This is a genomic window from Sinimarinibacterium arenosum, assembly GCF_005047655.1.
Lineage (GTDB): Bacteria > Pseudomonadota > Gammaproteobacteria > Nevskiales > Nevskiaceae > Solimonas.
Genome location: NZ_SUKF01000003.1, coordinates 55,534 through 112,794 on the forward strand (window position 1 = coordinate 55,534; position 57,261 = coordinate 112,794).

The following is a 57,261-nucleotide window of genomic DNA, read 5'->3' on the forward strand; positions in this document are numbered from 1 at the left end:
TGGAACGTGCGGGGGTTGAACTCGGCTGGAACGGACATGTGGTCGTCGACGAGTATTCACGTTCGTCGGTGCCACATATCTTTGCGGTGGGCGACGTCACCGACCGGGTCAACCTGACGCCGATGGCGATTCGCGAGGGCCATGCCTTCGCCGATACCGAGTTCGGGGGCAAGAACGTTCGGGTCGATCATGATCGAGTGCCGACGGCCGTTTTCACGACGCCGGAAATCGGGACTGTGGGATTGAGCGAGGAACTGGCGTGTGAGCACTATCCTGCGGTCGATATCTATCAGTCCAGCTTCCGTCCGTTGAAGGCCACCCTGGGCGGCAGCAACGAACGCATGCTGATGAAACTGCTGGTCGATGCCCAAAGCGATTGTGTGCTGGGTGTGCACATCGTCGGCACGGACGCGGGCGAGATGGCACAGCTGCTCGGTATTGCAGTCAAAATGGGCGCGACCAAGGCCGACTTCGACGCCACGGTTGCCGTGCATCCGACCGCAGCCGAAGAGCTGGTGACGATGTCGACGCCGACTCGGCGCTGGCGTCGCGACGCCTGAGCGCTGGCTCAGAACCCCTGCTGTTTCGGGTGCAACTGGTTCAGATCCTCGATGCCGTTGCTGCAGCCTCGCTCAAACGCTTCGGTATAACCCTTGCAAGCCGAAGAGTCGGTCATGTTGCCGTTTTGCGCCCACTGATAGCCATCTTCATGGGTGGTGCAGTGATCGCTGCATGGCGCAACGGCCAATGGTGCGGCGGCGCAGGCTAGCAGACTCAGGCTGGCACCCAGCGGAAAGACGACTTGGGCAATACGGATTGGGATCATCAGATTCGAGTGGTTCAATGGAAGATGCGGCAGGTGCCGCGGGTATCATCGTAGCCGATCGGCGTGAGGCATTCGGGCCCGGAGCGGCCTGCAGGACAATGCGGGACCATGGACGCACAGCTCAGTATTCAATCCAGAACACCGGTTGTCGGACTCGCGCTCGGTAGCGGCTCTGCGCGTGGCTGGGCGCATATTGGCGTGATCCAGGCGCTGGAGCAGATGGGGGTGCGCCCCATGGTGGTTGCCGGTACATCCATCGGGGCATTGGTGGGGGCCGTCTATGTATCGGGGCAGCTGGACGCTTTTTCGGCTTGGGTGCAGAAGCTGACCGCACGTGAAGTGCTCGGGTTCCTTGACCTGAGTTTCTCTGGCGGTTTTGTCAAAGGCGAGCGCCTGTTCGCTTTCTTCGAAGAGCAGCACAGTAACCCGCAGATCGAGGCGCTCGGCCAGCGCTATGTCAGCGTCTGCACGGAAATGCAGACGGGCCGCGAAATCTGGATCACGCAGGGTCCGATCTTGCCGGCAGCGCGGGCGTCCTGCGCGTTGCCCGGACTGTTTTCGCCGGTGCGCTACGAGCAGCGATGGATGCTCGACGGTGGCCTGGTCAACCCGGTGCCGGTCTCGGCCTGCCGCGCGCTGGGCGCGGAAGTCGTGATCGCGGTCAACCTCAATGCACAGCTGGTTGGATCGCATTTCTCGCGGGTCATGACCGGCGATGCGGAGTCGGGCGCAGAGGCGGGCAATGGACGCAGTTGGTGGCAGAAGGCGGCGGGTTATCTGTCCAGTGGCAGTGCCGATGCGCCCAGCGTGTTCGATGTGATGGCGACGAGCGTCAACATTCTGCAGGATCGGGTCACGCGCAGTCGCATGGCGGGTGACCCGCCTGAGCTGACCCTGGTGCCGATGCTGGAGGATTTCGCGTTGATGGATTTTCACCGTGCACCCGAGGCGATCGCGGAAGGCCGGCGGTTGGTCGAGGAGAACGCCGAGATGATCCGCGCCTGGATCCATCGCGCGACGCCCTGATCCGAGGCTGACGATGCGCAAGATCGTGCATGTCGACATGGATGCGTTTTACGCCTCGGTTGAACAGCGCGATGCACCCGAGCTGCGTGGGCGTCCATTGGTCGTCGCCTGGCGCGGCGCGCGTTCGGTGGTGTGTGCGGCGTCATATGAAGCGCGTCGCTTCGGTGTGCGTTCGGCCATGCCAGCGGTGCGGGCCGAGCGCCTGTGTCCCGACGCGGTGTTTGTGCCCCCGGATTTCACGCGCTACCGCGCGGTATCGCGGCAGGTGCGGGAAATCTTCCGGCGCCATACCGATCTGGTCGAGCCTCTGTCGCTGGATGAGGCCTACCTCGATGTCACCGAAAACAAGCTGGGACTGGCCAGTGCGACCGACGTTGCGACCGAGATCCGCCGCCAGATTCGCGACGAGCTGAAACTGACGGCTTCGGCCGGCATCGCGCCGAACAAGTTTCTGGCCAAGATCGCATCGGACTGGAACAAGCCGGACGGGCAATTCGTGATCAAGCCGGCGCAGGTGAGCGCCTTTCTGACCGCGCTGCCGGTTGGGCGCATTCCGGGTGTCGGCAAGGTCATGGATGCCAAGCTGGAGGCGCTGGGTATTCGCACGGTCGGCCAGTTGCGGGAGCTCGAGCGTCCGGTGCTGGAGGCGCGGTTTGGTCGCTATGGCGGGCGGCTGTATGAGCTGGCACGCGGGGTCGACGAACATCCGGTGGTACCGGATCGTCCGGTGCAGTCGATTTCCAGCGAGGACACGCTGGCCGAGGATCAACCGCTGGCGGCGTTGGCACCGCTGATTGAGCGGCTGGCGCAGAAAACCTGGGAGGCGTCGCGCAAAACATCGCGGGTGCCGCGGACGGTCGTACTGAAGCTGAAGACCGGAGACTTCCGCAATCTCACGCGAAGTCTGACCCCGTCGACTCCGCCGGATTCGGCTGCAGTGCTCGCACAGATCGCGCTGGCGCTGTGCAACCGGGTCGATCTGCCCGAGTCGACACGCTACCGTCTGGTAGGCGTCGGCCTGGGCAATTTTCATGAACCCGGCGATGCCGAGTCGCAGTCCGGCCTGTTCCTCGACGAACAGAGCCCGGACTGAACGACGGACACAAAAAAACCGTGGCCCTAAGGCCACGGTCTAATCGATCGTGATCAGTTCGCGCTCAGAGCGGGACGATCTTCGTCGCCTGCATGCCCTTGGGGCCGCGCGCTGCTACGTATTCCACGCGCTGACCTTCCTTGAGCGTCTTGAATCCACTCGCCTGGATTTCCTTGAAATGGGCGAACAGGTCTTCTCCACCGTTGGTCGGCGTGATGAAGCCGAATCCCTTAGTTTCGTTGAACCACTTCACCGTGCCGGTTGCTTTGTCAGACATTGCCGCATTCCCTCAAGAACATGAAAAAAACGATAAACCGCGTAAGAAACAGCGAGGAATCGAGCCCCCCAGTCTGCATGCGAACAAGTAAGTCACCGGAGATCTCACGCAACGCAATTCTGCGAAGGGGAAGACTGGACACCGAAAACTGGCCTGAAACGAGTGCAGCTTGGGCACTGTATGCGTTTCGGACGCGGCTGTCGACTGGGTCAATCCGGGGTCTGTGCAACCGGCGCAGGGGTGGAACAGGCCGGTGCGGTGGGGGCGCTGGCCGGGCAGACCGCGCAGCCCTTGTCGAAAACCACGCGCCAAATGCCGTCTTCGGCCCGTCGCCAGACCGAATTGAAACGGCCGATCAGCACGCCACCCGGGTCGTGGACCGGTCCGGAGGTCAGTGTCAGGTGGCCGGACGCGAGCCCTTCGACCTGATCCGGTTCCCACGAAAACGGCGCCTGGGCGTTCTCGAAATACGGGCGCCAGGCGCTGACGATGGCGTCGCGTCCGCGCAGCGCCGTGGCTCCGGAAAAGAACACCGCTTCGCTATCGATAAACGCGGCAAAGCGCTCGATGTCACGATCCGCCATCGACTGTGCAAACGCGCGCTCGCGGGCCTCAACCTCCGCTTCGAGGGCGTGTGTCGGCGCAGTGTCCTGCGCCGCTGCAGGAGATAGGGCAACGACGCTCGTGCAGCACAGCAGCATTCCGGCAAGGGCGAACTTCATCGACGCGCTCCGGCGTGAATGGATCAGCATGCAGCATAACGGCGACAGCGGATTTCGCCTTCAATCCGCGCCAGGTCCTGCGACATCGGCGGCCTATCCGCGTGTGTCCAGCGAGCGCTCATTGTCAGCATTTCCTGGCGGGATCCATGCGTTAGCGCAGCAGCAAGACGATCTACTGCGTGGCCTGGATACCTGACCCGAGCGTGTGAGAAAACTCCGGGAGTGTCGGTGACGGGATGGCGTCCGCGCCCGCAATGCGAGAGAATCCGCCGCCTTGATTGGGGTTCTGAAATCGCTGGACGATTCAGTAAATCAGGGAAGAAGATGGTCTATCTACCGGAAATGTAAGGAGTTTTGCCATGTCGGGGAGCAACGCGTTGAATCTCAAGTGGGTCATTGCCGCCAGTGTTCTGGGTCTGGGTCTGAGCCTCTCGGCTTGCGGCAAGAAGGAAGAAGCGGCGCCGGCTCCGGCCGTCGAAGCTCCGGTGGTCGAGGCAACTCCGGCGCCGACGCCGGAAGCCGCGGCTCCGGCGATGGAAGAGTCGGCGATGCCGGCTGCTGAGGGTGACGCTGCTGAAGGCGACGCCGTCGAAGGTGATGCAGCGGCTGCCGAGCCTGCAATGGAAGGCGAAGGCGCTGCGGCTGAAGGCGAGACGCCGGCTGAATAAGCCGCGTCGACTGCTTGTCACCAGAAAAGCCCGCTCCGGCGGGCTTTTCTGCGTCTGGGGGTTGCAGTCAGCGCATGCGGTCGAGAACCGGCCGCAGATTTTCAGGTAATGCGGGCAGGCGTCCGAGCTTGATCCAGGGTTGCGAACTCCCATGGAAGTCCGATCCCAGTGAGGCGCGCAGGCCAAAGGACTCGGCGTCATCGATACCGGTACGAATGGCCTCGGCGTCGCTGTTGCCGCTGCAGACTTCCATCGCGCTTCCGCCGGAGTCGCGGAACGCGGCGAGCATGCGGTGGCGCCAGCTGCGCGTCATCGGATATTTCAGAGGATGCGCCACCACCGCAGTGCCCCCCGCCGCTGTGATCCAGCCGATGGCTTCCTCCATGGTCGGCCACTGGGTGGCGACATAGGCGGACTTGCCGGGTGCCAGATAGCGTTTGAAGGCCCGCTTGGCGTCCGGGCACACTCCAGCCTCGACCAGTCGCATGGCGAAATGACTGCGCGTGAGCTGCCGATTGTCCGGCGTGGCCTCGACCCAGCGTACCGCGCCCGTGTCTCCCAGTTTTTCGAGCTTGATCGCGATGGCCCGCGCGCGTTCGCGCCGCTGTGCCTGCAGTCGCTCCAGACCTTCACGCAGCGCATCGGCGTCAGGGTCAATGTCGAGGCCAACGATATGCAGTGTGCGGCGTTGCCAGCTGACCGACAGTTCAACCCCCGCGACCAGCTCGATGCCATGTGAGCGCGCTGCAGTTGCCGCCGCTTCGAGTCCGGCAACCGTGTCGTGATCGGTGACGGCGACGGTGCGCAGCCCGGCCTCTGCGGCTGCCTGCATCAGTTCCTGCGCAGTCATGCTGCCGTCGGACGCCTGGGTGTGTAGATGCAGATCGACGGTTGACGGTCGCGTCATTGAGTCGAGCCTGGCGGTGCCCGCAGCGCGTCGATGCGCAGCAGGTGGTTCGGGTCGGGGCAGCGGTGCAGCCATTGCGCGCGCTCCGAAGGCCGGCACACGCCGGGAAAGTCTCCGTGATGCCCGTCCAGCTCGCGGATGATCTGGAAATGCAGATGCGCCGGCCAGCCGCCATTCTCGTTGATTGCCCCAAGCCAGCCCAGGCGATCGCCGGCCGCCACCGTGTCGCCAACCTTGTGCAGCGTCAGACTGCGGCGCGCGAGATGGCCGTACAGGCAGTAGAACGTCTGGTTATCCAGACAGTGTTCGAGAATCAGCGTTGGACCATAGTCGTGGTCGCCGGCATTGTCCTGGGCGCTATGAATCCGTCCCGGCAGTGCGGAGAACACCGGGGTCGCGGTGGCCAGCCACAGATCGACGCCCAGGTGCAGTGTGCGGGCTGACTCCGGGTCTGCGGGATCGGACACAAAGGTCGGACTGTTGCTGTACAGCGGACGATCTTCGGCGTAGCCGCCGGCAGCGTAGTCCGCGCCCGCAGCACGGCGCTGTGCTTCGATCCAGGTTCCGAAGCTCACCGGATTGATACTGTCAATGTCTCCCAGTGCGTGGTTTGTCGCGCTGAGATCCAGATGCAGGCAGCGGTGGCTGCTGGGGGCAAATGGCAACACGCTGGCCGCGGGGGTGTTCGACAGCCGCTCAAGTAATGGATCAGCTGTGCCTGGCGAGATTGATTTCATGTTTTGGGCGTTGCGGGACGCAGCGAACCTTGCGGCCCGTACCAATAGGACAATGCGGATTCCATCATGACGTCTCGTTGAGCGCCGCGCGGACGCCAGCGCTGGTTCGAGATCGCTGCTCGGATCAGAAAATCGAAGAAGGTCAGATGCGTGCGCAGTATGCGTTGATGACGATGCGGGGCGAGCGGATTGAACATGCCGAGCTGGCTGAATAACTGCGCCGGGCTCTTCTTGACCCATAGCCACGAGCCCATTTCCAGTGTCAGTGGAATGAACAGATGGTCATTGCTGGCGCGCGATCGATCGTACAGATAGTCCCAGAGATCGCCATGGGTCGTGTACTGATGCGCCTGCGGCTCGAAGCGGTAAATGCTGTGATAGGGATGGGTGGCCCGGAACATTGTACGCAGGGCATACACCTCGGGCAGACAGGCAATCGGTTCGCGCGTTCGCGCATACGGGAACCAGATACGGTCCTTGACGCCGAAGCCGGAATGACAATCGATCGAGAGGCTGAAGCTGTGTGATTGCAGGCGCTGTTCGACGACGCGCGCGACTGCCGCGGCTTCAGGCTGCAAGCCGCCGTCGGCGCTGCCGCGATACCACGGAAGATGCCGTGACAGCCGCTGGCCGCCCAGCAGAAACGCGACGCCGTGGTCGGCGTCAACAGGCGCATTGCGCATCAGGTCGACGCCAGCCGGATTGCTGCGCGTGCGTGCCAGCATGCCGCCCGGATTGATCAGCGGCATGAACACCAGCCGCAGATTTTCGAGCTGACGCAGCAGTGATTCGTCCCAGAACAGACGTTCGACCAGCGACTGCATGTATGACAGCAGCACCTGCGTGCCGATACGCTCGACGCCGTGAATGCCGCCGAAAAATCCAACGGCCGGAGCATTGGGATCAGTGGAACCGAGCTCGAGGCAATGTACCGGTAGCTGACGCCCGCGCGCGCGGACTTCGCAGACGACTTCGCTGCGCAGCATGCTGCCGGCGCGGCGAATCAGCGTCAGCAGGCTGTCGAGTTCGGGAAACTCGCCCGAGCTGAAGGGTCTGGGAATGAAGGCTTGCACCCGCGCGATGTTAGCGCGGATGTCGCGTCAGCTGGATGTCGCGTCAGCTGGATGTCGTGGATCGGCCGCAATGACGCCTTTATCCGCCCGCCGCTTTGATCTGACTGACCAGATGGCGATATTGCTGATCGATGGTGTCGCTGAACAGCGGGTCTGGTGTATGCGCGAGGGTGTTGTCGATTTCGGCCCAGTCTTCCTTGCTCAGCAAAGCCTTGGCCATTGGCAGCAGATTCGCTTCTTCGCGCTGCATGTGAGTCAACTGCAGATCGAGATACGCCTTTGCGGCCGCTTCCAGCGTATCGCGGCCGATCATTTCACCGGCCAGCACTTGCTTCAGCGCCTCCAGCAGCGCGGTTCCGCGCGTGATGATTTCGGCGTGCTCGGCCAGCTGCTGCTCGACGACGTCCGTCAGCGACGGATCGTGCTGAGCGAGCCGCCGGAAGATCAGGTCTTCGCGGGCGTGATGCACCAGATCCGGATAGTGCGTCATGTAGTACATCAGGTCGTGCATGATGGAGTAATCCGGATCGCCATCGTTCTGCAGCGTCTGCACGGATCGGGACATCAGGCGCAAGGTGCGTGCAAAGCTTCGATGATCGTCGTGCAGTATCTGGATGTTGTCCGGCATATCACTCTCGTTCACGTCATCGGCTGAAGGCGCATCCCGTCATGAACCGCTTCGACTGGAGCGTCGCACGGTTTCACTTTAGTCCGCGCCCTCTGCGGGCGGCATGACTTGGATCAACGGAGCGGGCAGCGGGGATGCACTTTGACGGGAATCAGTCGCCGTGCGCCGCCGCTAGGTCTTCGGCGGTTTCCGCTCGGCATCCGAGTCGCTTTCGCTGTGTTCCGGGAGCTCGCCGCTGCGGGGGGTCAGCGTGCCGCGTGCGGCTTCGCCAACCTTGCGGTTGATCCCGGCAATCGTGCCGTAGACCGCGCCGGCGATGAAGTCGTGGGTGCGGCGCACCACCCGTGCTGCATCGCGGGTTGCCGGATACGACTCCAGCAGGTCGAACGGAATGCTGGCGATGCCGAGATGGACCGATTGCACCGCGCGGGTACCGGTATCAATGGTGGTCTCGGTGAGGCGCTGTACCTGTGTGAGCTGTTGCTGGATCCGCAACATGCCCTGTGTTTCGACCAGCACGGCGCCACTGCGGCGCATTCCGGATGAGACGCCGCGCAGCTGTTGCGACAAGCGCGACGATTGGCGAGTCGCCAGCGCGAGCAGCACGCAGCTCAGCGCCAGCAGGCACGCTTCAAGCCATGCCATGCGTACGAACCTCGGCCTGGACGCCGTATTTGACCAGCTCGTCCTGCAGGATCAATACCGTACGTTCATAGACTAAGCGCCGGATCACGCTGGGGGCGACGGCACCCAGCGGCGCGGCGAACCGCGATTCCTTGGAGGCCAGTTCCACCGGATTGAGAATCTCGATGCTGATCAGCGGCGCTGTCCCCCTGGGCAGCAGGGCACTGGCATCGGGCGGAAGCATTTTCCAGGCTTCGGTCAGCTTGCGGTGGTCCTGCTCCAGCGTCGCCACCAGCGACTGCAGCTGTCGCAGACGCCACAGTAGCCACCCGGCGACCGCCGCCACCACGAACAGACTTGCCACCATCAGCCATGCGCCCATCGAGATCTCCCAGTGGCGATATGTCGTAATCCGATGTCCCTCAGCGGCGCCGCACCGTGCCGTCGTCCAGCATCTGCTGAAAGTGATCGGCCAGCGTCTGTTCGAGCGGATGATAGGTCAGCCCGAGTGCGGTGCGGCTTTTGCTGTTGTCGAAGCGCAGCGGGTAGCCGACATTCAGCGAGACAAATTTTCGCGTGAGTCCGGCAATCGGTGCGATCAGCCAGATCATGGCCTTGGGCGCTTCCATGAACGGGAACAGATAGCGGTTGCCGAATTTTCGACGCAGCAGGCGCCCCATTTCGAGGAAAGTCGTGTTGGCGCCGTTGACGATGTGGCGGCCCGACGCGGCAGGGGTGAAGCCTGCACGCACGTGCGCCTCGGCGACATCGCGGACATCGACCACGCCCATCGCCAGTTTTGGGGCGCCCAGAAACATGGTGCCGTCGACCAGCTGCTTCATGACGCCGAAACTGGCTGAATCGCTGGCGCGGGTCAGGGACGGCCCGAGCACCAGTCCCGGATTGATCGTGACCAGATCCCAGCGCGACTGACGGTCATGCATCTTCCAGGCTTCACGCTCGGCCATGACCTTGGAGTACGGATAGGGCTGGTGATCGACACTGCTGGTCGTGTTCCACTGCGCTTCCGTGAAAATCTGCTTCTCCGGGTCGGACGACAGTGCAAGGCTGTCGATATTGTCACCGTAGATCGAGACCACGCTGCTGGTCAGCACCACGCGCTTGACCGACGGCGTCCGTTCAACGCTCTCGAGCACATTGCGCGTGCCTTCGACGGCCGGGCGCACCAGTGCGGTTTCGGCGTCGCTGAATCCACTGATGACGAAGGGTGACGCGGTATGCATCACCAGTTCGCAGCCCTGCATCGCGGCGTCGTAGCTGCCGGGTGTCAGCAGGTCGGCCTTGAACAGCTGCAGGCGCCCCGGATGCTGCTCTGCGAGGGCGTGAAGATGTTCCATGCCGCGCTTGCGTTGTGGATCGCGCACCGTGCCGTGAACGGTGTATCCGGCTTCGAGAAGATCGCGCACGATCCAGCTGGCGATATAGCCGCTGGCACCGGTGACCAGAACGGGGGCTTTGGGGTCAATTGTCGTCATGCGTAGTCCAGGTCATTGAAACTTCGAGAGGTCGGGCGGGTCAGAGGGCGCGGTGCATGGCACCGGGTCGTCGCTCGGCGCTGTGGGCCATCCGGCCGCAGATGTCGCGGTGCTGATTGAGGCGAAAAAATGCATGCGGGGACGGCATCTGCCCGTCGCATTGTGGTTTCAGGGACAATAGACCGCTCATGAGCTTACTCCCCCCAATCTTGTCCCTTCCGGCCAGGCCGGACAGGTCGTTCCCCCGTGAATGCCGAGTATCGCAGCAAGCCTGCGCGCGCGGAACCATGCAGGTCATTCTTCCCACTGGAGCCGTGGTATGAGCCAGGGTGATTCACAGGTCAGCGCCGGGATCGGTGCCGCGTCCGTTGTCGAGGGTCCGGCGCCGGTACCTTCCCGCCGGATCGGTGCCCTGGCGGCGCTGTGGCCGTATCTGCGGCGTTACCGTATGCGCCTGCTGGTTGCGTTCCTGCTGCTGTGCGCCGGTTCGGTGGTGATGCTGACCGTGCCGCTGGCGCTGCGCGATCTGATCGACAAAGGCTTCAGCGCAAATGCGCCAATGCACGGCCATTTCATGGCCTTGTTCGGTCTGGCATCAGTCTGGGGGGTGATTGTTGCCGCGCGCTATTACCAGGTCAGCTGGATTGGCGAGCGTGTCACCGCCGACCTGCGCAGCGCGGTCTATTCACGCATGCTCGGCCAGTCGCCCGAATTCTTCGAAACCACGCAGACCGGTGAAGTGCTGTCACGTCTGACCGGTGACACCACGCTGGTGCAGACCGTGGTTGGGTCATCGATTTCGATGGGGCTGCGCAGCCTGTTCCAGTTTGCTGGCGGCATGGTGATGCTGGCCGCGACCAGCGCCAAGCTGTTCGCGATCACGGTCGTGCTGCTGCTCGGGGTGGTGATTCCGCTGGTCGCAATCGGTCGCCGCGTGCGGCGCCTGTCACGTGAATCGCAGGATCGTATTGCCGACACCTCGGCGGTTGCCGGCGAAGTGCTCAATGCGATTCCGACCGTCCAGGCCTTCACCCACGAAGCCTGGGAGGCGCAGCGTTACGACCGCACGGTCGAGTCCAGTTTCGCCTCGGCGATCCGGCGCACGCGCATGCGTTCGGCGATGACCGCCGCGATGATCGCCGGTGTATTCGGCGCCATCGTGTTCGTGTTGTGGCTGGGAGCGCAGGCCGTAGTCGCGGGCACCATGAGTGCCGGCGACCTGGCGGCGTTCGTGATGTATGCCGTGCTCACTGCGGGGGGCGTCGGTGTGCTCGCGGAAGTCTGGGGCGACGTGATGCGCGCCGCCGGAGCGACCGAGCGCCTGATGGAACTGCTGTCGGCTGAACCGACGATTCGTGCACCCGCGGCACCGCAGGTGCTGCCGGAGCTGAGTCAGGCCCGGGTCGAATTCGAGCAGGTGCTGTTCCATTACCCGTCGCGGCCGCTGACCGCGGCACTGGATCACATCGATCTGCAGATCGGGGAAGGCGAGACGGTTGCGCTGGTCGGCCCCAGTGGTGCCGGCAAGACCACGCTGTTCCAGCTGCTGCTGCGCTACTACGACGTCGGCTCCGGGGTGATCCGTTTCAACGGCGTTGACCTGCGCAAGCTGGATCCGCAGGCGCTGCGCGCACACATCGGCATCGTGCCGCAGGATGCCGTGATTTTTTCAGCCGACGCCTACGACAACATCCGCTACGGCAACGAGCATGCGACCGAGGCCGAAGTCATGGCCGCGGCCCGTGCCGCGCTGGCCGACGAATTCATTCAGCGCCTGCCGCAGGGCTATCGCACTTTCCTCGGCGAGCGTGGCGTGCGCATCAGCGGCGGTCAGCGTCAACGCATCGCCATCGCACGCGCGATTCTGAAGAACCCGCCACTGCTGCTGCTGGACGAAGCCACCAGCGCACTGGATGCGGAAAGCGAGGCGCTGGTGCAGCGGGGACTGGAAGCGGCCATGCGTGGACGCACGACGCTGATCATCGCGCATCGTCTGTCAACCGTGCAGCGTGCCGATCGCATCGTGGTGCTGGAGCACGGACGCATTGTCGAGCAGGGTTCGCCGGCCGAGCTGATGGCGCAGGGCGGTCTCTACGCGCGCCTGGCCAGTTTCCAGATCGCGCTCTGAGGCGTCCTTCTCGCGGCAACGCCGGCGGCGGACTCAGTCGCCCATGTGCAGATGTGCCTGGACCAGACCGTCCGGCGGCATCTGCAGGAAGTAACCGCGTTCGCGCAGCTGTTCGATCACTGCGTTGACGTCCACGCGCGCCAGCTTGCGCGTCGGGCTCAGCTCGAGCTTCATGACCTCGCTGAGTTCTCCCAGCCGTTTCAGCAGGGGTTCCGGCAGGGTATCCACTGCAACATCGGCGCGCAGATACAGATACATCTCGGTCTGACGGCTGCTGCGATAGATCAGGCACTCAAGGCTCATGGCTGCAAAGTTCGCTCAGAAAGGGCGGGCGTCACTGCCCGGGGCCGGCGCCGCGCAGCACGGTGATTTCACCGGCAACGTCGACTTCGCTGTCCCACAGGTAGGACAGATGCGGATGCGCGGTGCGCAGAGTCTGGATAGCCGCAGTATCGCCGCGCAGATGCAGGTCCATCCACGCCAGCGAGTATTGCGCGGCAATTTCATGGCCCCAGGTTGACGTCGGCAACAACGGATAATTGGTGTGCTGCGCGTGTGAGGACGCTTCCGCCACGATGAAGGCGCGATCCGGATTCAGTTTTTCGTAGATAGGCCGCACGACCGCCGGATTGACGAAGGGGATCGGTGCGATCGGACCGTCGTGATCGCCCGTCTGGATCATGACAGGGATCGGATTGGCATCGAACGGGGCCTGTGCCTCGCTGATCGGTGCGGCGGCGACGGCCGCCTTCAGTCGCGGCTCGACCGCCTGCAGCGCCAGCGTCGTGATCGCGCCCATGCTGTGCCCGATTACGCCGATATGGTCTGCGTCGAGGGCGTCGACAACCGGGCTCGACGTCAGCAGCCAGTCCAGCGCGTCGATCGCGTCCTCGACATTGTTGCCGGGATCGCCGCTGACTTCGTCGTCGGACTGACCCTGACCGCTGAAGTCGAACGCGAACACCAGATAGCCGGCGTCGGCAAACACCTGGTGCCACCAGCGGTACATGCCGACGTTGGTATTCAACCCTTCCAGCGCAAGGATGACCGGATAGGGGCCGTCACTGGGCGGACGGCTGCCGCGATAGGGCAGCACGATTTCGCCATACAGCGGCGTGCCGTAACGGTTGCTGAAATGCACCGGCACCAGTGCAACCTGATCGTTGAAGTCGGGATGGCCGTAGCGGTGATAGACCTGCTCCAGACGTGAGCCGTCCTGCAATTGCGCCAGGGTTGCGCGGACCTGGAATGCGACCAGTTCCGGATCGCTGAGATCGCGCACGGTGACGCCCAGTGCGAGCGGATCGAACAGCCGGCTGACCGCATCGGCTGGCAGCATCGCGGCCAGGGCATCCAGGTTGCCGATCACCGCCTCGACTTCGGCGGGGGCTGGGGGCGGGCTTTCGCCTGGTTGCGAGACAGGCCAGCCCTTGGCGTGGCTGGACGTTCCGGCGTCGCTGCCGCCGCAGGCGGACAGGGCGCCCAGGCTAACAGCCAGCGTCAGCAAGGCTGCGGTGGCGCGTGTGATGTATCGCATCAGGTTTCTCTCCGGGCCCGGTGTGCGAGGTCGGTCGTCTAGTACGCAGTGCCGACGGTTCGGGTTGCCCCTATGATACGGCCGGGCGCCGCTGCAGGGGGTGTGGCGCGCGCGAATCGCAGGGGGCGATGATGCGGTCAGTGCAAGTTTCGGGTTGGGGCGGGTTGGGGGTGATTGCGTGCCTGCTGGCGGGCATTGCCGGCTGCGACAACGGTGGCAGCGCCGCGATGTCAGAGCCACAGGTCCGCGCAGCGGATCTGTGCGTGTCGTCCGAGTGTGGTGAGCGCACGGTGCTGCTGGATATTCCCAGTGCCGAGAATCTGTTGTTTTCCGATGACGGGCGCCTGTTCGTCAGCAGCGGCGAGGGTGTTCTGGAAATCAAGCAGGCCGGCGACGGCAGCTATTCCACGCACCCGATCTCGCCCGATTGCGGCTCCGCTCTGGGCTTGGCGATTCGTCATGGAGTGCTCTATGCCGTGTGTTCGGGCCAGCGCCTGTTTGCGGGAAAACTGACGGCCGAGCCAGTGTTGCAGCAGGTGTTCGAGTTCGTCGGAATGTGTATCCCCAACGGCATGACGGATGGCCCTGACGGCAATCTTTATGTGGTCGACGAGCCCCTGAATGCCTGCGTTCCGGATCCGAAGATCGTCAGGCTGAACGTCGATCCCGAGGATCCGTTGCATATTCTCGGGCAGGAGACCTGGCTGCAGGGCAGCCCATTGGGGCAGCTGGCGCTGGGTCTGGACAACGTGCTGCGTTTCCCCAACGGGCTGCAACGCAGCGGCAACCGGTTTTACGGTACTGACGGAGGCAGCGTCTACGCGGTGGACTGGCTTCCAGGCGGCGGTGCGGATGACGTAATTCCGTTGTATTTCACAGTCACCGCACACGACGATCTGGGCATTGTCAGTGACGGCCTGCTGGTGGCGGATTTTCTCGAGGGCCGCATCGTACTGTTATCGCGTGAAGGCGAACTGCTGCAGCAGACCGATCGACTGCTGTTCTCGTTTCCGTCGTCGGTGCGTCTGGGGCGGCCGCCGATGTTCGCGCCGGACGATGTTGTGGTCACCGAAACCGGCGTGCTGACCGACAACTCCCTGCCGCTGGATCATCTCAGTGTATTCCGGCGCAAGGCCGGCCACTGAGGCAACTCAGGCCAGCGCCTGTTCCAGCGCAGCGAGCGCGCGTTCAATATCGCTGCTCGAGTTGTAGTGCGCCAGAGACAGGCGGACCACGCCACGCGCCGGATCGATGCCTATCGCCTCCAGCAGGCGCACCGAGTAGAAGTGTCCAGCGGCAGCCATCACGCCTTCCGAAGCGAGACTGCGCACGATGGCCATGGGTTCGGCGTCAGGATGCGGCACGATGGCAATCGTCGCCGCGCGTTTCGTGGCTTCGCTGGGACCGAGGACGCGCAGATCGTGCCGTGCTGACAATGCGTCGAGCAACTGCTGCACCAGGGGGCGTTCGGCGCCACTGAGCAGGGCACGCACGCGCGCCGGGCGGCCAGCGTCGTCGCCGCCGCCGTGGTGTGCGTCCAGCGCGTCAAAGTATTCGGCGATGCCGCGCGATGCGGCCACCTGCGCGTGATCGGGGCCGGCAGGCACCAGGCGTTTGCGCGGCTGCGAGGCATTGAAGTAGTGGCCCTGGTTGCCCAGCTGATCCATCACCGCGCGGCGGACCACCATCAGGCCCTGGTGTGGACCGAAAGTCTTGTACAGCGAGAACAGGTAGATGTCGGCCCCGAGAGCGGAAACGTCGGGCAGGCCATGCGGTGCGTACGACACGCCGTCGACCACGCTGATGACGCCGGCGGCACGCGCCCGCGCGGTAATCGTCGCGACCGGATTGATCTGCGCGACGATGTTCGAGCAGTGCGGAAACACCAGCAGCCGCGTACGTTCACCGATCAGTGTCTCCAGCTGCCCCGGATCGAGGGCTCCGGTTCCGCGATCGACGCTCCACTCCCTGATGACGATGCCACGCGCACCCAGGCGGCGCCAGACGCCGGAATTGGCCTCATGGTCCTGGTTGGTGACGATGATCTCGTCGCCCGCATGCAGCAGTTCACTGAACGCCTGTGCGAGCACGTAGGTGTTCTGTGATGTCGACGGTCCGAACTGCACCTCGTCCGTGGCGACGTTCAGATAACGCGCCAGTGCCTCATGCGCAGCGTCCATCCAGGCGCCGGCTTCGCTGGAGGCGGGATAGGGATAGTAGGGCTGAACCTTGAGTCGCCGGTAATACTGCTGCAGTCGTTCCAGTACCGGTGCGCAGGCGTAGGAACCTCCCGCATTTTCCAGGAACACACCGTCGCGCAGCGAGGTTTCGCTGAAGGCGGGAAACTGTGCGCGGACGAAGCCGAGATCAAGCGCGGACGGCATGGCATTTCGGGATGATGGATTCCGCGGCCATGGTATGCGTCGGCGGTTCGGCGATAAAGCCGCCGCAGCGGCGAGCAGACGCGTGGCATCGACGGCGCGGATGGCTCCGTGCCGCCGATGCCGGCGTGGCTTCAGCTGGGTTTAGGGAAACCAGTACTCGTCGCGTGAGAGCTTGCCGTCGCCATTCTTGTCCCGACGCTGCAGGCGCGTCGCCCAGCGCGAGCCGGGTTCCACTTCGGTTGCATCGACAAATCCATCGCCGTTCTTGTCAGGCGAAACTGCGGCTTCGGATGTCGCGTTGACGTCGAGCCCCGACTTGAAGTGAGGCGATCCGACGACATTACTGCCGGGGTTCATCAGGTCATGCCCGGGCTCAGGTCGGGAGCCGGCCTGCGCGGCCGACATCGCCGCCAGTGCCAGCACGGGAACCAACAACTTGACGAAATGCATTCCAGATCTCCATAGGTAGCGCATAAGGAAAGGTTGTCGCCTGACCAGACACCCCCGACAGGCTGGATAATTGAATAGTCGTAGGCCGCGGCGCAGGACGCATCGGCAAGGCTGGTGAGAGCAATTTTCGCGCCGATCTGCGGCGGTATCAGAAATAACGCGTCGTGCACGCTGCGGCGCGGGAGTTGAGCGGCGATTGATGCTTCGGCAACGGTTGCATTGCGCTGCGGCACGGCTGAGGATGACTCAAACCGGGTCGTCACGGCGTACAGTGGAACGGTGCGCACCGAAACGGCGCAAGTTGTTCTGGCTTTTGCGTCAAATGCGGAGACTTCAATGAAAAATTCCTTGCTGCTGCTGTCTGCGACGTTGTTGCTATGTGCCTGCGGAGGCGGTGATTCCAAGCTGCATGAGTCCAGACTCAGTCTGTCCGTCACCGATGCCCCGGTCGATCACGCCGATGCCGTGGTCGTCAGCTTTATCAGCGCGGAGCTGCTGGATGCCTCCGGAGCGGTGAAGGAGAGTTTTGTCCTGGATCCGCCGCTGCAGATCGATCTGCTGTCGCTGCAGGGGGCCAACAGCGCATTTCTGATCGACGATGCGGTTGTCGCTCCCGGGGTGTATCAGGAAGTCCGTCTGAAGGTCGATGCCGAAAACGCCAACTGCAACGCGGTATCGCCGCCATACGCCTCGTACGTGACCGTCGATGGTGTCGACTATCCGCTGATCGTTCCCAGTGGCGGCAGCTCGGGCTTCAAGGTCAAAGGCCCTCTGACCGTTGCGGTCGGCGGTAGCGTCGCCTATACGATCGATTTCGACCTGCGGCAGTCCATCGCAGAGCGTGGTGCCACGGATTGCTACAACCTCAAACCCGTGCTGCGCGTGGTCGACAACGCCACCGTTGGCACGCTCAGCGGCATCATCGACGGTTCGTTGCTCGCAGACAGCAGCTGCACCGCGGATACAGCGACCGGCGCCGGCGCGGCGGTCTATCTGTTCGCGGGGGCTGGCGTGACGCCGGATGACGTCGACGGTACGACGCCTGAGCCGCTGACATCGGCCCTGCTGACGGCGACGGGCAATGATCAGTTCAGCTACGAGGTCGGATTCCTGCCCGCCGGTGCGTATACGGTGGCGCTGACCTGCCAGGCCGGTGACGACGACCCGGAGACCGACGACCCGATCACGTTCCTGCGCAGCGTTGACGTCCAGGTCGATGCCGACAGTGTGACGACCCAGGATTTCACCGCGCCCAGTCTGGTGGTCCAGGGCTCCTGATTCGCGGTTGCAGGCGCGAATTGCGCCAGGGCTGAACCAGCAAAGTCCGCGCTTCGGCGCGGACTTTGCTTGCCAGCCAGGGCATGGACCGAGTTCAAGTTCCCACACCGTTCCAGCGGTCTTCTCTGACGAAGCATTGCCGTCAGTTCTGGCGGCCGCTGGTGGTCGCCGCGGCTGCGGTGTTTTCGACGCCGGCTCCTGCGTGTGACGCGGACGCTGTAGCGGCACTGCAGCAGCAACTGGGGTCGCTGGGTCCGGCATTTACCGCAGACGTTGCGGCCGATCTTCGTCACCGCGCGCTCGCGCTGGTTGAAGGCGATGCGGATGCAAGCTGTGCGGCCGAGGCGCGTCAGATTCTCACCGGACTGCGCGCGGCGGAGGATCGCGCCGGGGGCCACAGCGTGGATGCCGGGCGCACGATCTACGAGGGCTTGAGTCGTTACGGTGAGGGTTTCGACTTTGCCCCCGGTGATGTCGTGCTGATCCGCAACAACGAGATCACGTCGTCGGCGGTGAGTCAGGTGGGTGAGTCCTCCAGCGCGTTTTCGCATGCCGCGATCGTCGGGTTTGACCCACAGTGGAAGACGCTGGAAGTGGTCGAGTCGCTGGTCAACAGCGGCGTCAAGGCAACGCCGTTGATGGACTGGGTCGAGCAACCGTTCGTGCGCATGGCGGTCTTCCGCCATCACGATCCGGCATTGGCAAAACAGGCCGCGATCGCCGCGTTCAGGGATGCATCGGCGCGCCAGCACGAAGCCCGTGACTACGATTTCTCACTGTCTCTCGGTGACGACGGGCGTCAGCTGTACTGCACCGAGGTCGTCACGCATGCGTATGCGCGGGCGGCGCCGGAGGCCACGCGGGTGCCCGCGCATCTGTCGACAGTCGGTTCGTTGCTGGAGACGTTTCCGCTGGCCGAACTGGGTGCGCGCGAGCGCGAGATCTTCCTGCCCGACGACATCGAACTGGATGCGCGCTTCGAGCGTGTGATCGAGCTGCGCGTGCCGTCCTTGCTGCCGAAGGTTGCACGCATGGACGGCATCCTGCGCGGGCTGTTCGACGCCTTGCGGGGTCCTCAGCGCGCGCAGACCCTGGCGCAGATTGAAGCCGAGATTCCGGCCGGCCCGATCGCGCTGCCGTATCTGCTGCAGGGGAGTTTCGCTGCGTATCGCCAGATGCCCGAGGCCGCCAGGCCGGGGGTGGCCGGTCTGGCCCGACTGGTCGCGCATCAGCTGGAAGCCGAAGCCGCCTCGCTGCGGGCTTCGGCCGGGAGCTGAGCGGCAGGCGTTGCCTTGAAATTCAGGCGCAGCGCGCCACGCCCCGATAGTTGTAGGTCATGGGTCGGGGACCGCGCAGATAGCGCTGGTCGAGGCTGTCGCAGTGGAAGCCGGCTTCGGTCAGCAGTGAGGGTACGTCACGGGTCAGGTGGCAGCCTCCGGCGAAATGTTTCCACACCGGTTCGATCCGCCGTTGCCAGCGCTGCACGTCGGCGTCAGGCGCCAGTCCGTGCTCGGAAAACAATAGCCGGCCTTCCGGTTTCAGCACGCGCCGGAACTCGCTGAGCGCCTGTTGCGGGTGCGGAATCGTGCAGAGCGTGTAGGTGCAGACGATGCAGTCGAAGCTGTGGTCTTCCACCGGAATGCGCTCGGCGGACAGCGGCATCAGCTCGATCGGGAACGGCAACGACGCCGTACGCTTGCGCGCCAGCGGATGCCATTGCAGCGACGGGTCCAGCGCGTCGAGTTGTTCGATGGCCGCACCGTTGTAGTGGGGCAGATTGCGACCGGTGCCGACGCCGATTTCGAGCACGCGCCCCTGCGCCAGCGGAACCACTGCGGCGCGTTGGCGCTCCACTGCGGGCAGGCCGCAGGCGCAGTCGATCAGATAGGGCAATACGTGTCGTTCGTACCAGCTCGCCATGGCAGTTCGCTCAGCCGTGTCAGGAATGGTCGGCAGTGTACTGTGTGGGGTACCGGCACGCGGCAACGGCCGCAGCCTGATGACGCAGCTGACGTACACTGCAGGCATGCCGGAGACTCTGATGCGTGTGCGAAATCTTGCTGCAATCGGTGCATTGGCCGTCGCATGGATGCTGTCGCTGCCAGCCACTGCGGAAGGACTGGGCCCCTTTGTCGGCGATCAGCCAGTGCAATGGGCGCACGGCGAGATCCGCATCGGCGACGTCCGCTCCCAGGTCCGCAAGCTGGTCGGGCGCGCACCGGACAATGTCAGCACGCTGTATATCGGCGAAAGCTATGCGGTCGGCGAGCGCTGGATGTATGTCGGCGGTGACGATGACCCGCGGCTGCTGTGGGTCGAGTTCACGCATGGTCGCGTCACGCGGGTCTGGACCGATCCGATCGGCGACGATGCGGCGCCACACTGAGCCGAGCGTGCCGTCGGCGCTACATGCGCAGTGATGTATCGGCGGAGACGCTGATCAGTTCCAGTCGCCCCACTTGGACTGCAAGGCCGCCAATGCAGCGACCCCGGCGGTTTCAGTGCGCAGCACGCGCGGTCCCATGCGCATGCCGATGAAGCCGGCAGCGTGCGCATGCTTCAGTTCCATCTCGCTGAGCCCGCCTTCCGGACCCACCAGCAGCGTCACCGGGCCCTGCGGAGCGGGCAGTTCGCGCAGGCTGTGCGGGGCATCCGGATCCAGGGTCAGACGCGTGCCGCGGGCACTCTCGTCGTCGAGCCAGGTGGGCAGCGCAATGGGAACCTCGACGGTCGGAACCGCCGTGCGACCGGACTGCTCGCACGCGGAGACCACGATGCCGCGCCAGTGTTCGAGCTTCTTCTCCCAGCGCTCCTCGTCAAGGCGAACCACGCTGCGGCCGGAAATCAGCGGCACGATGCGGGTGATGCCCAGTTCAACCGCCTTCTGCACCGTGAAGTCCATGCGGTCGCCCTTGGATACGCACTGAGCCAGGGTCAGGTCCAGCGGCGATTCACGCTCGACGGCGTGGTGCGCGAGGATGCCGACGTTGGCGCTGCGCTTGCTGATCTCGATCAACACCGCGTCGTACTCGCCGCCGCGCCCGTCGAAGGCGGTGAACGGATCGCCCTCGCGCAGGCGCAGAACCTGGACCAGATGCCGGAACGCGTTCTCAGGCAGATCGAGTGTTGCACCCTCGGCGAGGCCTTCGGGAATATGGATTCGAGTGGTCATGTCCGGATTGTCGGTCTGCCGCGCCGTGATTGCCATACGGGCTTGGCGCAGCCGGCAGCAGAAACTCAGTCAGCGGTCGCCAGATTGATGCTTTCGAGGGCGACTTTGCACAGCGTCTCGACCTCGCGCGGGGTGATGACGTACGGCGGCATGAAGTAGATCACGTTGCCCAGTGGACGCAGCAACACACCGCGCTCCAGCGCGTGCCGGTAGACCCTGAGGCCGCGGCGTTCCTCGGCGGGATAGGGCTGCTTGCGCGCGGTGCTGCGCGACAGCTCGATCGCCAGGATCATGCCCTGCTGGCGGATTTCGGCCACATGCGGATGTGCGCGCAGCTCCGCGGTCTGTGACCACAGCAGCTGCGACAGCATGCGGTTGGTCACCAGCGGCTTCTCGGTTTCGAACAGGTCCAGCGTCGCCAGCGCTGCGCGACAGGCCAGCGGATTGCCGGTGTAGGAATGCGAATGCAGGAACGCCTTGCCGGCGCAGTAGTCGGCGTAGAACGCGGCGTAGATGTCCTCGCGGGTCATCGTCACGGCCAGCGGCAGAGTGCCGCCGGTCAGTCCTTTGGACAGACAGATGAAATCCGGCGTGATGCCGGGCTGGGCGTCCGGATCGCGCCGCGACGGCGGCGCCCAGTTGCACGCAAACATCTGCCCGGTGCGGCCGAAGCCGACGGCGATCTCGTCTGCAATCAGATGCACGCCATAGCGGGAGCAGGCTTCGCGCAGCATGGTCAGATAGATCGGGTGATACATGCGCATGCCGCCGGCACATTGCACCAGCGGCTCGACGATGACCGCACAGACTTCGTCGGCGTGCTGCGCGAGCATCTGCTCCATGTGATGGAACTGCTGGCGCGTGTGGTCTTCCCAGCTCTGGCCGGGCATCCGCTCGTAGCAATCCGGCGAGGGCACGACCAGCGGCTGCAGCAGCAGCGGCGAATATGTATCGCGATACAGGCCGGTATCGCCCAGCGCCAATGCGCCCAGGGTTTCGCCGTGATAGCTGTTGCTCAGCGTAACGAAGCGGGTCTTGCGCGGCTGGCCCTGATTGAGCCAGTAGTGAAAGCTCATCTTCAGCGCCACTTCGACGGTCGATGAGCCGTTGTCGGCATAGAAGCAGCGCGTCAGCCCCGGCGGTACCAGTTTCACCAGACGTTCCGACAGCTCGATCACCGGCTGGTGACTGAATCCGGCGAGCATCACATGATCCAGCGTATCGAGCTGCTGCTTGAGCTGGTCGACAATATACGGGTGCCGGTGGCCGAAGATATTGGTCCACCACGAGCTGACGGCGTCCAGATAGCGCTTGCCGTCGAAGTCTTCCAGCCAGGCGCCCTCCGCGCTGCGGATCGGGATCAGCGGCAGCGGCGCGGCGTCGCCGCCCGCGTGGTCGCTCATCTGCGTGCAGGGATGCCAGACGTGTTCGAGCGAACGTTGCTTCCAGGCGGCGTTATTCATGGTCGGATGCTGTAAGGAATGCGATGCCGGCCATTCCGTGCAGTGGGGTAGCGATCAGAGCAGTTCGGCGATGTCGGCGTCGATCTTTTCCGGCGTGTCGACGGAGCCGTAGCGCCGGACCACCTTGCCGTTCTTGTCGATCAGGAACTTGGTGAAGTTCCACTTGATGCCCTGGCTGCCGAGCAGGCCCGGAGCCTCGGACTTGAGGAATTGGTACAGCGGATGAGCGCCGGCGCCGTTGACTTCAATCTTGGCGTACATCGGAAAGCTGACGTCGTAGGTCAATGAACAGAAGTTCATGATCTCGTTTTCGTCGCCGGGTTCCTGATGTCCGAACTGGTCGCAGGGGAAGCCGAGGATCACCAGGCCACGATCCTTGTACTTGCGCCACAGCGCTTCGAGCCCTTTGTACTGCGGGGTAAAGCCGCATTTGCTGGCGACGTTGACGACCAGCAGCACCTTGCCGCGGTAGGCATCGAGTTTCTGCGTCTGGCCGTCGATGGTGGCGGCTTCGAAATCGTAAACCGTGCTCATGCGCCTCTCCTGCAAATTTTGATTGTTCTGAAGCGGCCATTATGGGCCCGGTGCGTCGGCGGTGTGCAGCGCGCCGCCGTGACGGCTCCGGCCTGCCGCTTCACACCACGCTGGCGCCACCTCTGATTCAAAAAAGGCAGCGCGGCTCAGCCGCGCTGCCTTTGATCACCGGAGATGCGCCGGCGTCAGAATGCTGCGGCGTCCAGTTCCATCATCGGCGCCGCACTGACGCGGACATTGCCGAGCAACGCCGGAACCTGCGACAGCATGCGGGTGGCGAAGTATTCCGCAGTGACCTGCTTGGTGCGGGCATAGACCGCATCGCTGCCCGCGTTCGCCGCGCGGACCATGCGCAGCCAGTTCCAGCCCAGATAGGTCAGTGCGAATGCGCGCTGGTAGTCGCAGCAACCGAACGCGGCGTCGTCCGGGTTGGACTTGTAGGTTTCCATGATCCAGCGCGTGGTGCTTTCCAGCGATTCCAGCGCCTGCTTCAACGGCGCGACCAGCGATTCCGGACCGTTGACCAGATCGGCTTTCACGGCGTCGAAGAAGCGCTGCGGCAGGCGGCCGTTGTGCATCATCAGCTTGCGCCGCACCAGATCCATCGCCTGAATGCCGTTGGTGCCTTCGTACAGGCACAGGATCTTGGAGTCGCGCACGATCTGCTCGACGCCGTGTTCCTTGATGAAGCCATGGCCGCCGTAGACCTGGATCGCGGTCGAGCCGAGTTCCACCGCCGAGTCGGTGCAGTAGGCCTTGACCAGCGGCGTGTTCAGGTCGACCCAGTCCTGCGCGGCTTCGCGCACGGCGGGGTCGGCGTGGTGGCGGGCGATGTCGACGTAGATCGCGGTTTCATAGGCAAGCACGCGCGCGCCTTCGGTGACCGCCTTCATCTGCAACAGCATGCGGCGCACGTCCGGGTGCTCGATGATCTCCGCCTTGCCGTTGAACGCCTTGCCCTGCTTGCGCTCCTGCGCATAGCGGATCGCGTTCTGCGTCGCCAGTTCGCACTGACCCAGACCCTGGAAGCCGACCAGGATGCGCGCCAGGTTCATCATCACGAACATGTTCTGGATGCCCTGGTTGGGCTTGCCGACGATCCAGCCCTTGGCGCCGTCGAACTGCATCACGCAGGTGACCGAGCCGTTGATGCCCATCTTGTGCTCGATCGACTGCACGCTGACGCCGTTGCGCGCGCCGATCGAGCCGTCGGCGTTGACCAGGAATTTCGGCACGACGAAGGTGCTCAGGCCTTTGACGCCCGGAGGCGAGTCGGGCAGGCGCGCGAGCACGAAATGCACAATGTTCTCGGCCATCCGGTGCTCGCCGGAGGTGATGAAAATCTTGCCGCCGTCGATCAGGAAGCTGCCGTCGTCCTGCGGCGTCGCCTTGGTCTTGGCGGCGCCAACGTCAGAGCCGGCCTGCGGCTCGGTGATGCACATCGTGCCGGACCACTCGCCATTGGCGAGCTTGGGCAGGTAGGTCTGCTTGATCTCGTCGCTGGCCGAAGCTTCCAGCGCTTCAAAGCAGCCGGCGGTCAGGCCCGGATACAGCGCAAACGCGACATTGGCCGAGCACAGCAGTTCTTCGACGACCTTGCCCAGCGTGTACGGCAGCGCGGCGCCGCCGTATTCGCTTTTCTGGGAGATGCCGTTCCAGCCGGCCTCGCAGTACATCTTGTAGAACTCGGTGAAGCCCGGCGGCACGGTGACTTCGCCGGCTTCGAGCTTGCAGCCATGCGCATCGGAGACGGCATTCAGCGGTGCCAGCTGATTTTCGATCAGTTTGGCCGCCTCATCGATCAGGCCGCTCAGCGTGTCCGGCGTGGCGTCCTGGAATACGGCCAGCTCGGACAAGCGCTCAACCTTGAGCACATCATTCAGGACAAAACCGATCTCGCGCAGGGGTGCTTTGTAACTGGCCATGATTGCGAATCCGTAAAGAGCAGTGGCAAAAAAAGGGGCATAAGGCTAGCACAGCGGGGGGCGGAAACGCCTGTTTGAGGCGGCTGTGCGGTGTCTCGATACGGCCCCGTTCGGGCCCTGCTCGACATGAACGGTGGGTGTTTGGGGCAGGGGATTTAATCAGTCCCCGTTCGCACCGAGTAGCGCAGCGTATCGAGGTGGTGCGCCGATGCTGCTGAATTTGCCGGGCCTGGGCTTTCGATCAGGATGCCCGTTGAAGTCAGAGCCGTGTCTCGATACGGCCCTGCGGGCCTACTCGACATGAACGGTGGGTGATTGGGAGAGGGAATTTTAACAATCCCCGTTCACGTCGAGTCGCGCAGCGTATCGAGACGCCGCACCGAACCCCCGAGGTTTGGAACGCCGGGCACGCAGCACTCCCGCGGATACTCCGCACGGACCGCCTTGCTAAAATCACCAAGCACTCTTAAGCGCGCTGCGGCGCTCGACGACGAAGTCCATGAAAATTCTAGTAACCGGTGCCGCCGGATTTGTCGGCTATTTCTGCATCGAGGCCTTGCTGGCCCGTGGCGATACGGTGCTGGGCATCGACAATCTCAATGATTATTACGACCCGTCGCTGAAAGATGCGCGGCTGCAGCGGCTGGCGCCGCAGAAGAATTTCACATTTCGAGCGGTGGATCTGGCCGATCGTGCCGCGCTGGAGCAGGCGTTTGTCGACTTTGCGCCGGACGTCGTGCTGAATCTGGCCGCACAGGCCGGCGTGCGCTACTCGCTGACCCATCCGCAGGCGTATATCGACAGCAATCTGGTCGGCTTCGCCAATCTGCTGGAATGCTGTCGGCATCACCCGGTGCGCCATCTGGTCTTCGCGTCGTCCAGCTCGGTCTACGGCGCCAACACCCAGGTGCCGTTTGCCGTCGGCAATCTGACCGATCACCCGGTCAGCCTGTATGCCGCCACCAAGAAGGCCAACGAGGTGATGGCGCACGCCTACAGCGACCTTTACGCGATTCCGTCGACCGGGCTGCGCTTCTTTACCGTGTACGGGCCATGGGGCCGACCGGACATGGCGTACTTCTCGTTCACGAAGGCCTTGTTCGAGGATCGTGAGATCGACGTCTTCAACAATGGCGACATGGAGCGTGATTTCACCTACATCGACGACATCGTCAGCGGGGTGATTCGCGTCATCGACCAGCCGGCACAAGCCGATCCGAGCTGGACCGGTGACCCGCCCGTCGCGGGTCGCAGCCGGGCACCGTACCGGCTGTACAACATCGGTAATCATTCGCCGGTTAAATTGCTGCGCTTTATCGAAGTGCTGGAACAGCTGACCGGGCACAAGGCCAGAATGCGGATGCTGCCGATGGCGCCGGGCGACGTCTATCGCACCTGCGCGGACGTGCAGGATCTGGCGCGTGATGTCGGCTTTGAGCCGGCGACGCCGATCGAGCAGGGTCTTGACCGGTTTGTGTCCTGGTATCGCGAGTACTATCGGATCGGCACCTGAGCGCAGCGCCGAGCCATCAAGAAACAACGACGACGGGTAATCAATGAAGATCAGCGTGTTCGGTTCGGGCTATGTGGGTTTGGTCACGGCGGCGTGTCTCGCGGACACCGGCAATTCGGTGGTCTGCGTGGATGTCGACGCCGCCCGTATCGAGACGCTGAACGCCGGCCACTGCCCGTTCTACGAGCCCGGAGTGGATGCGCTGCTGACCCGCAACGCTCGCGCCGGACGTATCCGCTTCACCACCGATGCCGCGCAGGCGGTCGCGCACGGAGAAATCATCTTCATCGCCGTCGGTACGCCGCCGCAGGAAGACGGCTCGGCCGATCTGCAGTACGTGTTGCAGGTCGCAAAGACGGTGGGGCAGTACATGACGGATTATCGCGTCGTCTGCACCAAGTCCACGGTGCCGGTGGGCACTGCGGCCAAGGTACGCGCCGCGCTGATCGAGGCGCTGGCTGCGCGCAATGCCCAGGTCGACTTCGACGTCGTATCCAATCCGGAATTCCTGAAGGAAGGTGCCGCGGTCGAGGACTTCATGCGGCCGGACCGGATCATTGTCGGCACCGACAGCGATCGCGCGCTGGAGCAGATGCGCAAACTGTATGCGCCCTTCAATCGCAATCACGATCGCGTGATGGCGATGGATATCGAATCCGCGGAGCTGACCAAGTACGCCGCCAATGCGATGCTTGCCACCCGCATCAGCTTCATGAATGAACTGGCATTGCTGGCCGAAAAGGTCGGTGCCGACATCGAAAGCGTGCGCCGCGGCATCGGGTCCGATCCGCGCATCGGATTCAGCTTTCTGTACGCCGGCTGCGGTTACGGTGGCTCCTGCTTCCCGAAAGACGTCAAGGCGCTGATACGGACGGGCGCCGAGCAGGGGCAGGACCTCAAGGTGCTGAATGCCGTCGAGGCCGCAAACGATGTGCAGAAGACCTTGCTGTTCAGCCGCCTGCAGCGGCACCTGGGGTCACTGTCCGGCAAGACCATCGCGCTTTGGGGGCTGGCATTCAAGCCGAACACCGACGACATGCGCGAAGCGCCGAGCCGCGTCCTGATGGAGGCGATCTGGGCCGCTGGCGGGCAGGTGCGCGCCTTTGATCCGATCGCGATGGATGCCACCCGAAGAATCTATGGCGAGCGACCGGATCTGCTCTATGCGGACAGTGCCGAGCACGCCTGTGAAGGTGCCGACGCATTGGTGCTCGTGACCGAGTGGGCGCAGTTCCGCAGCCCCGACTTCACTGTGGTCAAACGCCTGTTGCGCCAGCCGGCGATCTTTGATGGCCGCAACCAGTACGACGGCCATGTGCTCAAGGCGCTGGGCTTTCATTACGAAGGCATCGGGCGCAAGGCCGACTGAGCGAGTCGTCACCGATTCACCTCAAGTGGCGCAGCGTCTCGAGACGCTGCGCCACACTGCTGGCTCGAGCCCGAGCCCGAGCCCGCAACCGGATCCTAGAGATCCGGTGCCGTCAGCAGGTTCTCCGGTAGCGCACGGTCTCCATCCAGCACGTCCTTGATCAGGTTGTATTCCGGCAGCGGCTCTACCAGGTCGCCAAAGGTCAGTCGATTGACGCCTGAAGGATGGTTGATCGTGGTGCCGACCGCATATTCCCAACGCGGCGAACCGTTGATGGCAAACTGACCCGCGCGCAGTCCGCGGCCGACGCCCAGTGGAATGCTCAGGCCAACGCCGCCACGTTGCAGGTCGTCATCGTCGCGCTGGTAGTAAATGCGGATCGCAAAGTCACTGAAGTAGCGGGTGATTTCCAGCTTGCCGCCGCGGTCGTCATAGAAGTAGTCGCCGTAGCTGGCACGGATTGCGAGCTGCTTGCGTGGCCAGAAATACCGATACGACGCAATCCTGGTTTCGTGTGGCAGGAAGAAGATGTCGTCTTCGGGCTCGTACTTGCCGTAGGCAAAGCGCAGCTGGTGGCGTCCGCTGGCATCATGGATGGCCGAATCGATGTGAACGAAGCCGTAGTTCACTTCATCGATTTCGGTGAAGCCGGCAGTGGTCAAGGTGAACCAGCCTGGCAGCGGATGCACCAGCCACTGGCCGGCAATGTCGCGCCAGTCGCTGTGGTGCAACAGGTTCTCGAAGCGCTCGCCTTCGGCAACGTCATCGGAGTGCGCTACCGCGACGTCGTAGGTTCCGTAGACCGCAAGGCCGAACGGAAATTGCAGTCGCGCACTGGGTTGGATTGCGAGCGAGTAATCAAGAGTGCCGTACTCGGTGGCAACGAGGCTGCGGACATCAGGTTCCAGTCGTATCTCGCCGCCAATCCAGTGGGGCCAGCGGTAGGCGGCGGGACTGTCGTACAAGGACAGCCATTGCGCCTGGGGCTGTGCCTGATCCACGGTCACGCGGCGGATCGGGACGCCATAGCGGTACTCGCGGATTTGACCGGCGTCGCTATTGCTTCGAACTGCTTCTGTCAGCGTCTTAGCGCTGCTGGCTGGTGTGTCCGTTGAGGTCACGGCTTTCCACGAACGCGCGTCACGGTTGCCGACCGCGTTGGATGCGGGGACTGGCGCTTCGCGGCGATGCCCGAACTGGATTGCCAATCCACCGCCGGCCGAGAAGGACTGCTTCGGGTCCGTGGAGCCCGCGGCGGTGGTATAGACCGTCAGCGCGGGAGTGATATTCCAGAACAGACGGGCGCCATAGCTGCTTTCCTTGCCGTCATAGTCCGCGAGGATGTCGGCGAACGGCAACACGCGATAGCGGATGCCGCCGAAAGCGCCATCCAGCGTATCGGGGCCGCCACCGCCGCCAACGGTCAGCGCCAGGCCCTTCCATTTGAAGGTGCCGACGCCGTAGACCGAGCGGAGCTGCTGAGCATCACCGCCAAAGTCCGTGGCGCCGACAGCGACCGAGAACATGTCTGAGGTGTACAGCTGAAGCTTGGCGTTGCCCGACAGATCGTGCCTGAGCCGTCTGCCATTGTCGTTCTCGGCCTTGGAGAAGCGTCCTGTGATCTCCAGTTGCCGCCAAAGCCCGATCGAAAAATACGCGTTTTCGACCGTGTCGAAGCTTTCCGGCGCCGTCGACTCGATGTCGTTGTTGTACTGCAAGTGCAGAGCGCCCTCAGGCGTCACGTCTGCATCCGGGACAGTCAACAGGCCATGGAAGCCCTGCATCGCGTAATCCGGCGACGCATCGGCCCAGGCGGCACTACTGAAAATGACGGCTGCTGCGGCGCATGACCTCAAGAACATGAATTCCCCCTGTGGGTCGGTGTCGTCACAACCGGATGTTACTGAACTCTACGGCCGAACACGCGATGTTTTCAGGGCGCTCGCTCTCGGAGTCGAAGCCGAAGTGATGTCGTGGAGCGTCGATCGGGCATGAAAAAAGAGCCACGACCTCGGGTCGTGGCTCTCTGATCCGCAGATCGATACAGACTTTGCGGCGAATCAGTTGCCGCCGGAACCGGTGATCGTGCCGTCGTTACGGTCCGGATCATCCTGGCCGCTGGCCAGTTCGTCCGCTGCGTCAGTGCCCTCTGCGACGCTGGCTGCTTCATCGTCGATCTCGGACTGGCTGAACTGATCGCCCAGATCGCCGTCGGCAATATCGTCGGCCAACAGGCTCAGAACGTCCTGAGCATCCAGACCCATGCCTTCAGTCAGATTCGCCAAGGCCGCAAGCACGGCAGCATAGGCGCCCGCGTTGCCCGAAAGCGTGTCGAGGTCGTCCAGTGAGTTGACAACCTGCGGCAGTGCCAGGAGGTCGCCCAGGCCGAAGAACGAAGCAATATCACCGAGGACGGTATCAACCTGACCGTCGGTCACAGTGCCGCCAAGAGCAAGCACCGCTTCGGCAGCAACATCGGTCAACGGCGTTACAGCGAGCGAGGTGGTATCGCTGGGGGCGACTGCCTTCATCGTGCCGGTGAAGGTTTCAAACTGGCCGGTCGCTTCGTTGAAGTACTGGCCGCCGGTGCAGGAGAGAACATACGGCTCTGACGGAGCCGGCGACAAAGTCATCGTGAAATTGCCGGAGCCGTCGGTGGTGCCGCTGCCCAACACAGTCCCGCTCAGGGTCGTCACTGTGCAGGTGGCATTCAACAGCGCGCCCAGTGCGGCACGGCCATCGATGTCAACTTTGGACTTGTGGTGGTTGTTGCCGCAGGCGCTGACTGCAACGGTAATCAGGCCGATCGCGCTGGCCTTCAGAAAGCTGTTCATGTTCATCGATCAACCCATCCCTTTTGACAATAGAACTTTGCGGAACTGCCGGAGCATTGACTCTAGCCTTGACGCAAAAAATGTACCTTGATTGAAGGTGACTCAGACCGCCGTGGAGTGCGCGCACGGTGATACGCCGAAACCATATTAAACAAGTGCACTCTTAAATCAACTATACGCTGTCACACGCGCATGGCGCATGGTGCCCATCGTACCTCGCCCGAACAAGCGAGGGGACAGACTAGCGCATTTAAATGACAAACTGGTGCAGGGCGACCCTTCGTTGTGCATGCATTGGGTTTTTTGGGCGTCGCCGACGCTGGGGTCAGATTTAAAGTCGGGCTCAGTCGGCGACCGTGGCATAATCCGCGCCTCGCAATTGACCCTAACGACCAACGGAGCTTTCCTGTGCTGGATTTCTTGATCAGTCCCGCCTACGCCCAAGCCGGCGCTGCGCCCAATCCGCTGATGCAGTTCCTGCCGCTCGTGTTGCTGGTGATTCTGTTCTATTTCATGCTGATCCGGCCGCAGATGAAGCGCACGCGCGAGCACCGCGACATGCTCGGCAGCCTGGCCAAGGGGGATGAAGTCGTCACCTCCGGTGGCTTGGCCGGCAAGGTCGCCAACATCGGTGAAGCCTATGTCACCGTTGAGATTGCTGAAAACGTGGTGATCAAGGTTCAGAAGTCCGCGATCAGCAGCGTACTGCCGAAAGGATCCCTCAAGGCCCTGTGATCGAGGTGGCGCGGCGGCATGCCGCGCCCGCTGTCGCATCCACGCGTTGGAACCTTCCGGGGTTGCGACGCACTGAAGCATTGCCATGAAGCCATACGCCACCTGGAAGTACCTCATTCTCGTCGTTGCCATCGTGTTTGGTCTGCTGTACGCAGCACCCAACCTGTACGGCGACGATCCCTCGGTGCAGATTTCGCTGGAGAGCGGCGACCCGCTGCCGGCCGAATTTGCCGATCGGGTCTCCAGCATTCTGGCCGACGCTCAGCTGACGCCGCTGGCCAGCGATCTCGAGGAAGGACAGTGGATCGTCCGTTACGGCAGCTCCGAGGGGCAGCTCAAGGCAGCCGACGTGCTCAAGCGCGAGTTGGGCCGCAGCTATGTCGTCGCGCTGAACCTGGCCCCGAAAACGCCGGAATGGCTGCGTGCAATCGGCGCCAAGCCGATGAACCTGGGCCTGGATCTGCGTGGTGGCGTGCACTTCCTGCTCGAGGTGGATATCAACGATGTGCGCGAGCGCGCGGTTGAGCGCATCGTCAACGACGTGCCGGCTTTGCTGCGCAAGGAAAACGTGCGCTACACCGGGCGCCGGCAGGTGGCCGCAGCCGGTGTGCTGGAGTTTGCCGACGCCGAGCATGTCGACGCTGCGCGCCGCGTGATCGCGAGCAATTTCCCGGAATATCAGCTGTCCTCGCCTCCGGACGCGCCGTTGAGTCTGCAGATCAGCCTGTCCGAGGCTGAAGCCAAGCGCATCGTCGACTTTGCGGTGCAGCAGAACCTGACGACCCTGCGCAATCGTGTGAACCAACTCGGCGTGGCCGAGCCGCTGGTACAGCGGCAGGGTGCGAACCGCATCGTGGTGCAGCTGCCCGGAGTTCAGGACACCACGCGGGTCAAGGACTTGCTCGGTGCCACCGCGACCCTGGAATACCGCGCTGTCGCCGAAGATGACGCCGCCTCCGCGGCCCGCACCGGCATCATTCCGGTGGGTACGCAGTTGTTCTATACGCGTGACGGCCATCGCCCGTATCTGCTCAAGCGCGAATTGATCGCCGGCGGGGACAATCTGGTCGATGCCGCGGCCACGGTGGATCAGGACGGTGGCCCGGCGGTGAGCGTCACGCTGGACGGCGCCGGTGCCAAGCGCATGTTCGAGTTCACCGAGAAGAACGTCGGCAAGCCGATGGCGGTACTGTTCAAGGAACGCGAGGTCGTCACCAACTACAACGCCAAGGGCGAGCCGATCCGTGAGCATCGCGAGGTCGAGGAGATCATCTCGGTCGCCTCGATTCGCGGTGTGTTCGGCAAGCGCTTCCAGACCACGGGCCTGGGCAGCAAGGAGGCCCATGATCTGGCACTGCTGCTGAAGGCGGGCGCCCTGGCGGCGCCGGTCGATATCGTTGAGGAGCGCACCGTCGGCCCCAGCCTCGGCGCCGACAATATCCGGCAGGGTTTCTCCGCCGCGTTGCTGGGCCTGACGCTGGTCGTGATCTTCATGGCCTTCTATTACCGCGTGTTCGGCCTGTTCGCGATTTCGGCACTACTGCTGAATCTGGTGATCCTGCTGGCGATCCTGTCCGTGCTGCAGGCCACCCTGACCATGCCCGGTATCGTCGGTGTGGTCTTGCACATGGGTATCGCGGTCGATGCCAACGTGCTGATTTACGAACGTATTCGCGAAGAGTTGCGGGCGGGGGCCAAACCGCATGCCGCCATTGAAGCCGGCTACGAGCGCGCGTTCCTGACCATCGCGGACGCCAATATCACCGGCTTGATTGCGACGGTGGTTCTGTTCGTGCTCGGCGAGGGGCCGATCAAGGGCTTCGCCATCACGCTGGCCATCGGCATCATGACCTCGCAGTTCACGGCCATCGTCGGATCGCGCGCGCTGGCTCAGCTGGTCTTCGCCAAGCGTCAGATGAAGGACGTGCCGATATGGTGAGCCTGCAGCCAGAAATTACCGCTCCGTTCGGCAGGGATGCAGTGCCGTCTGCATCGGGCCTGAATCTCGAAACCATGCGCACATTCCCTTTCCGGGACATCCAATGAAATTCTTCGCACGCGTTCCCAACATTGATTTCATGTCGCAGCGCAAGGTCGGGCTGACGGCTTCGACCCTGCTGACGCTGGGTGCGATCCTGCTGGTACTGGTCCGGGGCCTGAACCTGGGCATCGACTTCACCGGCGGCGTGCTGGTTGAAGTGCAGTATCCGCAGACCGTGGAGCTGGACTCGGTCCGCTCCAATCTGGCCGAAGCGGGGTACGAGCGTGCCGTGGTGCAGTACTTTGGCGCCAGCACCGCGGTATTGATCCGCCTGCCACCCGCGGAGGACGCCTCGTCGGCGCAGGTCAGTACCAACATCCTGCACGCGCTGAACGCCGAACAGAACGGCATTTCACTTCGGCGCATCGAGTTTGTCGGCCCGCAGGTGGGCGACGAACTGGCTGAAAAGGGCGGCCTGGCGCTGCTGTTCGCGTTCATGGGCATCATGATCTACATCGCCTTCCGCTTCGAGTGGAAGTTCTCGGTGGGGGCGATTGCTGCGCTGATTCACGATGCGGTGATGGTGCTGGGCTTGTTGTCCCTGCTGCAGGTTGAATTTGATATCACCACACTCGCGGCCATCCTGGCGCTGATCGGTTACTCAAATAACGAGACCATCGTCATTTTCGATCGTGTGCGCGAGAACCTGATCAATCAGCGCAAGGGCGACGTGCTGGATATCGTCAACCTGTCGGTCAACCAGACCCTGCTGCGCTCGGTGATCACCCATTTGACCACGCTGCTGGTGCTGGTCGCCTTGTTCTTCCTCGGCGGCTCCAGCGTCAACAGCTTTTCGATCGCGATGATCTTCGGTGTCATCGTGGCCACCTATTCGTCGATTTACGTCTCGACCAATCTGGCGGTCGCGCTCGGCGTCTCGCGTGAAGACCTGTTGCCCTCGCAGGACAAGGAAATCGACGAGCTGCCGTAACCTCAGGCGGAGGACAAACTCCGCCCGCTCCAGTCCCGCAGCGCTGTGGCGCGGCCTGTGTAGGAGCCATCGTTCGCGGTTAAGAGGACACTCGTTCGGGTCGAGTCGCGCGAAGCGCGTATCGAGACCTCGCATCGCAGTCGCTTGGCGGCTCGCGATGGGCTCCGCTCTCGACGCGAACGGCAAGTTTCACGAGGCCGTGAGGTGCACGGTCCGGATTTACTACACGGCCAGTCCTCATTTGAGTGTTGCTCTGCAACATACTTGCAGTACCATAATTAAAACGTTCCTGAGTCCCGCCTGACGCGGGAAAAAAGGGAGCAGTCGCACGGCCAGGCGCATCGGTCAGTACGCAAGAGGCGAGGGTTATGAGGATTCTGGTTGTCGGCGGCGCCGGATATATCGGCGCTCACATGTGCAAGTTCCTGTCCGAGCATGGACACGAACCGGTCGTGTGCGACAACCTTTCGACCGGACACCGCGCCGCCGTGCGCTGGGGCAGCCTGTCCGAAACCGATATTGGCAATCCCGAGGCGATTGATCTGCTCCTGGGCAGCATACGTTTCGACGCCGTGATGCATTTTGCAGCGGCATCGCTGGTCGGCGAATCGGTCGCCGATCCGTTGAAGTACTACCGCAGCAACATCGCCAACACCGTCAACCTGCTTGACGCCATGCGGCGCCACGGCGTCAGGCGTCTGGTGTTTTCATCGACCGCCGCGGTGTATGGCGAGCCCAAGGCAAATCTGATCGATGAGCGTCATCCGACCAGTCCATTGAACCCCTATGGGCGCACCAAACGGGTGATCGAGCAGATGTTGCAGGACTGCGTCTCAGCCTACGGTTTCAAGGCAGTCGCCTTGCGCTATTTCAACGCCGCCGGTGCGGACCCGTCCGGGTTGATTGGCGAACACCATGAGCCGGAGACGCACTTGATTCCGCGCTTGTTGCGCCGCGCTGCCGGAGATGACCTCGATGTCCGTATCTTTGGTGATGATTACGACACCATCGATGGCACCTGCGTCCGGGATTACATCCACGTCAACGATCTCGCCGATGCGCACCTGAGGGCCTTGCAGACGCTGGATCTGCTGCCGGGCTTCCAGGTTTTCAATCTGGGCAACGGTGCCGGATATACCGTCCGGCAGGTGGTGTCCGCGGTGGAATCGGTGATCGGCCGACCGCTCGGCATTCAGGTGGGCGCACGTCGGGCAGGGGACCCCAAGGCACTGGTGGCCAGCAGCGTGCGCGCCAGAGAAGTCCTGGGCTGGTCCCCACAGTGGACCGATCTGACGGCCATCGTGGAATCCGCCTGGCGCTGGCATCAGAAACCGGCGTATTGATGTGACCGTGCGCACATTGGATTTTGTCGTGCGGCAGGAAGATGCCGTGTGTCCCGGAGCGCAGCCCGGCGGTCGTTTAACTGCAGAGTCCGATGCGCCGCGTCAGGCAGGATGCCCTTGCACTTAAATTGTGCAAAGTATGTGGTTCGCCGTAAGCTGCGAACGATGAGTCATTTGGTAACAAGATGTTTACTTTTGGCATGGATAATGCGGGAAGTTGAGCTGCGGAATTTGGATCGCGGGAAAATGGTGCGAGTGGACAGTGCCTGCAAGCATCTTGGAAACTTAGGTGAAGATGTGCTGTTAAGTCATTGACGACGCTCGAGCAGTCGCCACAGCTTCTCAGGAAGAGTGAGAGCGAAGCCGGCAGGGATGGGAGGCTCAGGAATGGATGGAAGTAGCGGAGTGTTGGAGTTTCTAGCGACGAAGGAGGGGGGCAAGTCTCCTGAGAATCTGCCGAATCCCGGAGGACTTCGCTATGGCCCCAAGGATGATTTTTCGGTTGATTGCGCCGAGACGCCTCAGATTCCTGCGACGTTCTGGCGAGTCCGTGGCAAGCGCGCATTTGACTTGGCATTCTCTGCGGCCTTTCTGGGAACGGTGGGCATTTGGTTGATCCCAATTATCGGCGCTGCAATCAAGCTGGACTCACCCGGGCCGGTGTTCTTCAGGCAGCGTCGGACGGGTCTCAACGGGCAGACCTTTACCTGCTTGAAATTCCGCACCATGCGGCATTCCCCTGGCGAGGGATTTAAGCAAGCCAAGCAGAATGACCATCGCGTTACGCGCGTGGGGCGCTTCCTGCGCAAAACGAATCTGGATGAAATCCCTCAATTCATAAACGTGCTGCTTGGGGACATGTCCGTCGTTGGGCCACGGCCCCACGTGCCAGAGCTTGACGCAAAGTTCTCGTCCTATGTCCCGGGCTACGCCCAGCGGCACTTGATCAAGCCCGGTGTTACCGGCTTGGCGCAGGTTTCCGGATGCCGTGGAGAAACCCGCAGCGTGCGGGAAATGCGCAATCGGGTACGGTTTGATTGTTTCTATCTCCGAAATGCCGCGTTCGGTTTAGACATGCGGATCGTGTTCTGGACCGTGAGCACGATGTTGGGCGGTGACGATCGAGCGTACTGATTGGGCCGGTCGACAGTTTGCAGACCTTGCTCATTTTTCCGCACTGTGTGTGGTCTCGGTGACTAACACCCGAGGTCTATTGTGCCCGGTTCATGCGGTTCAGTTGCCATGAACTGATGTGATTTGAGCGGTCAGAACAATCACAATGCTTCGCCGGCAGCGGCGACGCAGTCAAATTCGAGCGTACCGTGGCACTTTCTTGCTTCAAAGCTTACGACATCCGCGGTCGGGTTCCGGACGAGCTCAACGACGAGCTCGCATACCAACTCGGCTTGGCATTCGCGCAAACGCTGAAAGCGCGTCGGGTTGTGGTGGGTCACGATGCCCGGCACAGCAGCCGTCCACTGTTGATGGCTCTGACTCAAGGGCTGAATGAGGCGGGCGCAGAAGTGTTGGATATCGGCCTGTGTGGGACCGAGGAAGTTTACTTCGCCACGTTCCACGCGAAGCTTGACGGCGGCATCATGGTCACCGCCAGCCATAATCCGATCGACTACAACGGCATGAAGCTGGTGCGCGAAGGCGCACGCCCCATTTCTGGCGATACCGGCCTGCGCGAACTCGAAGCCCGTGTCGCTGCGGCACTGGCTGACAGCGAGACCGCAGGACGGACAAAGTTTGAAGGCGCTCATGCCAGCCCCCCAATGACATCAACGTCATACCGTAGTGATTACGTACGCCATCTGCTCGGCTACGTGAATGTCGATGAGCTCAAGCCGCTGAAGATCGTTGTCAATGCCGGTAACGGCACGGCGGGTCTCGTGATTGATGCGCTGGCCCCGCAGCTGCCGTTTGAATTGATCCGAGTCCATCACGAACCCGATCCGGATTTCCCCAACGGTATTCCGAATCCCTTACTGCCGGAGAATCGCAGCGCTACGGCGGATGCGGTTCGTGCGCATGGTGCAGATTTCGGTGTCGCGTGGGACGGTGACTTCGACCGTTGTTTCCTTTTCGACGAGCACGGCGGATTCATAGAGGGCTATTACATCGTTGGCCTGCTCGCCGAAGCTTTGCTCAAGCGTGAGCCCGGCGGAAAGGTTATCCATGACCCGCGCTTGACCTGGAACACGATTGATATGGTCCAAACTGCAGGCGGCATCCCCGTGCAGTCCAAGACCGGCCACGCATTCATCAAGGAACGCATGCGCAAAGAGAACGCGATCTATGGTGGAGAAATGAGCGCGCACCACTACTTCCGCGACTTTGCCTATTGCGACAACGGCATGATCCCATGGCTGCTGGTGGCAGGCCTTGTCAGTGAGAAGGGACAAACCCTATCGCAGCTCGTTGGGGATCGCATGCGTAAGTTCCCGGCCAGCGGCGAGATCAACCGCACCGTGTCCAGCATCCCCAAGGTTCTGGACCGGATCGAGTCCACCTACGGACCGAACGCCATAGCAGTGGACCGCACTGACGGCATCAGCCTGGAATTCGAGAACTGGCGCTTCAATCTGCGAGGCTCAAACACCGAGCCAGTGCTGCGCCTCAATGTCGAATCCCGCGCAGACGAAAGCCTGATGCGAACGAAGACCCAGGAACTCCTGGAGCTGATCGACTCATGCAACTAACGGAAACGCCCCGCTCGCATCGAGTAGTTCACGCAGTGGACGCTTTGAGCTTCCCGGGTTCAATGCAAAACATCATCCGTTCGCATCGAGTAGTCCGCGAAGCGGGCGTATCGAGATGCCAAAGGTCCGCCACTACACTCCCGTTCGCCTCAAATAGCTCACGCATTGAGCGTATCGAGACGTCCAAACACAACCTCAACATCCCTCCGTTCGCATCGAGTAGTCCGCGAAGCGGACGTATCGAGATGCCTCACCTGCAAAGCAAAGACGCTCCCCGTAAGCAGCGGAAATTCCGAACAGAGACCGGAATTACCCGCGCAAGCAACGGAGCGCAAAACCAACCATGACCACCATCGTCCCCGTACTCCTGGCCGGCGGTTCAGGCACCCGACTGTGGCCCTTGTCGCGTGAAGCCTACCCCAAGCAGTTTCTCAAGCTGGGTGGCGAACACACGCTCATTCAGCAAACTGCACTGCGCGCGCAACAGATCGAAGACGCAGCTCCGCCAATCGTGATCTGTGGCGATACCCACCGATTCCTCGTCGCCGAGCAGCTGCGTGAAATAGGCATCGAAGACGCCACCATCATCCTGGAGCCGGAAGGCCGTAATACCGCGCCGGCAGCAGCGATCGCCGCACTGCAAGTCAGCAAACAGTATGGCGGCGAAGCATTGGTATTCTTGATGAGCGCTGACCATGTAGTCAGGGACACAGCGGCGTTCTGCAGGTCAGCGCAAATTGCAGCTGCGACCGCGCAAGCCGGCCGATTGATGGTTTTCGGTATCAAGCCAACGAGACCGGAAACCGGATACGGGTATCTCAAACGGGGAGCTGAGCTACCTGGCGGCGCGTTCGAGCTGGCGCAGTTTGTTGAAAAGCCAGAACTCGAGCTCGCCGAAGAATTCATCAAGAAGGACGACTACTCATGGAACGGGGGGCTGTTTCTGTTCCCGGCGCGTTTGTTCATCGATGAACTATGCGTATTCGAGCCCGAAATGGTGGCCGCTTGCGAGGGGGCGCTAAACGCAGCCAAGATCGACCTCGACTTCATCCGACTGGATGCTGAATCCTTCAAGCAAGCCCGCTCTGAGTCCATCGACTACGCATTGATGGAAAAGACCGACAAGGCCGGGTTGGTGCCAATGGATGCCGGCTGGGATGACGTTGGTTCGTGGAGCTACATGTCGACATTGCCGAAGGATGAGCGAGGCAACTATTCCTTTGGCGATGTCATGATGGAAGACTGCGACAACACAGTCGTCCATTCCGAGTACGGCATGGTGGCTGCACTTGGTTTGAAAGACCAAGTCATCGTCGCGACCAAAGATGCCGTGCTCATTACGACGCAGGGCCGCGTACAGGATGTAAAGACAATCGTAAGTCGCCTCAAGGCGGCAGAACGTGAGGAGACGAAAAATCATCCTGTAGTGCACCGCCCGTGGGGCAGCTATGAGTCAATTGCCGAGGGTGGTCGCTTTCAGGTTAAACGCATTGTGGTCAAGCCTGGGCAGAAGCTCAGCTCACAGATGCATCACCATCGTGCCGAGCATTGGATCGTTGTGAAGGGAACTGCCAAGGTGACCTGCAACGGGCAGGAACTACTTCTGGGAGAGAACCAATCCACATTCATTCCCCTCGGGGGCGTACATCGTCTTGAGAATCCCGGGAAGGTTCCACTGGAATTGATCGAGGTCCAGTCGGGCACCTATCTCGGAGAGGACGACATTGTGCGGTTTGATGATATCTACGGACGGGATTCCAAGGGTTGAATCAGACTAAGGGTCCGCGTGACGGGGGCGGAGAATCTGATTGAACATGATCTGCAGCAATAACCTCCATCGACGTCAAATGCGGTGAACGCCGCTGGTCCTTCGACAGCGACCTCGGGGTCTCATGCTCGACCAGTTGATCGCCCAGTCGGCGCCGGTCAGCTACTCCTGCCACCGCGGCGACTGCGGCCAGTGTGCCGTTGACTTTGTCGATGGGCAGGTGGTCGCCATCGACCCAGCTTTCCCACTCTGGCAGGGCGGGTTGCAGTTGTACTTGATGCTGCCGACCGAAAACTGACCACCTCTGCCGATTGAAAATTGACTAGGGGTGAAAGCCGGGGGCTGGTGCCCCCGGCGTAGTCTGATCGTATCGATTGTCAGATGATTTCGTCGATTTCCTCCTGTGCTTTGGTCTTGGCCTGCTCGCGGGACTTAATACGTATCTTGGCGGCGCGCGTCTCAACGGCGAGATCAAGCGCCGAACCGATGTCGTCGGCATCTTCCCAAACGAAGCCGCGATTACGCGGCTCGTCGGCGCCATCCTGCTCGATCAGAACGACGAATGGGTGGTCCAGCGGGCTCGCTACATGACCCGTGAGACGATGATAGAAATGCTCGCCCCCCCCCATCCAACTACCCGCTGTGGCAACCTGAACACCGTAGCCCGACCCAGCCAGCCGCCCACCGGCAGATCGAAGACCTACACCACGTCGCGGGACACGATCGCTGCTCGTATCCGCTCTTAGCAAGACTGCGTTGCTTGATCATCAACCGTCCGACATCCTTGCCTTGCAATGCCATCTATTCTTTCGCATCACAGAGACTGTGCAGAGCATTCCTAAAGGAAAGAACCATGAAAATCGCCATTGACGGCAACGGCTACGTCGGCCGGTCCAACGCTATTCATCCCATGCCGCCACGAGATCCGTTTCTGGAACAATTCCGATCATAATTAAGATTGTTCCACCAAAAACATGATTGAACCAGCTATCCAGTATAACGGCGTTATGCAACACTCAATAAGAACAAGGCTCCTTTCCGGAACTGCATGGGCTTTAGCAGGCAAAATTATTTCATTGATATTGGGCTTGTTAGTAAGTGCGCTATTAGCACGGTTGCTTACGAAAGATGATATGGGAGCCTACTTTTTGGCGCTGAGCTTGGTTAGCATCGTTGCGATAATCGGGCAACTTGGCTTGCCCCAAATATTGGTGCGATTCATAGCAGAGGCAACGGCTTGTGATGACTATCAGCAAGCCAGGCAGGTTGTACTAATTTCCTTCCGAAATGCGGGCATAGCTAGCTTTACGCTCTGCGCCGCAACTTGGTTATTTGGCTCGACCCCTTTAACGACTTTATTGAAATCGCGCACGCTAGAAACAGTATTGGGTGCGGTAGCAATTTGGATCTTAGTGTCAGTTTTTCAGAGTCTAGTGTCAGAAACATTTCGGGGTTATCACGACATACGGTTCGCCTCATTGTTTGGCGGATTATTGGCCAGCTTAGTTTCATTTGTGATGTTATCTTCAATATGGTTCTTTATCGGACACGCAGAACTGGGTGAAGTCATATGGATTGTAATTGCAGGAGCGACGTTCAGCCTTTTGATTGCCAGTTTCACAATCGGTAAACGTTTAAATATAAATGTGACTCGAAATGTAAATGCAAGGGCAATACAATCAAAAGAGGTAATGCAAGCGGCATGGCCCTTATGGGTAACAGGCATCACTCTTTTTTTTATAACGCAGGCCGATATTTGGGTTCTGGCATTTTTTAAGCCAACATCAGAGGTCGCAACTTACGCAGCTGCTTCACGTCTGGTTGCTTTGGTATCTATGTCATTGATAGTGGTTAATGCCGTCATTCCGCCAATGATTTCAGAGTTATATTCACAGAAAAATAAAACGGAGCTGGAAAAACTGCTGCGTACCACCGCGACTGTTGCCGGCATTCCCGCAACATTAGTGCTTGTGTTACTCATGTTGAATAGCGAAGCCATTATCAGACTGGTCTATGGTGATAAATATCAAGCAGGAGGAATAGTCATGATCATTTTGGGGGTGGGGCAGCTAGTTAATGTGTGGGCCGGATCATGCGGAATGGTATTAATGATGACAGGTCACCAGAAATCAATGATGGTGATAACCATAGCATGTGGTGCTATTACCGTCATCGGCGCCTTATTACTTGTAGTGCCCTACGGGGCTGTTGGTGTTGCGACATCTGCAGCTTTGGGGATGACCTTGCAAAACCTAATGCAACTTATTGAAGCAAAAAGAAAAACCGGTGTTTGGTCGCATCTTGGTCTCATAAGATTACAACCCATTATTGATTTAATGAAACCGCCAAATATGTAGAGCGAGTTAAACACATGCAACCGATTTTCATTTTTTCATTGCCGCGCTCCGGTTCAACGTTGCTCCAGAGAATACTGGCGACACATAATAATATTGCGACTGCTTCTGAGCCTTGGCTTCTATTACCTTTTTTGTATTCATTAAAAAAGGAGGGTGCCAAAGCCGAATATGACCACGCTGTTGGTGTGCAAGCACTACAAGATTTTATAGCGGAGTTGCCTGCTGGTCGCCAAGACTTTGATATGGTGTTGCGCGAATTTGCTATCAAGCTTTATCAGAAGGCTGCGTCAAAGAAAGGAGTTATATATTTCCTTGATAAAACACCAAGATATAGTTTAGTTGCTGAAGAAGTGATAAACTTGTTCCCTGATGGAAAGTTTATATTTTTATGGCGAAACCCATTGGCGGTGATTGCGTCAATGATAGAAACATGGTGTGCAGGGCAGTGGAAAATTTATCGTTTTCATTCCGATCTGAATTACGCCATGCATAGAATGATCAGCGCCTACAAGGCTTACAAAGAAAATGTCTGTTCGGTCCGTTATGAGGATATTGTGGCAGAAGGCGAAGCTGCGTTTATGGAAATGTTCGAATATTTGGAAATGACCGCGCCAGTAGATATTACGACAGCATTTTCAAAGATTAAGCTTAATGGAAGAATGGGCGACCCAACTGGCGTAAAACAATACGATGCTTTGAGCCAATTGTCCATCCAAAAATGGAAGAACGCTTTGCGAAGCCCGATACGAAAGGAATGGTGCAGAAATTTTTTGTTGGGAATCGGCAAGGATGATTTGAACATGATGGGCTATGATCTGCATGATTTATTGCAGGAGTTGGATGAGATACCAACCTCGTTTAATACAATTTTATCTGACGTTTATTTTTCGATGTCAGGCTCAATAAAAAATATGTTAAAACGTCGTATCAATGGATTTTGCTAGATTTTTTGAAAAAAAATTAAGACGATATTCGTCATGGAATTAATCATTTAAATAGGAAATTTAAACCACCTGGTGCACGGCGCATATGGAAATGCCACCTTTGATTAGTATTGTGATTGCGGTATTCAATGGAGCAAAAACGCTACAGCAGTGCATCGCGAGCATTGAAAGTCAAACTTACTCGCATAAAGAGCTAATCATCATGGATGGCGGCTCTACAGATGGAACTGTAGAAATTCTTGAAAGAAATGATGTGGCAATCGACTACTGGGAATCGCAGAAAGATCGAGGAATTGCCCACGCTTGGAATAAGGCATTAGAGCATGCATCTGGAGACTGGATTATATTTCTCGGCTCAGATGATCGGTTACATGATGTCGAGGTATTGTCAGATGTGGCAAATATTATTGCAGAGAGTAAAACAGTAGACTTGGTGTACGGCAGAATAATTTTTGAGGGCGGGGCCTATGATGGCTTAGAATTTGGTAGCCAGAACGACTTGGAAGTGATCAAGCGGCGAATGGCCGTGCCGCATACCGCCACATTTCACAGACGGAAACTTTTTACAGAGATTGGCAAGTTCGACGAGCAATTTCAGATTGCTATTGACTATGAGTTCTTTCTTAGAAAAAAACTAACAGCTCATTTTATGGACCGCATAGTTTGTGTGATGGGTGGCGTTGGGATGAGTTCATGCTTGGTTAAAAAATCCCTGAGTGAAAATAGACGGGCTCAAATAAAGAACCGCGCGGATTGGCGAGTCAAGATCGAGCTTTTGTATGCTCTTTTCCTGTTGCGACATCAATTATTACATTGGCGCACCAAGGTTCGTATTCATGACAGTAACTAGCAGTCTTAAGAATCACAGAAGTGACTACAGGCAACGTTTAATAATCCGACTTTACCGTATCGCACATTGGGCATCTCAGCTTCGTAAAGTATCAAAGCTCTCGTGGCCTATTGTCTTGCCTATTTTGGTTGCTTATCGCTTCTTGACAGAATGGATCTTTCACCTTGAGCTTCCAGCTGCAACAAAGATTGGTCAGAGACTAATCATTGATCACGGCTTTGCATTGGTGGTGAATAAGCATGTATCGATCGGCGATGACTGTCGGTTGAGGCACTGTGTAACTATAGGATGCAAAGTTAATGCTGATGGGTCGCAAGGCGCGTCGCCGAGAATCGGCAATCGCGTTGATGTTGGTGCCGGTGCCATTATCATAGGCGATATTGTAATCGGGGATGATGTAGTCATTGGCGCCGGAGCAGTTGTGACTAAGACTGTGCCTCCGGGAGCAGTCGTTGTGGGAAATCCGGCTCGAGTCATCACGCAAAAATCTATGTTGGGGCCTGCGACGACATGAAGGTTCTTCATATTAATGTTCGCCTTCAAGAAGGAGGTGCGGCGCGTGTTGCGTTAGATTTGCATCGTCATCTGCTAACCCTGAATGTTGAAAGTGTGTTTGCATATGGGTGGGGTGAAAATGGCGGCAAATCGTCGGGTGAGGCTTCCGTTCCGAAATGCTTTCAGGCTGGTCAACAATTTCAAGTGGCTGCAAATATGTTGCTTCACCGGTTGATTGGAGTTGACTCCATTAAACCGCTAGGATTTGGTCGTAAACGCTTACTATGTGCAATCCATTGGGCGGATGTTGTTCACCTGCATGTAATCCATAGTCACTTTCTTCCCTTGGATTGGTTGGTGCATGAGTTAGTCAGACTAAAAAAACCAGTGATCTGGACTGCGCACGATTACTGGATGCTGACCGGTCGGTGTGCTTTTACTGAAGAATGTCAAGGATGGCGTAGAGGATGTGGTGAGTGCCCAACCCAACAAAATTATCCACCGGCTCTTATGAATTATTCTGCCCATGAATTCAAGCGCAAGCGAAAAATCATTTCGTTGCTTGGTTCGCGGTTGCACGTGGTGACACCATCTGCCTTTGTCGCAAATGCAATTATTGATGGATTGCCAAATGTTGCGGTTAGTGTGATTCCAAACTGGGTAGATAGCGGGCTTGAGTCGGCGTTGAAGAATGTTCAGTTAAGTAATAGCTCAATCAGCTTCTCCGAAAAGTCAATTAAGGTGATTTTTATCGCGAGCGATCTATCAGATCCGACAAAGGTAGATCGCGCACTCGTTAATCAGCTCTTGGCCCTTCCACATATTGAGTTGCATACCGTGGGGAGTCAATCTCCTTTTTCTGGATCGAATGTAATCAACCATGGCAGGATTTCCGATCGAAAGCAGATAGTCGACGTCATTGTTCGAGCAGACGTGGCTTTGTTCACTTCTGAAAAAGACACCTTTGGCTTGGTAATGATCGAGGCTTTAGCTTGTGGCGTGCCGGTATTCGCAGTAAGTAGTATGGCAGCTGAAGAAGTCTTGTCAGTTTTAAATATTCTTCCTGTCGGCAGTTGCGAAGAAATTTATTGCTGTTTAAGAGACAAAGTCATTCCAGAGTGTTATTTAGGCGCCAGCCGTGCCAGTCTGCATAGAGATGCGCTGAAGAAGTATAGTCGTACTGTCTTAGCAGACAAGTATATCGACTTGTACAAGGCTGTGACTGGCCAATCGGATGCCAATCAATGATCTATAGATATCATAATAAAATATTGATTCATGAATATTTTATTGTGGGGACTTTTTTTGTATATTTATTTTCGTTCCCGTTTTTCTTTAGAAATTACGTCGGAATGGTGTACCCGCTTGTGTTGAATGGAATTCTGCTGTTAACTTTCGTTATCAGTGTATTATCAAGTGCGAGACTCAATCTGCAATGGAAACATCAAATTCCTGGCGCAGTGTGGTTAGGTATAGCTTTGTATTTCATTTATTTTCTTGTTTTGATGGTTGCATCTGCTGCTAATTATTATGAGCCTATAATCGCCGTATCTGCTATTTATGAGATCAGGGATCTTATTTTTATGCTATCAATAGCTTTGTTGCTTACTGACAATGGACTATTGATCGCATTGCGCACGTACGTAAATCTTTTAACTTGGTTTTCTGTTCTTGGTTTGTTTCTTATTGCACTTATCTATTTTGGCCTAGCCCGCCCAATAGAAACTGTTAATTTGGATAACATGTCCGGGGCTAGAGAAAGCATTCGACTATTTTATGGTATAGGCTACGTCTGGCCTGAATCATGGGTAGGCTCGTCATACGGTCTGGAGAGGTTGCAGTCATTCTCAGATGAGGCGGGAACTTTCGCATTTGCAGTTTTGCCGGCCATTTTTCTTGCCAAACATTGGAAAATGAAATACAAGGTGGCAATTTTAATTACCGCTCTTTTTTTTACATTCTCCATTGGTGCGATTATTATTTTTCTGATTATTGAAGGTATCAGCGCCATCAGATCATTTGGAATTGGAAGAACTGGTACTAAACGAGTTATTAATTTGACTGGTTTTTTGATAATATTGCTTACATCTTTGAACCTAATTTCTATTAGTAATCAACCTATGTTAAGTCAATATGTGTCCTCTAAGTACGAAATTAATGGGCGCCAAGAAACATCTATTGGGAATAGACTGGTTGCACTTAATGCTCTGGTGCCGCTAGTTGATAGCAATCCTTGGGGGTTTGGCTCTAATGCGGTGAGTACTTCGGTTAATCTGGCGGGAGGCGACTTGGCGATTGGCTGGTTTATTCCTGTGATTGAGGCTGGTGTGTTGGGCTGGTTTATGTATTTAGCTGCGTTCTGTCTTATATTGATGAATGCTCTACGGAACTATATTGCGACTTCTGATATCCGAAGCGTGTGTTCAGTAATTATTTTAGTTAATGGCTATGCGGCATTCCAAAGGTCAGGCATTGATGCGAATGTGTGGCAGCTGTTTTGGTTGGTTGTCTACCTGCGAACGATTGGTCTGGGGCAAAAGGCGGCCAGCCATTTTTCGCTTGACGTAATCAGGCCTGTGAACTACTTGATACAGCGGAATAAATAATGGAATGCAATTTAATTACCGTTATTACAATTACCTTCAACAACATAGATGGACTTCTGGCTACAGCCAATTCTGTAAACGACCAAAAAACTGATAAAATTGAATGGGTTGTAATTGATGGCGGCTCGAATGATGGAACTTCAAAGTTCCTGGATGAATGTGACTTTGTGGCAAGATATATCTCTGAACGTGATAATGGTATTTATGATGCCATGCAAAAGGGACTGCATTTGGCTGGAGGCAATAGGATCGTATTCCTGAATGCTGGTGATGTCTTTGCTGATTCTGATGCCGGTGAGTATATTATCAGCCATCACACGGATGCTGACGTTTGCTTTTATGCTTGTAGAGTTTCCGGATTGGGCGTGGATTACATACGGAAGCCTAGGCCATTAAGCAGTGCTTCATATTCAGTGCCGGCAGTACAACAGGCAACAGTTTATAAGCGTGATGTGTTGCTCAGTATCGAATGGCCTACCCAGTATAGGGTGTGTGGTGACTTCGCCTTGGCTGCGCAGTTGTTGGCCCGCAATGCAACTTATTATTGCGACAACAGGGTTGTAGCTCAGTTTGAGTTGGGCGGTGTTTCGACTTTGAGGCCTTTGGCTCTGGGGTTGGAGGCATATAATATCCAAACGCAGATCTTGGAATTGCCACTATCTTTGAAAATCTTACATTTTTCCCGAAGGTTATTGACTGGATATTTTGTTCTCGCTTCGTATCGTCTGAGGGCTTTGTTTCATTAACTGCGCACGATATCGATGATTTGGCATAATCAGAATTTGTCCAAATTTCAGTCGCCCGCAGGTTTCCGTGGCCGATTAGCACTGGTTGTTGAGCTGACGAAAGGATGGTAATCAGTGGTTTTTCGGCAGAAAGCGCATATCGGCGTGGATGGCGAGGCGGGGCTGACGCGCGCCGTGGTGGCGGCGCCTGCCAACGTCAACGATGTCACGCAGGCGCATGCATGCCTGCATGGCGATGAGATCGATGCGTTCGCGATGTCGGCTATCAGGGCGTGGCCAAACGTCCCGAGAGCCGGGACAAGGCCGTCACTTTGCACGTCGCGATTAAGCCGGGCCAACGCAAAGTGTTTCCGGACACGCCACTCCGCTAGTTGCTTGACGAGTTGGATTGCTTGTGAATGGAGGTTGCTGATCAATTTCATTCCAAGCTATCGATATATGACACGTCTGGTATAGCCTTCTTGTGGCTATCAAGATCATTGAAATTGAGGGGTATGGTGGAGGCGATGTCTACGTTATCAAAAAAATATTGAATGACGACCATGGAATCAGGTTATGACTGACTTAGAGGCTGTTCAGAAACTCAATGAATTCCGGCTCCCTCCTGGCTTTCGCGGACGCTCTGCGGTAGTTGTACAACTTTGGTGGATGGTGCAGGGCACCTTGTTTGGCCTGTCGCCGCAATTTATGTACGGATGGAGGCGGTGGCTGCTCAGGCTGTTTGGCGCCCGGGTAGATGCTGGCGCCATCATTCGCCCGACGGTGCGAATCACGTATCCATGGAAGGTGATAATCGGTGAACGCGCCTGGATTGGCGACGATGTGGTCTTGTACAGCTTGGGTCTGATTACCATTGGCGCTCATGCGGTCGTTTCCCAGCGGTCGTATTTGTGCACGGGCGGCCACGACTACACGAGGCCTACGTTTGATATTTATGCCGAGCCCATCGTGATTGGCCCACAGGCTTGGTTAGCGACGGACGTGTTTGTCGCGCCCGGTGTAGTGATTGGTGAAGAGACAGTAGTTGGGGCACGGAGTTCGGTCTTCAAAAGCCTTCCTGCTGGTGTGGTTGCGCGAGGCTCCCCTGCAAAAGTCGTAGGCGCGCGCAAGAGGGATGATCGGGTGGTGTCTGCATGAAGCTCTTGATCGCCGGCCTCAACTATTTCCCTGAGCCCACCGGTACCGGCAAGTACACCGGTGAAATGGCGGCGTGGCTGGCGTCACGTGGCCACTCCGTTGAAGCAATCTGTGGGTTGCCGCATTACCCGGCCTGGGAGGTGGATGCACGGTATGCGCAGCTGCATGCGGATGGCGGCATGCAGGTGGAAACGCTGGATGGGGTGCGGGTGGTGCGTGTGGCGCATCACGTGCCGTCTGCGAGCGGCCTGACTGCCAAGGCCCGCATATGGATTGAGACGAGCTTTACCTTGTCCGCAGCTCGGTTTTGGCTGCCGCGCCTGTTTTCTCGGGCGAAGCCGGATGTGATTGTGGTGATGATGCCGCCAATGCAGATGGGTGTGTGGCCGTTGATCTATGGCATGATTCGCCGAGTTCCCTGGGTCTTACACGTTCAGGATTTGCAGGTGGATGCGGCCCTGCGCCTCAACATGCTCAAAGGGGGCGTGCTGGGGCGTGTGCTGTACTGGGTAGAATCGTTTTTGTTGCGAAGGGCAACGGTGGTTTCAACGATCACCGAGGCTATGCGCCGGCGGGTGGTGGAGAAGGGGGCAAGTCCCGACCGAGCCTGGTTGTTCCCGAATTGGGCGGACATTGAGACCGTGCGGCCCCTGCTGCCACAGGCCCCGTCGGTGCAGGCCATGCGCGCGGAGCTCGGTGTGCCGGATGCGGGTGGTGAATGTGAGCAGGCTGCTACGGTGTTGGTGTTGTACGCCGGCAACATGGGGGAAAAGCAGGGCCTGGATCTGGTCTTACAGGCGGCGGCCCGTCTGCGCGGCGACGCGCGGATTCGCTTTGCGATGGTGGGCGCGGGTGCAGCGCGCGCGCGGCTGGTGGCGCAGGCAGCGGAGTTGGGTTTGACCAATCTTGTCTTTGCGCCCGTCCAACCTTTGGAGCGCCTGCCGGTGATGTTGGCGGCCGGGGATGTGCATCTGGTTGTTCAGCAGCGTGCTGCGGCAGACTTGGTGATGCCATCCAAGTTGACGAATATTCTTGCGGCCGGGCGCGCCTGCGTGGCGACGGCCGATGCGGGGACGGCGCTGGCAGATGTTGTCGCGGGGACGCGAGGCAGCGGTGAGGCGAAGCCCACTGGCGTGATTTGTGCGGCGGAGGATGTCGACGCGTTGGCGACGGCCATCCGCCGCTTGGCGGACGACGCCGTGCTGCGCGAGATCTGTGGCCGCAACGCGCGCGCGTATGCTGAAGCGTATCTGGATCGCGATGCGATTCTGGCGAGGTTCGAACAGCAGTTGGCTGAATTGGTTACGCCGTAGACGTTATTTAGTGCGGTGGGTTCCGAGAAATTTTCTGGAAGGTTTGGAATGAAGCGAGCGTTGATTACTGGTGTGACGGGGCAGGACGGGGCCTATCTGGCAGAGTTGCTGCTGAAGAAGGGCTATGAGGTGCATGGCATCAAGCGCCGTGCGTCGCTGTTCAATACGGATCGTGTGGATCACCTGTATCAGGATCCGCATGTCGAGAACCGGCACTTCATTCTTCATTACGGGGATCTGACCGATTCCACCAACCTGATCCGGCTGGTGCAGCAGATCCGTCCTGATGAGGTGTACAACCTGGGCGCGCAGTCACACGTGGCGGTGTCTTTTGAAAGCCCGGAGTACACGGCCGATACCGATGCGCTTGGCGCACTGCGGTTGCTGGAGGCGATTCGCATTGCCGGTCTGGAAAAGACGACGCGCTTCTATCAGGCTTCGACGTCCGAACTGTACGGTCTCGTCCAAGAAATTCCGCAGAAGGAAACCACGCCGTTCTATCCGCGCTCTCCGTATGCGGTGGCCAAGCTGTATGCCTTCTGGATCACGGTGAACTATCGCGAGTCCTACGGCATGTATGCCTGCAACGGCATTCTGTTCAATCATGAATCTCCCCTGCGTGGGGAGACGTTTGTGACACGCAAGATCACGCGCGCCATTGCACGCATTGCCCTGGGTCTTCAGGATTGCTTGTATCTCGGCAATATGGATTCTTTGCGCGACTGGGGCCATGCACGTGATTACGTTGAAATGCAGTGGCTCATGTTGCAGCAGGAACAGCCCGAGGATTTTGTTATCGCCACCGGGGTGCAGTACTCCGTGCGCCAGTTCGTGGATCGTGCTGCCGCTGAGCTGGGTATCGCTCTGGATTGGCAGGGCCAGGGTGTTGATGAGGTCGGCATCGTTGCGTCGGTATCCCGGCCGGATGTCGTGGTCAAACCTGGGCAGAAGATCGTAGCGGTGGATCCGCGTTATTTCCGTCCTGCGGAAGTCGAAACCCTTTTGGGTGATCCGACCAAGGCCAAGGAAAAGTTGGGATGGGTGCCGACAACGTCCTTCGAGGATCTGGTCAAGGAGATGGTGTCTGAGGACTTGCAGTCGGCCAAGCGGGATGCCTTGGTGAAGCAAGCCGGCTTCAAGGCTTTTGATTATCACGAGTGAGCCGGTCTATGGACTTGGATGCACGCATTTATGTTGCTGGACACCGCGGATTGGCGGGTTCAGCAATCGTTCGCGCGCTGGGTAATGCGGGCTATCGGAATCTGGTCGTGTGTACGCACGCTGAGCTCGATCTGACGTCGCAAGCCCAGGTCGAGGCGTTTTTCCAATCTCAGCGCCCTGAGTATGTGTTCCTCGCCGCAGCCAAGGTCGGAGGGATTCAGGCGAACAACAGTTTTCCGGCTGAGTTCATTCGCGATAACTTGGTGATTCAGACCAACGTGATCCACTCGGCTTGGGCGAGTGGGGTGCGTAAGCTGCAATTTCTCGGCTCGTCATGTATTTATCCCAAGCTGGCGCCGCAGCCGATGCCTGAGACTTGCTTGCTTACAGGGCCGCTGGAGCCGACCAACGAGTGGTATGCGGTCGCCAAGATCGCTGGTATCAAGATGTGCCAGGCCTATCGTCGTCAGTACGGGTTTGATGCCATTTCGCTGATGCCGACCAACCTATACGGCCCCGGGGACAACTTTCATCTCGATAACTCACATGTGATGCCGGCGCTGATTCGAAAATTCCACGAGGCAAAGCAGCGCGGCGATCATCAAGTGGTCATGTGGGGTACCGGGACCCCACGACGCGAATTCTTGCATGTTGACGATCTGGGCGCGGCGGCGGTTTATCTGATGCAGCATTACTCAGGTGAGGACATCGTCAATGTGGGTGTTGGCGATGATGTGACAATCCGCGAGTTGGCGGAGACGATCAAGGCTGTCGTCGGATATGACGGCGAAATCGTTCAGGATCTGGGTAAACCGGATGGGACTCCGCGGAAATTGATGGATGTCGGGCGGCTTTCGCATCTCGGCTGGCGTGCGCGGATTGGCTTGCGTGAGGGGATTGAGCAGACGTATCGGTGGTTTTTGGAACACCAAGGGGATTTTCGGGGCTGAGTGCAGGGGGTGAACGTCTCGATACGCCCCGTATCACGGGCCACTCGATGCGAGCGGGTTGGGTGAGGGCGAGCATTGAGGTGTGCCGGGTGGGCGACGTCGATAATTGTTCTTGTAGAATGGATCAATAGGGGCGGGTTCTTCGTGGCGGCGTCTGCTTTCGCATGAACTTGCGCGATAAATGAAACAGAGTGGATGGCCACAATGACACGAGCATTGACCGCAGGGGCGGTAGCCGTTTTTTTGTCCGGATGCACGATCGTTCCGGGATTGAATGTCAGTCCGTCGGGGACTTCCGGGCTCAATGCTTCCTCTGTTCAGGAAGTCTCTGATAGTGAAGTGGTCTACACCCTTGAAAACCAGACGGGACCAATTCAGAAGGTTCGCGTGGTGACCCTGGGGCCGCAGACCCTGAATTTGCGCAAGCTGGGCGATGCCTGGAGCACCGTTGAAGCTGAAGCGGCGTTGTCCAGCGTGAGCGAGAGCGACGCAGTCGTTGAGTACCGTATCGGGCCTGGAGACATCCTGAGTATCGTTGTCTGGGACCACCCCGAGCTGACCAATCCGACCGGTGAGTTCCGTGACCTGGCGTCCGGCGGGCGTCTGGTTGCCTGGGATGGGACGATGTTCTATCCCTATGTCGGCTCGTTCAAGGTTGCCGGAATGACGCCCGGAGAGTTGCGCGATTTTCTTGCAGACAAGCTTTCGCGTGTCATTACGCGGCCGCAGGTGGATGTGCGGGTGGCGGATTTCCGTTCCAAGCGCGTGCAGGTGACGGGTGAGGTGCGGACGCCTGGGCTTGTGGTGCTCGATGACACGGCCAAGGGTGTGATCGAAGCAATCAACGAGCGTGGTGGCTTGGCTGAGGCCGCGAGCCGGCGTGAGGTGGTGCTGCGTCGTGGGGACAAGACGTATCCCATCGATATGGCCAGCCTGTTGACAGGCAATCTGCCGGGCGCGAATCCGCTGCTGCAGGCGGGTGATCAGATCCATGTGCCGGATCGTTCTGAGGATCAGATTTTTGTTCTGGGTCGTGTGAAGAAGGAAGGCTCGGTGTTGCTGGAGCGTCATCACACCACCCTGACTCAGGTGATTGCGGAGTCTGCGGGGCTGGAGGCCACGTCTGGCGACGATTCCGGGGTGCTGGTGTTCCGGCGGCCGAGTGGCGCTGATGCGGAAGCGACAGTGTTCCGGGTGGATTTGTCATCCAGCATCGGATTGCTAGCCGCTGGTGAATTTGAGGTTCAGCCACGGGACGTGGTTTACGTGAGCCCGACCAGCTTCTCCAAGTACAACTCTGTGATCAACCAGCTGTTGCCGACGATTTCGGCGGTGTTCCAGTTGGATCGTTTGATCAACAACTAATTTGAGCTTTGTGGGTTCCGCGGTATTTCGATATGCCCCGCATCGCGGGGCATATCGATGCCGGGGGCGAGGTTTGGGACGATCGGCAATATCTCGAGACGATCGGAAAATTTCGCGTCTCGATACCTGCGGGGCTTGACCTGAACCTGATCGAATGCGCACTTTGCGACTTGAGCGGGTAATGGCCCAGGTTTTCACGGGGCGCTTGATGTGCGATGTGGCACATCGTTTGCCTTGACATGCGAATCGGCTGCTCGGTGTTGGTCTACCGTTAGCAGCAATTTAACTGGATAAGTGGGCGGAAATTACGTGCAGCAAACTCCTGTGATGGACGCGGCGGGCGACGATGAGATCGACCTGCGCGAGCTCCTGGGTATTGTGTTGGCTGGCTGGCCGTTGATTGCGATCACGGCAGCTGTCGTTATAGCGCTCGGTGTGTTGTACGCGTGGGCGGCCCCGCGGATCTATTCGGCCGACGCTTTGATTCAGGTGGAGCAGGACTCCTCCGCGATGGATGCGGCGCTGGGGGATATGTCGGACCTGCTCGGCAAGGAAAGTCCGGTCACTGCCGAAGTCGAGCTGCTGAAGAGTCGAATGATCGTTGGCCAGGTTGTGGATGACTTGCGCCTGACCATTCATGCGGAGCCCAGCTATTTTCCCGTCATTGGTCGACCGCTGGCTCGCCGTTACGTGCCAACGCCTGATGCGCCGGTGTCCGAACCGCTGATTGGCGGGCTGCGGCGTTTTGCCTGGGGCGGCGAGTCGATCGGGATTACGGCGCTGGAGGTTCCGCGAAGTCTGATCGGAAAATCGCTGATTTTGCAGGCATTGATGGATCAGACCTTCCGGATTTTTTACGACGGGAATGTACTGCTGCAGGGCAAGGTCGGTGAGCGAGTTCAATCTGCTGATTCAGGGCTGACTGTCTTCGTGCAGTCTTTGGTCGCCGCTCCGGGAACTGAATTCGAACTGCGCCGAGATGAGCGCATCACCACGATTAGTGGGCTGACTCAACAACTCAAGGTTGTCGAGAAGGGCAAGGACAGCGGCATTTTGTCCGTGTCGTTGGAAGGGCGGGATCCCGATTTGACCCGCGATATCGTCAATCATCAGGTCAACGCCTATCAGCGGCAGAATGTTGAGCGCAAATCGGCCGAAGCTGAGCAAACGCTGGAGTTTTTGAACAATCAACTGCCGAATCTCCGCGCTGATGTGGAGTCGTCAGAGGCCGCCCTGAACAATTACCGGCTCAAACAGGGTTCTGCCGATTTGAGTATGGAGACCCAGCTGGTATTGCAGCAGAGCGTGGAGCTTGAAACCAGCCGGGTTTCGTTGGAGCAGAAGCGCGAGGAGGCACTGCAGCGATTCACCGCGAGCCACCCGATGATTCAGGCCATTGACCGTCAGTTGGCCCAAGTCCGCGATGAGCAGAGCAGTATTACCAATCAGGTCAAGAAGCTGCCTGAGACTCAGCAGGAGCTGCTGCGTTTGTCCCGCGACGTGGAGGTCAACACCACGCTGTATACCCAGCTGCTGAACAGCGCGCAGGAGTTACAGGTGGTTAAGGCCGGGACCGTGGGCAATGTGCGGATCGTCGATCATGCGCTGACTGCGATCGAGCCGACAAAGCCGAAAGTTGCGCTGGTGCTGGCGTTGTCTGGTGTGCTGGGTTTGTTTCTCGGGCTGGTGGTGGTTTTCGTTCGGAGGGCCTTGCACTCCGGGGTGGATGATCCGGCTGCAGTCGAGAACGGGCTGGGGTTGCCAACCTACTGCGCCATTCCGTATTCGCAGCTGCAGCAGCGGATCAATCGGATGATCAAGCGCGGCAGGGCGGTGGGGTCGCGTTTGTTGGCAACCACCGATCCGAACGGCACCACGATCGAGGCCTTGCGCAGTTTGCGCACGGCATTGCACTTCGGTCAGATCGAGGCCAAGAACAATATCGTCATGCTGACCGGGCCTTCGCCGGGGTTGGGTAAATCCTTCGTGGCCTCCAATCTGGGGGCAGTGCTGGCAACCAGCGGCAAACGAATCGTGGTGGTGGATCTGGATCTCCGGCGCGGCCGCTTGCACGAGTATTTTTCTGGCGATCGTGCCCCGGGCATCAGCGATCTGATTGCAGGTTCAGCATCGTTGACGGATGTCTTGAATCCGACGTCGGTGGATAACCTGCACTTTATTCCGACCGGGACGATTCCGCCGAATCCGGCGGAGTTGCTGCTGTCGGATAAATTGGGCGAATTGCTGGCATTCCTGTCGTCCAAATACGACACCGTCATTATCGACACACCGCCCGTTCTTGCGGTGACCGACGCTGCCGTGGTGGGGCGCTTTGCCGGGACGACACTGCTGGTTCTTAAGGCCGGGGAGCATCCGTTGCGCGCAATTGACGATACGGTCAAGCGTCTGCTGTCTGCCGGTGTTGCGGTGCGTGGGACGATCTTCAACCAGGTTGGCCGGCAGGGCCAAGGTCGCTATGGCTATAAGTATGGTTATAGCTATGGATATTATAATTACGATTACAAGCCCAAGGCCTCGAAGAAATCACCCGCGGCATAGCGCAGTGACGGTATCGGATTTGTTTTCTCTTTGAAACTTTGGGTGTGCGTGACGTCCTTATGCACAGGGCGGGCTATTCGATTTGACCGGGTAGCCAACACGTGGATGCAGCATTCAGATTTTCAAAATAAACGCGTACAGGCGAAGTCGTATATTATCTTGCGCGATCGGCTGTATGTGTCGTCGTGCGCATGCCGAAGCATCACATAATCTGAGCACTTTGAATATCAATATGCTCAGCTGATTGCTCCGATTGTTTGTCCATCTCCAATATGTAGGGATTTAAATGCCGACTTATAACGAACTTATTTCCCAGATTGAATCACTGAAAAAGCAGGCTGAGGCGCAGCGCAAGGCTGAGCTCGCCGAGGTGATTCAGGATATCAAGCAGAAGATGGCCGAGTACGGGATCAAGATTTCTGATCTTTCCGGCAAAGCTCCGGGCAAGCGCTCAACGGTGGCTGCAAAGTATCGGAACGAGGCCACAGGGGAAACCTGGACCGGCCGTGGCAAGCCGCCGAAATGGCTGGCTGAAGCTGAAGCCAAGGGCACGCCGCGGACGCAGTTTCTGATCAAGGGCTAACCGAACGG

At 59.3% G+C, this 57,261-nt stretch carries 54 protein-coding genes and 2 pseudogenes (1 of these 56 only partly in view); 35 read left to right on the forward strand and 21 right to left on the reverse strand.

The features are described from left to right. Nucleotides 1–560, forward strand: the 3' portion of a protein-coding gene (gene gor, locus E4T66_RS06620; protein WP_136848136.1) for a glutathione-disulfide reductase. Its footprint begins 823 nt before the window's first position; 560 of the gene's 1,383 nt are visible here — the last part of the coding sequence; its start codon lies beyond the left edge, outside the window; it ends in the stop codon at nt 558–560. An 8-nt stretch (nt 561–568) separates the two neighbouring features. On the opposite strand, the gene E4T66_RS06625 is transcribed toward gor, so the two are convergent. Continuing rightward, nucleotides 569–844: a hypothetical protein gene (locus E4T66_RS06625; protein WP_136848137.1), complete on the reverse strand. Its 276-nt coding sequence runs from the start codon at nt 842–844 to the stop codon at nt 569–571. Between the two features lie 90 nt (nt 845–934). Here E4T66_RS06625 and rssA point away from each other — a divergent pair, with 90 nt between their 5' ends. Together rssA and dinB are read left to right on the forward strand one after the other, a co-directional pair. Next, the gene (gene rssA, locus E4T66_RS06630) at nt 935–1,852 is read left to right on the forward strand and encodes a patatin-like phospholipase RssA (protein ID WP_136848138.1); all 918 of its coding nucleotides are present in this window, start codon (nt 935–937) and stop codon (nt 1,850–1,852) included. 13 nt (nt 1,853–1,865) lie between these two features. Then, entirely contained in the window at nt 1,866–2,945 is a 1,080-nt protein-coding gene (dinB, locus tag E4T66_RS06635; RefSeq protein ID WP_136848139.1) for a DNA polymerase IV, read from the forward strand. A gap of 64 nt (nt 2,946–3,009) precedes the next feature. Here the strand turns inward: dinB and E4T66_RS06640 are convergent, their stop codons facing one another. Beyond that, the gene (locus E4T66_RS06640) at nt 3,010–3,222 is read right to left on the reverse strand and encodes a cold-shock protein (protein WP_136848140.1); all 213 of its coding nucleotides are present in this window, start codon (nt 3,220–3,222) and stop codon (nt 3,010–3,012) included. 209 nt (nt 3,223–3,431) lie between these two features. Continuing rightward, on the reverse strand, nt 3,432–3,944 hold the full coding sequence (locus E4T66_RS06645; protein ID WP_211242801.1) for a YybH family protein: 513 nt from the start codon (nt 3,942–3,944) through the stop codon (nt 3,432–3,434). A 359-nt stretch (nt 3,945–4,303) separates the two neighbouring features. Between E4T66_RS06645 and E4T66_RS06650 the strand changes: the two genes are divergently transcribed. Further along, nucleotides 4,304–4,612 carry a hypothetical protein gene (locus tag E4T66_RS06650; protein WP_136848141.1) on the forward strand — a complete coding sequence of 103 codons (309 nt, stop codon included), beginning with the start codon at nt 4,304–4,306 and terminating at the stop codon, nt 4,610–4,612. Nucleotides 4,613–4,679: 67 nt separating this feature from the next. Here the strand turns inward: E4T66_RS06650 and E4T66_RS06655 are convergent, their stop codons facing one another. The 7 genes from E4T66_RS06655 to E4T66_RS06685 form a co-directional block, all read right to left on the reverse strand. After that, entirely contained in the window at nt 4,680–5,519 is an 840-nt protein-coding gene (locus E4T66_RS06655) for a PHP domain-containing protein (protein WP_169577513.1), read from the reverse strand. Then, nucleotides 5,516–6,256, reverse strand: a complete 741-nt coding sequence (locus tag E4T66_RS06660; RefSeq protein ID WP_136848143.1) for a peptidoglycan DD-metalloendopeptidase family protein — start codon at nt 6,254–6,256, stop codon at nt 5,516–5,518. Before E4T66_RS06660 ends, E4T66_RS06655 begins: the two co-directional genes overlap by 4 nt. Then, nucleotides 6,253–7,329, reverse strand: a complete 1,077-nt coding sequence (locus tag E4T66_RS06665; RefSeq protein ID WP_211242802.1) for a M14 family zinc carboxypeptidase — start codon at nt 7,327–7,329, stop codon at nt 6,253–6,255. Before E4T66_RS06665 ends, E4T66_RS06660 begins: the two co-directional genes overlap by 4 nt. A gap of 79 nt (nt 7,330–7,408) precedes the next feature. Continuing rightward, nucleotides 7,409–7,957, reverse strand: a complete 549-nt coding sequence (locus E4T66_RS06670) for a hemerythrin domain-containing protein (protein ID WP_136848144.1) — start codon at nt 7,955–7,957, stop codon at nt 7,409–7,411. Between the two features lie 171 nt (nt 7,958–8,128). Next, complete coding sequence (locus E4T66_RS06675; protein WP_136848145.1) at nt 8,129–8,602, reverse strand: hypothetical protein; 474 nt, start codon at nt 8,600–8,602, stop codon at nt 8,129–8,131. Next, entirely contained in the window at nt 8,589–8,963 is a 375-nt protein-coding gene (locus E4T66_RS06680) for a hypothetical protein (RefSeq protein ID WP_136848146.1), read from the reverse strand. The genes E4T66_RS06675 and E4T66_RS06680 overlap by 14 nt, the downstream gene beginning before the upstream one ends. 40 nt (nt 8,964–9,003) lie before the next feature. Beyond that, nucleotides 9,004–10,077: an SDR family oxidoreductase gene (locus E4T66_RS06685; protein ID WP_136848147.1), complete on the reverse strand. Its 1,074-nt coding sequence runs from the start codon at nt 10,075–10,077 to the stop codon at nt 9,004–9,006. A 319-nt stretch (nt 10,078–10,396) separates the two neighbouring features. Between E4T66_RS06685 and E4T66_RS06690 the strand changes: the two genes are divergently transcribed. Continuing rightward, nucleotides 10,397–12,205 (forward strand): ABC transporter transmembrane domain-containing protein, encoded by a 1,809-nt coding sequence (locus tag E4T66_RS06690; protein WP_136848148.1) that lies wholly within the window; start codon nt 10,397–10,399, stop codon nt 12,203–12,205. A gap of 33 nt (nt 12,206–12,238) precedes the next feature. Here E4T66_RS06690 and E4T66_RS06695 read toward each other — a convergent pair whose 3' ends face one another. After that, a complete protein-coding gene (locus tag E4T66_RS06695; protein ID WP_136848149.1) occupies nt 12,239–12,508 on the reverse strand; it encodes a YcgL domain-containing protein in 270 nt (89 codons plus the stop codon). A 31-nt stretch (nt 12,509–12,539) separates the two neighbouring features. Next, entirely contained in the window at nt 12,540–13,742 is a 1,203-nt protein-coding gene (locus tag E4T66_RS06700) for an alpha/beta hydrolase family protein (protein WP_136848150.1), read from the reverse strand. A 131-nt stretch (nt 13,743–13,873) separates the two neighbouring features. Between E4T66_RS06700 and E4T66_RS06705 the strand changes: the two genes are divergently transcribed. Beyond that, nucleotides 13,874–14,887 (forward strand): SMP-30/gluconolactonase/LRE family protein, encoded by a 1,014-nt coding sequence (locus E4T66_RS06705; protein WP_136848151.1) that lies wholly within the window; start codon nt 13,874–13,876, stop codon nt 14,885–14,887. A 6-nt stretch (nt 14,888–14,893) separates the two neighbouring features. Here E4T66_RS06705 and E4T66_RS06710 read toward each other — a convergent pair whose 3' ends face one another. Together E4T66_RS06710 and E4T66_RS06715 are read right to left on the reverse strand one after the other, a co-directional pair. Further along, the gene (locus E4T66_RS06710; RefSeq protein WP_136848152.1) at nt 14,894–16,126 is read right to left on the reverse strand and encodes an aminotransferase class V-fold PLP-dependent enzyme; all 1,233 of its coding nucleotides are present in this window, start codon (nt 16,124–16,126) and stop codon (nt 14,894–14,896) included. A 141-nt stretch (nt 16,127–16,267) separates the two neighbouring features. After that, nucleotides 16,268–16,576: an EF-hand domain-containing protein gene (locus E4T66_RS06715; protein WP_169577514.1), complete on the reverse strand. Its 309-nt coding sequence runs from the start codon at nt 16,574–16,576 to the stop codon at nt 16,268–16,270. A gap of 336 nt (nt 16,577–16,912) precedes the next feature. Here E4T66_RS06715 and E4T66_RS06720 point away from each other — a divergent pair, with 336 nt between their 5' ends. Together E4T66_RS06720 and E4T66_RS06725 are read left to right on the forward strand one after the other, a co-directional pair. Continuing rightward, the gene (locus tag E4T66_RS06720) at nt 16,913–17,854 is read left to right on the forward strand and encodes a DUF4382 domain-containing protein (RefSeq protein WP_136848153.1); all 942 of its coding nucleotides are present in this window, start codon (nt 16,913–16,915) and stop codon (nt 17,852–17,854) included. An 83-nt stretch (nt 17,855–17,937) separates the two neighbouring features. Beyond that, entirely contained in the window at nt 17,938–19,131 is a 1,194-nt protein-coding gene (locus E4T66_RS06725) for a YiiX/YebB-like N1pC/P60 family cysteine hydrolase (protein WP_136848154.1), read from the forward strand. Between the two features lie 22 nt (nt 19,132–19,153). Here the strand turns inward: E4T66_RS06725 and E4T66_RS06730 are convergent, their stop codons facing one another. Then, entirely contained in the window at nt 19,154–19,774 is a 621-nt protein-coding gene (locus tag E4T66_RS06730; protein WP_136848155.1) for a class I SAM-dependent methyltransferase, read from the reverse strand. Here E4T66_RS06730 and E4T66_RS06735 point away from each other — a divergent pair. Continuing rightward, nucleotides 19,773–20,240: a hypothetical protein gene (locus E4T66_RS06735; protein ID WP_136848156.1), complete on the forward strand. Its 468-nt coding sequence runs from the start codon at nt 19,773–19,775 to the stop codon at nt 20,238–20,240. The genes E4T66_RS06730 and E4T66_RS06735 overlap by 2 nt on opposite strands. A 54-nt stretch (nt 20,241–20,294) precedes the next feature. Here E4T66_RS06735 and E4T66_RS06740 read toward each other — a convergent pair whose 3' ends face one another. The 4 genes from E4T66_RS06740 to E4T66_RS06755 form a co-directional block, all read right to left on the reverse strand. Next, nucleotides 20,295–21,026, reverse strand: a complete 732-nt coding sequence (locus E4T66_RS06740) for a 16S rRNA (uracil(1498)-N(3))-methyltransferase (protein WP_136848157.1) — start codon at nt 21,024–21,026, stop codon at nt 20,295–20,297. Between the two features lie 65 nt (nt 21,027–21,091). Beyond that, a complete protein-coding gene (locus tag E4T66_RS06745; protein WP_136848158.1) occupies nt 21,092–22,489 on the reverse strand; it encodes an adenosylmethionine--8-amino-7-oxononanoate transaminase in 1,398 nt (465 codons plus the stop codon). Between the two features lie 54 nt (nt 22,490–22,543). Next, nucleotides 22,544–23,023, reverse strand: a complete 480-nt coding sequence (locus tag E4T66_RS06750) for a glutathione peroxidase (RefSeq protein ID WP_136848159.1) — start codon at nt 23,021–23,023, stop codon at nt 22,544–22,546. Between the two features lie 185 nt (nt 23,024–23,208). Continuing rightward, nucleotides 23,209–24,948 carry an acyl-CoA dehydrogenase family protein gene (locus E4T66_RS06755; RefSeq protein WP_136848160.1) on the reverse strand — a complete coding sequence of 580 codons (1,740 nt, stop codon included), beginning with the start codon at nt 24,946–24,948 and terminating at the stop codon, nt 23,209–23,211. Between the two features lie 499 nt (nt 24,949–25,447). On the opposite strand from E4T66_RS06755, the gene E4T66_RS06760 reads away from it, so the two are divergent. Continuing rightward, nucleotides 25,448–26,461 carry an NAD-dependent epimerase gene (locus E4T66_RS06760; RefSeq protein ID WP_136848161.1) on the forward strand — a complete coding sequence of 338 codons (1,014 nt, stop codon included), beginning with the start codon at nt 25,448–25,450 and terminating at the stop codon, nt 26,459–26,461. A gap of 43 nt (nt 26,462–26,504) precedes the next feature. Continuing rightward, nucleotides 26,505–27,830: a UDP-glucose dehydrogenase family protein gene (locus E4T66_RS06765; protein WP_136848162.1), complete on the forward strand. Its 1,326-nt coding sequence runs from the start codon at nt 26,505–26,507 to the stop codon at nt 27,828–27,830. 95 nt (nt 27,831–27,925) lie between these two features. Here E4T66_RS06765 and E4T66_RS06770 read toward each other — a convergent pair whose 3' ends face one another. Together E4T66_RS06770 and E4T66_RS06775 are read right to left on the reverse strand one after the other, a co-directional pair. Then, nucleotides 27,926–29,692 (reverse strand): YjbH domain-containing protein, encoded by a 1,767-nt coding sequence (locus E4T66_RS06770; RefSeq protein ID WP_136848163.1) that lies wholly within the window; start codon nt 29,690–29,692, stop codon nt 27,926–27,928. Nucleotides 29,693–29,890: 198 nt separating this feature from the next. Beyond that, a complete protein-coding gene (locus E4T66_RS06775; protein WP_211242803.1) occupies nt 29,891–30,670 on the reverse strand; it encodes a hypothetical protein in 780 nt (259 codons plus the stop codon). A 462-nt stretch (nt 30,671–31,132) separates the two neighbouring features. Here E4T66_RS06775 and yajC point away from each other — a divergent pair, with 462 nt between their 5' ends. From yajC to E4T66_RS06890, 24 genes and pseudogenes are all read left to right on the forward strand, one after another. Continuing rightward, on the forward strand, nt 31,133–31,399 hold the full coding sequence (yajC, locus tag E4T66_RS06780; RefSeq protein WP_441347697.1) for a preprotein translocase subunit YajC: 267 nt from the start codon (nt 31,133–31,135) through the stop codon (nt 31,397–31,399). An 85-nt stretch (nt 31,400–31,484) separates the two neighbouring features. After that, on the forward strand, nt 31,485–33,338 hold the full coding sequence (gene secD, locus E4T66_RS06785) for a protein translocase subunit SecD (RefSeq protein ID WP_136848165.1): 1,854 nt from the start codon (nt 31,485–31,487) through the stop codon (nt 33,336–33,338). Between the two features lie 103 nt (nt 33,339–33,441). Continuing rightward, nucleotides 33,442–34,371, forward strand: coding sequence for a protein translocase subunit SecF (gene secF / locus E4T66_RS06790; protein ID WP_136848166.1), 930 nt, complete (start codon nt 33,442–33,444; stop codon nt 34,369–34,371). 368 nt (nt 34,372–34,739) lie between these two features. Next, nucleotides 34,740–35,714, forward strand: coding sequence for a UDP-glucose 4-epimerase GalE (gene galE, locus E4T66_RS06795; protein WP_136848167.1), 975 nt, complete (start codon nt 34,740–34,742; stop codon nt 35,712–35,714). 387 nt (nt 35,715–36,101) lie between these two features. Further along, entirely contained in the window at nt 36,102–36,848 is a 747-nt protein-coding gene (locus E4T66_RS06800) for a sugar transferase (RefSeq protein ID WP_169577516.1), read from the forward strand. Between the two features lie 188 nt (nt 36,849–37,036). Beyond that, nucleotides 37,037–38,419 carry a phosphohexomutase domain-containing protein gene (locus E4T66_RS06805; RefSeq protein WP_136848169.1) on the forward strand — a complete coding sequence of 461 codons (1,383 nt, stop codon included), beginning with the start codon at nt 37,037–37,039 and terminating at the stop codon, nt 38,417–38,419. A gap of 343 nt (nt 38,420–38,762) precedes the next feature. Beyond that, a complete protein-coding gene (locus E4T66_RS06810; protein WP_136848170.1) occupies nt 38,763–40,187 on the forward strand; it encodes a mannose-1-phosphate guanylyltransferase/mannose-6-phosphate isomerase in 1,425 nt (474 codons plus the stop codon). A gap of 124 nt (nt 40,188–40,311) precedes the next feature. Next, nucleotides 40,312–40,485: a 2Fe-2S iron-sulfur cluster binding domain-containing protein gene (locus tag E4T66_RS06815; protein WP_136848171.1), complete on the forward strand. Its 174-nt coding sequence runs from the start codon at nt 40,312–40,314 to the stop codon at nt 40,483–40,485. Between the two features lie 157 nt (nt 40,486–40,642). After that, nucleotides 40,643–40,841, forward strand: a pseudogene (locus tag E4T66_RS06820) (transposase); the annotation flags it as partial. 320 nt (nt 40,842–41,161) lie between these two features. Further along, the gene (locus E4T66_RS06825) at nt 41,162–42,544 is read left to right on the forward strand and encodes a flippase (protein WP_136848172.1); all 1,383 of its coding nucleotides are present in this window, start codon (nt 41,162–41,164) and stop codon (nt 42,542–42,544) included. Nucleotides 42,545–42,558: 14 nt separating this feature from the next. Continuing rightward, nucleotides 42,559–43,488: a sulfotransferase family protein gene (locus E4T66_RS06830; protein WP_136848173.1), complete on the forward strand. Its 930-nt coding sequence runs from the start codon at nt 42,559–42,561 to the stop codon at nt 43,486–43,488. Nucleotides 43,489–43,579: 91 nt separating this feature from the next. Further along, nucleotides 43,580–44,338, forward strand: coding sequence for a glycosyltransferase family 2 protein (locus tag E4T66_RS06835; protein WP_169577517.1), 759 nt, complete (start codon nt 43,580–43,582; stop codon nt 44,336–44,338). Further along, the gene (locus tag E4T66_RS21850; RefSeq protein WP_136848175.1) at nt 44,325–44,852 is read left to right on the forward strand and encodes a hypothetical protein; all 528 of its coding nucleotides are present in this window, start codon (nt 44,325–44,327) and stop codon (nt 44,850–44,852) included. The genes E4T66_RS06835 and E4T66_RS21850 overlap by 14 nt, the downstream gene beginning before the upstream one ends. Then, nucleotides 44,849–46,081, forward strand: coding sequence for a glycosyltransferase (locus tag E4T66_RS06845; RefSeq protein ID WP_136848176.1), 1,233 nt, complete (start codon nt 44,849–44,851; stop codon nt 46,079–46,081). The genes E4T66_RS21850 and E4T66_RS06845 overlap by 4 nt, the downstream gene beginning before the upstream one ends. Next, the gene (locus E4T66_RS06850; protein WP_136848177.1) at nt 46,078–47,439 is read left to right on the forward strand and encodes a hypothetical protein; all 1,362 of its coding nucleotides are present in this window, start codon (nt 46,078–46,080) and stop codon (nt 47,437–47,439) included. The genes E4T66_RS06845 and E4T66_RS06850 overlap by 4 nt, the downstream gene beginning before the upstream one ends. Then, entirely contained in the window at nt 47,439–48,185 is a 747-nt protein-coding gene (locus tag E4T66_RS06855) for a glycosyltransferase (protein WP_136848178.1), read from the forward strand. The genes E4T66_RS06850 and E4T66_RS06855 overlap by 1 nt, the downstream gene beginning before the upstream one ends. Before the next feature lie 100 nt (nt 48,186–48,285). Then, nucleotides 48,286–48,550 (forward strand): annotated as a pseudogene (locus E4T66_RS21915) (transposase); the annotation flags it as partial. Between the two features lie 190 nt (nt 48,551–48,740). Beyond that, nucleotides 48,741–49,322 carry a putative colanic acid biosynthesis acetyltransferase gene (locus tag E4T66_RS06860; protein WP_136848179.1) on the forward strand — a complete coding sequence of 194 codons (582 nt, stop codon included), beginning with the start codon at nt 48,741–48,743 and terminating at the stop codon, nt 49,320–49,322. A gap of 5 nt (nt 49,323–49,327) precedes the next feature. Next, a complete protein-coding gene (locus E4T66_RS06865) occupies nt 49,328–50,635 on the forward strand; it encodes a WcaI family glycosyltransferase (RefSeq protein ID WP_169577518.1) in 1,308 nt (435 codons plus the stop codon). 48 nt (nt 50,636–50,683) lie between these two features. After that, on the forward strand, nt 50,684–51,796 hold the full coding sequence (gene gmd / locus E4T66_RS06870) for a GDP-mannose 4,6-dehydratase (RefSeq protein WP_136848181.1): 1,113 nt from the start codon (nt 50,684–50,686) through the stop codon (nt 51,794–51,796). Nucleotides 51,797–51,804: 8 nt separating this feature from the next. After that, entirely contained in the window at nt 51,805–52,746 is a 942-nt protein-coding gene (fcl, locus tag E4T66_RS06875) for a GDP-L-fucose synthase (protein WP_136848182.1), read from the forward strand. A gap of 339 nt (nt 52,747–53,085) precedes the next feature. Further along, complete coding sequence (locus tag E4T66_RS06880; RefSeq protein ID WP_169577519.1) at nt 53,086–54,111, forward strand: polysaccharide biosynthesis/export family protein; 1,026 nt, start codon at nt 53,086–53,088, stop codon at nt 54,109–54,111. Nucleotides 54,112–54,405: 294 nt separating this feature from the next. Further along, complete coding sequence (locus E4T66_RS06885; RefSeq protein ID WP_211242805.1) at nt 54,406–56,670, forward strand: polysaccharide biosynthesis tyrosine autokinase; 2,265 nt, start codon at nt 54,406–54,408, stop codon at nt 56,668–56,670. A 286-nt stretch (nt 56,671–56,956) separates the two neighbouring features. Then, nucleotides 56,957–57,253: an H-NS histone family protein gene (locus E4T66_RS06890; RefSeq protein WP_136848184.1), complete on the forward strand. Its 297-nt coding sequence runs from the start codon at nt 56,957–56,959 to the stop codon at nt 57,251–57,253. The last annotated feature ends 8 nt before the right edge of the window (nt 57,254–57,261 follow it).

Coding starts and splice junctions, on each gene's coding strand:
- rssA (WP_136848138.1), top strand. CDS start 935: ATGGACGCACAGCTCAGTATTCAATCCAGAACACCGGTTGTCGGACTC.
- dinB (WP_136848139.1), top strand. CDS start 1,866: ATGCGCAAGATCGTGCATGTCGACATGGATGCGTTTTACGCCTCGGTT.
- E4T66_RS06640 (WP_136848140.1), bottom strand. CDS start 3,222: ATGTCTGACAAAGCAACCGGCACGGTGAAGTGGTTCAACGAAACTAAG.
- E4T66_RS06645 (WP_211242801.1), bottom strand. CDS start 3,944: ATGAAGTTCGCCCTTGCCGGAATGCTGCTGTGCTGCACGAGCGTCGTT.
- E4T66_RS06650 (WP_136848141.1), top strand. CDS start 4,304: ATGTCGGGGAGCAACGCGTTGAATCTCAAGTGGGTCATTGCCGCCAGT.
- E4T66_RS06655 (WP_169577513.1), bottom strand. CDS start 5,519: ATGACGCGACCGTCAACCGTCGATCTGCATCTACACACCCAGGCGTCC.
- E4T66_RS06660 (WP_136848143.1), bottom strand. CDS start 6,256: ATGAAATCAATCTCGCCAGGCACAGCTGATCCATTACTTGAGCGGCTG.
- E4T66_RS06670 (WP_136848144.1), bottom strand. CDS start 7,957: ATGCCGGACAACATCCAGATACTGCACGACGATCATCGAAGCTTTGCA.
- E4T66_RS06675 (WP_136848145.1), bottom strand. CDS start 8,602: ATGGCATGGCTTGAAGCGTGCCTGCTGGCGCTGAGCTGCGTGCTGCTC.
- E4T66_RS06680 (WP_136848146.1), bottom strand. CDS start 8,963: ATGGGCGCATGGCTGATGGTGGCAAGTCTGTTCGTGGTGGCGGCGGTC.
- E4T66_RS06685 (WP_136848147.1), bottom strand. CDS start 10,077: ATGACGACAATTGACCCCAAAGCCCCCGTTCTGGTCACCGGTGCCAGC.
- E4T66_RS06690 (WP_136848148.1), top strand. CDS start 10,397: ATGAGCCAGGGTGATTCACAGGTCAGCGCCGGGATCGGTGCCGCGTCC.
- E4T66_RS06695 (WP_136848149.1), bottom strand. CDS start 12,508: ATGAGCCTTGAGTGCCTGATCTATCGCAGCAGCCGTCAGACCGAGATG.
- E4T66_RS06700 (WP_136848150.1), bottom strand. CDS start 13,742: ATGCGATACATCACACGCGCCACCGCAGCCTTGCTGACGCTGGCTGTT.
- E4T66_RS06705 (WP_136848151.1), top strand. CDS start 13,874: ATGCGGTCAGTGCAAGTTTCGGGTTGGGGCGGGTTGGGGGTGATTGCG.
- E4T66_RS06710 (WP_136848152.1), bottom strand. CDS start 16,126: ATGCCGTCCGCGCTTGATCTCGGCTTCGTCCGCGCACAGTTTCCCGCC.
- E4T66_RS06715 (WP_169577514.1), bottom strand. CDS start 16,576: ATGCATTTCGTCAAGTTGTTGGTTCCCGTGCTGGCACTGGCGGCGATG.
- E4T66_RS06720 (WP_136848153.1), top strand. CDS start 16,913: ATGAAAAATTCCTTGCTGCTGCTGTCTGCGACGTTGTTGCTATGTGCC.
- E4T66_RS06725 (WP_136848154.1), top strand. CDS start 17,938: ATGGACCGAGTTCAAGTTCCCACACCGTTCCAGCGGTCTTCTCTGACG.
- E4T66_RS06735 (WP_136848156.1), top strand. CDS start 19,773: ATGGCAGTTCGCTCAGCCGTGTCAGGAATGGTCGGCAGTGTACTGTGT.
- E4T66_RS06730 (WP_136848155.1), bottom strand. CDS start 19,774: ATGGCGAGCTGGTACGAACGACACGTATTGCCCTATCTGATCGACTGC.
- E4T66_RS06740 (WP_136848157.1), bottom strand. CDS start 21,026: ATGACCACTCGAATCCATATTCCCGAAGGCCTCGCCGAGGGTGCAACA.
- E4T66_RS06745 (WP_136848158.1), bottom strand. CDS start 22,489: ATGAATAACGCCGCCTGGAAGCAACGTTCGCTCGAACACGTCTGGCAT.
- E4T66_RS06750 (WP_136848159.1), bottom strand. CDS start 23,023: ATGAGCACGGTTTACGATTTCGAAGCCGCCACCATCGACGGCCAGACG.
- E4T66_RS06755 (WP_136848160.1), bottom strand. CDS start 24,948: ATGGCCAGTTACAAAGCACCCCTGCGCGAGATCGGTTTTGTCCTGAAT.
- E4T66_RS06760 (WP_136848161.1), top strand. CDS start 25,448: ATGAAAATTCTAGTAACCGGTGCCGCCGGATTTGTCGGCTATTTCTGC.
- E4T66_RS06765 (WP_136848162.1), top strand. CDS start 26,505: ATGAAGATCAGCGTGTTCGGTTCGGGCTATGTGGGTTTGGTCACGGCG.
- E4T66_RS06770 (WP_136848163.1), bottom strand. CDS start 29,692: ATGTTCTTGAGGTCATGCGCCGCAGCAGCCGTCATTTTCAGTAGTGCC.
- E4T66_RS06775 (WP_211242803.1), bottom strand. CDS start 30,670: ATGAACATGAACAGCTTTCTGAAGGCCAGCGCGATCGGCCTGATTACC.
- yajC (WP_441347697.1), top strand. CDS start 31,133: ATGCAGTTCCTGCCGCTCGTGTTGCTGGTGATTCTGTTCTATTTCATG.
- secD (WP_136848165.1), top strand. CDS start 31,485: ATGAAGCCATACGCCACCTGGAAGTACCTCATTCTCGTCGTTGCCATC.
- secF (WP_136848166.1), top strand. CDS start 33,442: ATGAAATTCTTCGCACGCGTTCCCAACATTGATTTCATGTCGCAGCGC.
- galE (WP_136848167.1), top strand. CDS start 34,740: ATGAGGATTCTGGTTGTCGGCGGCGCCGGATATATCGGCGCTCACATG.
- E4T66_RS06800 (WP_169577516.1), top strand. CDS start 36,102: ATGGATGGAAGTAGCGGAGTGTTGGAGTTTCTAGCGACGAAGGAGGGG.
- E4T66_RS06810 (WP_136848170.1), top strand. CDS start 38,763: ATGACCACCATCGTCCCCGTACTCCTGGCCGGCGGTTCAGGCACCCGA.
- E4T66_RS06815 (WP_136848171.1), top strand. CDS start 40,312: ATGCTCGACCAGTTGATCGCCCAGTCGGCGCCGGTCAGCTACTCCTGC.
- E4T66_RS06825 (WP_136848172.1), top strand. CDS start 41,162: ATGATTGAACCAGCTATCCAGTATAACGGCGTTATGCAACACTCAATA.
- E4T66_RS06830 (WP_136848173.1), top strand. CDS start 42,559: ATGCAACCGATTTTCATTTTTTCATTGCCGCGCTCCGGTTCAACGTTG.
- E4T66_RS06835 (WP_169577517.1), top strand. CDS start 43,580: ATGCCACCTTTGATTAGTATTGTGATTGCGGTATTCAATGGAGCAAAA.
- E4T66_RS21850 (WP_136848175.1), top strand. CDS start 44,325: ATGACAGTAACTAGCAGTCTTAAGAATCACAGAAGTGACTACAGGCAA.
- E4T66_RS06845 (WP_136848176.1), top strand. CDS start 44,849: ATGAAGGTTCTTCATATTAATGTTCGCCTTCAAGAAGGAGGTGCGGCG.
- E4T66_RS06850 (WP_136848177.1), top strand. CDS start 46,078: ATGATCTATAGATATCATAATAAAATATTGATTCATGAATATTTTATT.
- E4T66_RS06855 (WP_136848178.1), top strand. CDS start 47,439: ATGGAATGCAATTTAATTACCGTTATTACAATTACCTTCAACAACATA.
- E4T66_RS06860 (WP_136848179.1), top strand. CDS start 48,741: ATGACTGACTTAGAGGCTGTTCAGAAACTCAATGAATTCCGGCTCCCT.
- gmd (WP_136848181.1), top strand. CDS start 50,684: ATGAAGCGAGCGTTGATTACTGGTGTGACGGGGCAGGACGGGGCCTAT.
- fcl (WP_136848182.1), top strand. CDS start 51,805: ATGGACTTGGATGCACGCATTTATGTTGCTGGACACCGCGGATTGGCG.
- E4T66_RS06890 (WP_136848184.1), top strand. CDS start 56,957: ATGCCGACTTATAACGAACTTATTTCCCAGATTGAATCACTGAAAAAG.